Annotated in this window: 60 protein-coding genes and 1 pseudogene (1 of these 61 running past the window's edge); 35 read left to right on the forward strand and 26 right to left on the reverse strand. The window is 65.2% G+C overall.

All coding sequences use genetic code 11. The features are described 5' to 3' along the window. Positions 1-17 precede the first annotated feature (17 nt). Positions 18-605 carry a TetR/AcrR family transcriptional regulator gene (locus JQ566_RS09240; RefSeq protein ID WP_212371927.1) on the forward strand — a complete coding sequence of 196 codons (588 nt, stop codon included), beginning with the start codon at positions 18-20 and terminating at the stop codon, positions 603-605. A 440-nt stretch (positions 606-1045) separates the two neighbouring features. On the opposite strand, the gene JQ566_RS09245 is transcribed toward JQ566_RS09240, so the two are convergent. Both JQ566_RS09245 and JQ566_RS09250 read right to left on the reverse strand, forming a co-directional pair. Further along, positions 1046-1696 carry a response regulator gene (locus JQ566_RS09245; RefSeq protein ID WP_212371928.1) on the reverse strand — a complete coding sequence of 217 codons (651 nt, stop codon included), beginning with the start codon at positions 1694-1696 and terminating at the stop codon, positions 1046-1048. Positions 1697-1703: 7 nt separating this feature from the next. Then, positions 1704-3074 carry a sensor histidine kinase gene (locus JQ566_RS09250; protein ID WP_212371929.1) on the reverse strand — a complete coding sequence of 457 codons (1371 nt, stop codon included), beginning with the start codon at positions 3072-3074 and terminating at the stop codon, positions 1704-1706. Between the two features lie 199 nt (positions 3075-3273). Here JQ566_RS09250 and JQ566_RS09255 point away from each other — a divergent pair, with 199 nt between their 5' ends. The 5 genes from JQ566_RS09255 (at position 3274) to JQ566_RS09275 (ending at position 7621) form a co-directional block, all read left to right on the forward strand. Beyond that, the gene (locus JQ566_RS09255; protein WP_212371930.1) at positions 3274-4044 is read left to right on the forward strand and encodes a MotA/TolQ/ExbB proton channel family protein; all 771 of its coding nucleotides are present in this window, start codon (positions 3274-3276) and stop codon (positions 4042-4044) included. Then, positions 4041-4727 (forward strand): hypothetical protein, encoded by a 687-nt coding sequence (locus JQ566_RS09260; protein ID WP_212371931.1) that lies wholly within the window; start codon positions 4041-4043, stop codon positions 4725-4727. Before JQ566_RS09255 ends, JQ566_RS09260 begins: the two co-directional genes overlap by 4 nt. Then, positions 4720-5325, forward strand: a complete 606-nt coding sequence (locus JQ566_RS09265) for a hypothetical protein (RefSeq protein WP_212371932.1) — start codon at positions 4720-4722, stop codon at positions 5323-5325. Before JQ566_RS09260 ends, JQ566_RS09265 begins: the two co-directional genes overlap by 8 nt. A gap of 110 nt (positions 5326-5435) precedes the next feature. Next, positions 5436-6176: a metallophosphoesterase family protein gene (locus JQ566_RS09270; protein WP_212371933.1), complete on the forward strand. Its 741-nt coding sequence runs from the start codon at positions 5436-5438 to the stop codon at positions 6174-6176. 5 nt (positions 6177-6181) lie between these two features. After that, positions 6182-7621: a serine/threonine protein kinase gene (locus JQ566_RS09275; RefSeq protein WP_212371934.1), complete on the forward strand. Its 1440-nt coding sequence runs from the start codon at positions 6182-6184 to the stop codon at positions 7619-7621. A 25-nt stretch (positions 7622-7646) separates the two neighbouring features. Here the strand turns inward: JQ566_RS09275 and JQ566_RS09280 are convergent, their stop codons facing one another. The 4 genes from JQ566_RS09280 to rpe all read right to left on the reverse strand — a co-directional run bounded on the left by JQ566_RS09280 (position 7647) and on the right by rpe (position 9038). Beyond that, positions 7647-7820, reverse strand: coding sequence for a hypothetical protein (locus JQ566_RS09280; RefSeq protein ID WP_167406681.1), 174 nt, complete (start codon positions 7818-7820; stop codon positions 7647-7649). Beyond that, the gene (locus JQ566_RS09285; RefSeq protein WP_212371935.1) at positions 7817-8023 is read right to left on the reverse strand and encodes a hypothetical protein; all 207 of its coding nucleotides are present in this window, start codon (positions 8021-8023) and stop codon (positions 7817-7819) included. The genes JQ566_RS09280 and JQ566_RS09285 overlap by 4 nt, the downstream gene beginning before the upstream one ends. Positions 8024-8027: 4 nt before the next feature. Beyond that, positions 8028-8171: a hypothetical protein gene (locus tag JQ566_RS09290; protein WP_212371936.1), complete on the reverse strand. Its 144-nt coding sequence runs from the start codon at positions 8169-8171 to the stop codon at positions 8028-8030. Positions 8172-8336: 165 nt separating this feature from the next. Beyond that, a complete protein-coding gene (gene rpe, locus JQ566_RS09295; RefSeq protein ID WP_212371937.1) occupies positions 8337-9038 on the reverse strand; it encodes a ribulose-phosphate 3-epimerase in 702 nt (233 codons plus the stop codon). A gap of 267 nt (positions 9039-9305) precedes the next feature. Here rpe and JQ566_RS09300 point away from each other — a divergent pair, with 267 nt between their 5' ends. Further along, positions 9306-10091, forward strand: coding sequence for an EF-hand domain-containing protein (locus JQ566_RS09300; protein ID WP_212371938.1), 786 nt, complete (start codon positions 9306-9308; stop codon positions 10089-10091). A gap of 151 nt (positions 10092-10242) precedes the next feature. On the opposite strand, the gene JQ566_RS09305 is transcribed toward JQ566_RS09300, so the two are convergent. Then, positions 10243-11241, reverse strand: a complete 999-nt coding sequence (locus JQ566_RS09305; protein WP_212371939.1) for a P1 family peptidase — start codon at positions 11239-11241, stop codon at positions 10243-10245. Between the two features lie 58 nt (positions 11242-11299). Further along, entirely contained in the window at positions 11300-14122 is a 2823-nt protein-coding gene (locus JQ566_RS09310; protein WP_434057812.1) for a PAS domain S-box protein, read from the reverse strand. 232 nt (positions 14123-14354) lie between these two features. Here JQ566_RS09310 and JQ566_RS09315 point away from each other — a divergent pair. Continuing rightward, positions 14355-14704: pseudogene (locus JQ566_RS09315) on the forward strand (response regulator). Between the two features lie 84 nt (positions 14705-14788). Here the strand turns inward: JQ566_RS09315 and JQ566_RS09320 are convergent. The 5 genes from JQ566_RS09320 to JQ566_RS09340 all read right to left on the reverse strand — a co-directional run bounded on the left by JQ566_RS09320 (position 14789) and on the right by JQ566_RS09340 (position 19895). Continuing rightward, positions 14789-15907, reverse strand: coding sequence for a branched-chain amino acid ABC transporter substrate-binding protein (locus tag JQ566_RS09320; RefSeq protein WP_212371941.1), 1119 nt, complete (start codon positions 15905-15907; stop codon positions 14789-14791). Between the two features lie 159 nt (positions 15908-16066). Further along, entirely contained in the window at positions 16067-16810 is a 744-nt protein-coding gene (locus JQ566_RS09325; RefSeq protein ID WP_212371942.1) for an ABC transporter ATP-binding protein, read from the reverse strand. After that, entirely contained in the window at positions 16807-17652 is an 846-nt protein-coding gene (locus JQ566_RS09330) for an ABC transporter ATP-binding protein (RefSeq protein ID WP_212371943.1), read from the reverse strand. Before JQ566_RS09330 ends, JQ566_RS09325 begins: the two co-directional genes overlap by 4 nt. After that, positions 17649-18968: a high-affinity branched-chain amino acid ABC transporter permease LivM gene (gene livM / locus JQ566_RS09335; protein WP_212371944.1), complete on the reverse strand. Its 1320-nt coding sequence runs from the start codon at positions 18966-18968 to the stop codon at positions 17649-17651. The genes JQ566_RS09330 and livM overlap by 4 nt, the downstream gene beginning before the upstream one ends. A 9-nt stretch (positions 18969-18977) precedes the next feature. Beyond that, a complete protein-coding gene (locus JQ566_RS09340; RefSeq protein ID WP_212371945.1) occupies positions 18978-19895 on the reverse strand; it encodes an ABC transporter permease subunit in 918 nt (305 codons plus the stop codon). A gap of 281 nt (positions 19896-20176) precedes the next feature. Between JQ566_RS09340 and JQ566_RS09345 the strand changes: the two genes are divergently transcribed. Beyond that, positions 20177-20350 (forward strand): hypothetical protein, encoded by a 174-nt coding sequence (locus JQ566_RS09345; RefSeq protein WP_212371946.1) that lies wholly within the window; start codon positions 20177-20179, stop codon positions 20348-20350. Positions 20351-20634: 284 nt separating this feature from the next. Beyond that, entirely contained in the window at positions 20635-21174 is a 540-nt protein-coding gene (locus tag JQ566_RS09350; protein ID WP_212371947.1) for a hypothetical protein, read from the forward strand. Here the strand turns inward: JQ566_RS09350 and JQ566_RS09355 are convergent. The 3 genes from JQ566_RS09355 to JQ566_RS09365 all read right to left on the reverse strand — a co-directional run bounded on the left by JQ566_RS09355 (position 21136) and on the right by JQ566_RS09365 (position 23843). Then, complete coding sequence (locus JQ566_RS09355) at positions 21136-21528, reverse strand: carboxymuconolactone decarboxylase family protein (protein ID WP_024340834.1); 393 nt, start codon at positions 21526-21528, stop codon at positions 21136-21138. The genes JQ566_RS09350 and JQ566_RS09355 overlap by 39 nt on opposite strands. A 103-nt stretch (positions 21529-21631) precedes the next feature. Beyond that, positions 21632-22414, reverse strand: coding sequence for a 3-oxoadipate enol-lactonase (gene pcaD, locus JQ566_RS09360; protein ID WP_212371948.1), 783 nt, complete (start codon positions 22412-22414; stop codon positions 21632-21634). A gap of 73 nt (positions 22415-22487) precedes the next feature. Beyond that, the gene (locus JQ566_RS09365; protein WP_212371949.1) at positions 22488-23843 is read right to left on the reverse strand and encodes a 3-carboxy-cis,cis-muconate cycloisomerase; all 1356 of its coding nucleotides are present in this window, start codon (positions 23841-23843) and stop codon (positions 22488-22490) included. A 184-nt stretch (positions 23844-24027) separates the two neighbouring features. Between JQ566_RS09365 and JQ566_RS09370 the strand changes: the two genes are divergently transcribed. From JQ566_RS09370 to JQ566_RS09405, 8 genes are all read left to right on the forward strand, one after another. After that, on the forward strand, positions 24028-24474 hold the full coding sequence (locus JQ566_RS09370; RefSeq protein ID WP_212371950.1) for an SRPBCC family protein: 447 nt from the start codon (positions 24028-24030) through the stop codon (positions 24472-24474). A gap of 149 nt (positions 24475-24623) precedes the next feature. Then, positions 24624-25109 carry a (2Fe-2S)-binding protein gene (locus tag JQ566_RS09375; protein WP_027576463.1) on the forward strand — a complete coding sequence of 162 codons (486 nt, stop codon included), beginning with the start codon at positions 24624-24626 and terminating at the stop codon, positions 25107-25109. Positions 25110-25136: 27 nt separating this feature from the next. Continuing rightward, entirely contained in the window at positions 25137-25943 is an 807-nt protein-coding gene (locus tag JQ566_RS09380; protein WP_212371951.1) for an FAD binding domain-containing protein, read from the forward strand. A gap of 61 nt (positions 25944-26004) precedes the next feature. Continuing rightward, complete coding sequence (locus tag JQ566_RS09385) at positions 26005-26928, forward strand: AAA family ATPase (RefSeq protein ID WP_212371952.1); 924 nt, start codon at positions 26005-26007, stop codon at positions 26926-26928. Positions 26929-27068: 140 nt separating this feature from the next. After that, on the forward strand, positions 27069-28271 hold the full coding sequence (locus JQ566_RS09390) for a vWA domain-containing protein (RefSeq protein WP_212371953.1): 1203 nt from the start codon (positions 27069-27071) through the stop codon (positions 28269-28271). Positions 28272-28281: 10 nt separating this feature from the next. Next, positions 28282-28605 carry an XdhC family protein gene (locus JQ566_RS09395; protein ID WP_008564652.1) on the forward strand — a complete coding sequence of 108 codons (324 nt, stop codon included), beginning with the start codon at positions 28282-28284 and terminating at the stop codon, positions 28603-28605. Between the two features lie 2 nt (positions 28606-28607). Further along, on the forward strand, positions 28608-29309 hold the full coding sequence (locus JQ566_RS09400) for an XdhC family protein (protein ID WP_212371954.1): 702 nt from the start codon (positions 28608-28610) through the stop codon (positions 29307-29309). Beyond that, positions 29306-30910, forward strand: a complete 1605-nt coding sequence (locus JQ566_RS09405; protein ID WP_212371955.1) for an NTP transferase domain-containing protein — start codon at positions 29306-29308, stop codon at positions 30908-30910. The genes JQ566_RS09400 and JQ566_RS09405 overlap by 4 nt, the downstream gene beginning before the upstream one ends. A 51-nt stretch (positions 30911-30961) precedes the next feature. Here JQ566_RS09405 and JQ566_RS09410 read toward each other — a convergent pair whose 3' ends face one another. From JQ566_RS09410 to JQ566_RS09430, 5 genes are all read right to left on the reverse strand, one after another. Next, on the reverse strand, positions 30962-31657 hold the full coding sequence (locus JQ566_RS09410; protein WP_212372136.1) for an ABC transporter ATP-binding protein: 696 nt from the start codon (positions 31655-31657) through the stop codon (positions 30962-30964). 5 nt (positions 31658-31662) lie between these two features. Beyond that, the gene (locus JQ566_RS09415) at positions 31663-32415 is read right to left on the reverse strand and encodes an ABC transporter ATP-binding protein (RefSeq protein ID WP_212371956.1); all 753 of its coding nucleotides are present in this window, start codon (positions 32413-32415) and stop codon (positions 31663-31665) included. Then, complete coding sequence (locus JQ566_RS09420; protein ID WP_212371957.1) at positions 32412-33671, reverse strand: branched-chain amino acid ABC transporter permease; 1260 nt, start codon at positions 33669-33671, stop codon at positions 32412-32414. The genes JQ566_RS09415 and JQ566_RS09420 overlap by 4 nt, the downstream gene beginning before the upstream one ends. Next, positions 33668-34603: a branched-chain amino acid ABC transporter permease gene (locus JQ566_RS09425; protein ID WP_212371958.1), complete on the reverse strand. Its 936-nt coding sequence runs from the start codon at positions 34601-34603 to the stop codon at positions 33668-33670. Before JQ566_RS09425 ends, JQ566_RS09420 begins: the two co-directional genes overlap by 4 nt. A 122-nt stretch (positions 34604-34725) precedes the next feature. Next, positions 34726-35958, reverse strand: a complete 1233-nt coding sequence (locus JQ566_RS09430; RefSeq protein ID WP_212371959.1) for a branched-chain amino acid ABC transporter substrate-binding protein — start codon at positions 35956-35958, stop codon at positions 34726-34728. Between the two features lie 313 nt (positions 35959-36271). On the opposite strand from JQ566_RS09430, the gene JQ566_RS09435 reads away from it, so the two are divergent. The 4 genes from JQ566_RS09435 (at position 36272) to JQ566_RS09450 (ending at position 39601) form a co-directional block, all read left to right on the forward strand. Next, complete coding sequence (locus tag JQ566_RS09435) at positions 36272-36661, forward strand: DUF4189 domain-containing protein (protein WP_212371960.1); 390 nt, start codon at positions 36272-36274, stop codon at positions 36659-36661. A gap of 65 nt (positions 36662-36726) precedes the next feature. Then, the gene (locus tag JQ566_RS09440) at positions 36727-37137 is read left to right on the forward strand and encodes a DUF2000 family protein (protein ID WP_212371961.1); all 411 of its coding nucleotides are present in this window, start codon (positions 36727-36729) and stop codon (positions 37135-37137) included. Between the two features lie 138 nt (positions 37138-37275). After that, a complete protein-coding gene (adhP, locus tag JQ566_RS09445; protein WP_212371962.1) occupies positions 37276-38301 on the forward strand; it encodes an alcohol dehydrogenase AdhP in 1026 nt (341 codons plus the stop codon). A 19-nt stretch (positions 38302-38320) separates the two neighbouring features. Then, a complete protein-coding gene (locus tag JQ566_RS09450; protein WP_212371963.1) occupies positions 38321-39601 on the forward strand; it encodes a family 4 glycosyl hydrolase in 1281 nt (426 codons plus the stop codon). Between the two features lie 29 nt (positions 39602-39630). Here JQ566_RS09450 and JQ566_RS09455 read toward each other — a convergent pair whose 3' ends face one another. Genes JQ566_RS09455 through JQ566_RS09465 form a run of 3 tightly spaced genes read right to left on the reverse strand, consistent with a single transcriptional unit; the run spans position 39631 to position 40853 of the window. Then, a complete protein-coding gene (locus tag JQ566_RS09455) occupies positions 39631-40044 on the reverse strand; it encodes a GFA family protein (RefSeq protein ID WP_212371964.1) in 414 nt (137 codons plus the stop codon). A gap of 15 nt (positions 40045-40059) precedes the next feature. Then, on the reverse strand, positions 40060-40521 hold the full coding sequence (locus JQ566_RS09460; RefSeq protein WP_212371965.1) for an SRPBCC family protein: 462 nt from the start codon (positions 40519-40521) through the stop codon (positions 40060-40062). Next, on the reverse strand, positions 40518-40853 hold the full coding sequence (locus JQ566_RS09465) for an ArsR/SmtB family transcription factor (protein WP_212371966.1): 336 nt from the start codon (positions 40851-40853) through the stop codon (positions 40518-40520). Before JQ566_RS09465 ends, JQ566_RS09460 begins: the two co-directional genes overlap by 4 nt. 109 nt (positions 40854-40962) lie before the next feature. Between JQ566_RS09465 and JQ566_RS09470 the strand changes: the two genes are divergently transcribed. From JQ566_RS09470 to JQ566_RS09510, 9 genes are all read left to right on the forward strand, one after another. Continuing rightward, positions 40963-41658, forward strand: coding sequence for a TetR/AcrR family transcriptional regulator (locus tag JQ566_RS09470; protein WP_212371967.1), 696 nt, complete (start codon positions 40963-40965; stop codon positions 41656-41658). Next, complete coding sequence (locus JQ566_RS09475) at positions 41655-42443, forward strand: HlyD family secretion protein (protein ID WP_212371968.1); 789 nt, start codon at positions 41655-41657, stop codon at positions 42441-42443. The genes JQ566_RS09470 and JQ566_RS09475 overlap by 4 nt, the downstream gene beginning before the upstream one ends. Next, on the forward strand, positions 42440-43372 hold the full coding sequence (locus tag JQ566_RS09480; protein ID WP_212371969.1) for an ABC transporter ATP-binding protein: 933 nt from the start codon (positions 42440-42442) through the stop codon (positions 43370-43372). Before JQ566_RS09475 ends, JQ566_RS09480 begins: the two co-directional genes overlap by 4 nt. Next, the gene (locus JQ566_RS09485; RefSeq protein WP_212371970.1) at positions 43369-44532 is read left to right on the forward strand and encodes an ABC transporter permease; all 1164 of its coding nucleotides are present in this window, start codon (positions 43369-43371) and stop codon (positions 44530-44532) included. The genes JQ566_RS09480 and JQ566_RS09485 overlap by 4 nt, the downstream gene beginning before the upstream one ends. A 30-nt stretch (positions 44533-44562) precedes the next feature. Continuing rightward, complete coding sequence (locus JQ566_RS09490) at positions 44563-45870, forward strand: adenylate/guanylate cyclase domain-containing protein (RefSeq protein ID WP_212371971.1); 1308 nt, start codon at positions 44563-44565, stop codon at positions 45868-45870. An 86-nt stretch (positions 45871-45956) separates the two neighbouring features. After that, a complete protein-coding gene (locus tag JQ566_RS09495; protein ID WP_212371972.1) occupies positions 45957-46688 on the forward strand; it encodes a GntR family transcriptional regulator in 732 nt (243 codons plus the stop codon). A gap of 70 nt (positions 46689-46758) precedes the next feature. After that, positions 46759-48000 (forward strand): MFS transporter, encoded by a 1242-nt coding sequence (locus tag JQ566_RS09500; RefSeq protein ID WP_212371973.1) that lies wholly within the window; start codon positions 46759-46761, stop codon positions 47998-48000. A gap of 23 nt (positions 48001-48023) precedes the next feature. Then, on the forward strand, positions 48024-48917 hold the full coding sequence (locus tag JQ566_RS09505) for an amidohydrolase family protein (protein ID WP_212371974.1): 894 nt from the start codon (positions 48024-48026) through the stop codon (positions 48915-48917). A gap of 121 nt (positions 48918-49038) precedes the next feature. Continuing rightward, positions 49039-49953: a PhzF family phenazine biosynthesis protein gene (locus JQ566_RS09510; protein WP_212371975.1), complete on the forward strand. Its 915-nt coding sequence runs from the start codon at positions 49039-49041 to the stop codon at positions 49951-49953. A gap of 147 nt (positions 49954-50100) precedes the next feature. On the opposite strand, the gene JQ566_RS09515 is transcribed toward JQ566_RS09510, so the two are convergent. Then, positions 50101-50562: a DUF488 domain-containing protein gene (locus tag JQ566_RS09515; RefSeq protein ID WP_212371976.1), complete on the reverse strand. Its 462-nt coding sequence runs from the start codon at positions 50560-50562 to the stop codon at positions 50101-50103. Between the two features lie 9 nt (positions 50563-50571). Then, positions 50572-51408, reverse strand: a complete 837-nt coding sequence (locus JQ566_RS09520; protein ID WP_212371977.1) for a DUF72 domain-containing protein — start codon at positions 51406-51408, stop codon at positions 50572-50574. Positions 51409-51506: 98 nt separating this feature from the next. Here JQ566_RS09520 and JQ566_RS09525 point away from each other — a divergent pair, with 98 nt between their 5' ends. The 4 genes from JQ566_RS09525 to JQ566_RS09540 all read left to right on the forward strand — a co-directional run. Further along, a complete protein-coding gene (locus JQ566_RS09525) occupies positions 51507-51887 on the forward strand; it encodes a hypothetical protein (protein WP_212371978.1) in 381 nt (126 codons plus the stop codon). 138 nt (positions 51888-52025) lie between these two features. After that, the gene (locus tag JQ566_RS09530; RefSeq protein WP_212371979.1) at positions 52026-52229 is read left to right on the forward strand and encodes a hypothetical protein; all 204 of its coding nucleotides are present in this window, start codon (positions 52026-52028) and stop codon (positions 52227-52229) included. A 242-nt stretch (positions 52230-52471) separates the two neighbouring features. After that, positions 52472-53599 carry a glycosyltransferase family 2 protein gene (locus JQ566_RS09535; RefSeq protein WP_212371980.1) on the forward strand — a complete coding sequence of 376 codons (1128 nt, stop codon included), beginning with the start codon at positions 52472-52474 and terminating at the stop codon, positions 53597-53599. Positions 53600-53605: 6 nt separating this feature from the next. Further along, positions 53606-53625: the 5' portion of a glycosyltransferase family 39 protein gene (locus JQ566_RS09540; protein ID WP_212371981.1), read on the forward strand. The gene runs 1483 nt beyond the window's last position; 20 of the gene's 1503 nt are visible here — the first part of the coding sequence; its start codon is at positions 53606-53608; its stop codon lies beyond the right edge, outside the window.

Genomic DNA, 53625 nt, shown 5'->3' on the forward strand with positions numbered 1-53625 from the left:
GGGAACATGGTGCTGGCATGAATGAAGCCGTTGTCTTGACGCCGGAGCGGATCCTCGAGGTCACCGAGGACGTGCTCAGGCGTTACGGGCTTGCCAAGGCCACCGTGGTCGACGTTGCCCGTGCGCTCGATGTGAGCCACGGCAGCGTCTATCGCCATTTCCCGAGCAAGGCCTCGCTGCGCGAGGCCGTCGCCAAGCGCTGGCTGGACCGCATCGACGCCCCGTTGCTGGCGATCGCCAAGGAGCAGGGGCCGGCGCCCGACAGGCTCGACCGCTGGCTGCGCACGCTGTTCGCCGCCAAGCGTTCGCGTGTGCTCGACGATCCTGAAATGTTCGAGACTTATCTGACCCTGGCGCGCGAGGCCTGCGCGGCCGTCAAGTGCCACAAGGACACCATGATCGACCAGATCGCGGCGATCCTGACCGACGGCGTGAAGCAGGGCGAATTCGCCGTGGGCGACGTCAAGGCGACCGCCCGCGCGATCTTCGATGCGACCGTCCGCTTCCACCATCCGGCCCATGCCGACGAGTGGAAGGACGCCGATCTCTCCGCGCGCGTCGATGCGACGCTGGCGCTGGTGCTGCGCGGGTTGAGGGCGGCCTAAGGCCGCAGGACCCATTCAGTCCCGGGTGCGGCCAATCAATCTCTTGTCTTGTGGAGAGCGGCGCCATCGCGAAGTGAGGGCGAGGAAACCGAATGTCTTCGCGTGTGGAAGGCAGGATCGGACGATGGCACGACCGGCGGACTATCCGGATATGCATTGACTGCGATTTCGACGGCGTCTTTTGACCGCTTTCGAAGGCGGTAGAATGTCAGCTCCTGATCCAACATCGGGCAGCGAAAGTGGACGACGGCTGTGTCCGGCAGGCGGCAAAGTTCGTCGATGAGCTCGCCTACGGTAATGATCGGGGGATGGTCGACTGCCTTGTGGTGACCCTTGCTCATGACCCTTTACTCCTTCACTGCCGTACTAACCGCTCCGTTCCAATTTGGTTCAGCAGATTGAGAAGCTTCAAGGGATAAGGCAGTGCGGCAGCTTTGCTGCTAGATCCTCGTCAGCCCGCATGTCGCGGCGAGCCGCACCAGCTGCGCATCCGTGCGCGCGCCGGTCTTCGACTTGATCAGGTAGTGATAGTTCTGGACTGTCTTCACACTGAGATTGAGATGTGCTGCGATCTGCTCGGTGGTGGCGCCGCCGGCGAACTGGCGCAGGATCTCGATCTCGCGTTCGCCCAGTTGATCCAGCGCAGAGCCCGCCGACAAACTGTCCTCTGCCAGCACATGCGCGATGTCATCGCTCATGGCGCGCTCGCCGCGCGCCACGCTGCGGACGGCGTGCACAACCGCGGACGGCTCGCTGCTCTTGGTGACGAAGCCGCTCGCGCCCGCGCCGAAGGCTGCCTTCACCAGCACGGCTTCGTTGTGCATGGTGAAGACGAGGATCCGCGCTCGCGGGCTGCGCGCGCGGATGTTGCGGATCGCCTCCAGCCCGCTCGCGCCGGGCATCGAGATATCGAGCACGACGACATCGGGATCATGCGCCTTGAACGCGCCGTAGGCGTCCGCGGCGTTGTCGGCTTCAGCCACGACATGCAGATCGCCCTGGCTCTCCAGCACGCGCCGATAGCCTTGCCGCACGATCGGGTGGTCATCGACCAGCAGCACGGAAATGCCTGTTGCTGCAACCTCGCTCATTCCGGCCTCACGCAGCGAGTGGAATGGTGGCGGCAACGCTGAGGCCGCCGCGGGCAGGCAGGATCGACAGCGATCCGCCGGCGGCCGTGACGCGCTCGCGGATGCCGGTCAGGCCGAAACCGGCCGACTGCGCGACACGGGCCGCATCGCCGCCGCCATCGTCCTCGATACGGATCAGCAGCGCATCGTCCACGCCCGCGCGCCGCTCGACGCGTAGCGAGATCTCGCGCGCCGCCCCGTGACGCAGCGCGTTGGTCAGGCATTCCTGTGCCACGCGATAGGCCGCGGTGGCGGCCGGTCCGCTGATGTCGGTGAGGTCGCCCCTGAGGTCGAGCCGGATCGTCGGCCGCGCCGCACTGTGCGAGCGCCAGCTGTCGACGAGATTGACGAGGCTTGCCTCGAGCCCGAGCTCCTCGGGCAGCGGATTGCGCAGCCGCTTCAGCGCATCGCGCAGCGAAGCCATCAGGTGATGGGTGGCTTGCGAGATCATGCGCGCATCCTGCGCGATCCCGGCGTCGCTGTTGTCCTTCGTGCTCGCCGTTTCGATTGTATTGGCGAAGGCGAGGATGGCGGAGAGATTCTGGCCGAACTCGTCGTGCAACTCGCGGGCGAGGGCGCGGCGTTCGTCGTCGCGGATCTCGATCAGGCGCCGCGTCAGCGCGGCGCGCTGCTCGGTGGCTTCCTCCAGCCGGCCGCCGAGCTCGCCGACGGCGCTGCCGATCATCGCGAGCTCCATCGAACGGAAGCGCGGCAGATTCGTGCGATATTGACCGCGCGCCATGCGCTGCAAGGCGGTGACGATCTCGCGCGCCGGCGCCAGCGCATGTGCGATCGCCAGCGACGCCAGCAGCGCAATTGCCGCCGCCATCAACAGCGCGACGTCGATGACGTTGAGGATGTACTCCCAGGCCAGCGAGACGGCCGCCGCCCCGTCCGGCGTCGCGACCACCGTCCCGGCAGCCGCCGCGCGGGGGCTGACGGGCCGTACCACCTCGGCGTGGCTGCCGAGGAAGGTGGGCACAATGGCGGCGAACCAACGTGGCGGCGTCTTGCCCAACCCCTCGCTCTGCCCGCAGAGCGGCTTCTCGAATGCCGCAGCCGGCTGGAACTCGACGCAGACGCCGGGCGAGATCAGCTTCATCGTCTCCAGCGTGCGCCAGTCTGGAACCGGCAGAAGATGCTCGCGCGCTCTGCTGCTGCGCAACAAAAGCTCACGCCAATACAGCGCCTGTAGCGCCTGTGCGACCCGTTGTGCCGAGGCCGCAGTCGCCCGATCGACGCTGCGATAGGCGTCGAAGGTGGCCCAGACGGTCGCGGCTCCAAGGCAAAGCGCGACGATGAGCAGCAGACGGGCGACAAGCTGAAGCACGAGGCGCATGCGATCATCCCCGACGTTTGGTAAGGTCAGCCTAACAACGCTGCCGCGCCTTGCCAATTGCAGGGAACGCCAGGATTGCAGCTCGGGCAAATTTCCCAAGCCGGATTGGGCATGGGTCTTTGGACCGGGCGCGGCGGCTTTGATCTAATCGGGCAGGAATCTTTTGGGGCCAATCGTTGCGGGCGAGGAGCGGTGCAGCATGACTTCGATGACGATTGGACCGATCGCGGGGACCACGGCCGACCCCTCCGAGCGCAGCGCGCTGCTGTTCTGGATGATCTTCACCGGCCTCTCGATCTTCGCCGTCGTGCTGCTGTGGCGGTTCGGCCTGATCCATCTGATGCTGACCTCGGACCGCACCTACATTTCCAGCGTCATCGCGGCGCTCTACATCCTGACCTGCGGCCACTGCTTCTTGCGCACGCGCGCGATCTCGCGCGAGGGGGCGGCGGCGCGGCGCTGCCGGGCGGCGCTCGCGGCGCCTGACGGCGGCAAGGTGCTTGATGCGCGCGGGACGTCGCTGCCGCGCGGTCTCGTGCGCGACCACATCGAGAGCCTGGTGACCAAGGCCACCGCCCAGGACTATCGCCCGGTCGATCAGACCCTGCTGCTGCGGACGCTCGCCGACCGCTTGCGCGGCTCCAACGGATTCGGGGCCTTCGTCTCCGACACGCTGATGAAGCTCGGCCTGCTCGGCACCATCATCGGCTTCATCATCATGCTGGCGCCGATCGCGGGGCTGGATGCCGCCGACAAGGTCGCGATGCGCTCCTCGATGGGCTTGATGAGCGACGGCATGGCGGTCGCGATGTACACGACGCTCGCCGGCCTCGTCGGCTCGATCCTGGTCCGCATCCAGTACTACATGCTGGACGCCGCGACCCAGCGGGTGTTCTCGGACGCGGTGGTGCTGACCGAGACCTATGTGACGCCGGTGCTGGAGCGCAAGGGTTCTGGTGCACGGTCATGATGGATGATTTCGGTCTCTATCCGCGCGAGGAGCCGTTCGATCCGCTGGGCGTGATGCTGTTCAAGGCGCTCCAGGTGATCGCATTCCTGTTTTTCCTCGCGCTGCTCGCGGTCTCCCCGGATGCCAAGGACGGCAAGATCGACTCCAAGGCGGAGTTCATGATCACGCTGGACTGGCCGGACAATCACCCCGACGATCTCGACCTCTTCGTGCAGGATCCCGCCGGCAACATCGCCTGGTACCGCCACCGCGAGGCCGGCTTCCTCACGCTCGACCGCGACGACCGCGGCGGCGCCAACGACTTCATCATCGTCGCCGGCAAGAAGATCGCTTCTCCCATCCGCGAGGAGATCGTCACGGTGCGCGGCATCCTCGCCGGCGAATATACGGTGAATGTCTCGCATTTCGTCGCCACGACCGGCGAGGCTGTGACGGCCAATGTGAAGGTGCAGAAGCTCAATCCGACCGCGCAGGTGATCTTCGACAACAAGTTCACGCTGGACCACACCGGCGACGAGAAGACCGCGGTACGTTTCCGCATTGATGCCGAAGGCAAGGTCGTCAATGTCGATCAGCGGCCGAAATCGCTGCTGGAGACGTTCCGCAGCAGCTGGCGCAACGGCGGCGATCTCGACCCCAGGACCGGTGTGAGCAGGAATGCTACGAGGGTACGCCGTGACTAGCCTGCAAACGGTCATCCTCACGCTGTCGGTCGCCTACGCGGTCATCGGGGCGCTGCTGCTGGTCGTGCTGGTCTATGCGCGGCTGCACTGGTCGCTGAAGGCGGTCGCGGTGGTCGTGACCAGCGCCTTCTATGTCGTCAGCTTCACCGAGATGCGCGGCCTGCTGGGCTGGGCCAGCACGGACCGGCTGCCGGCCACCTTCAAGCTGCTGAAAGCCCGCATCGTCGAGCCGCATTCGCTTCAGGGCGATCCCGGCTCGATCTATTTCTGGGTCGAGGCGCTGGACGCGGACAATCGCCCGAGCGGCATCCCGCGCGCCTTTCGTGTGCCCTACAACGACAGACTGGCCGACAAGACCCACGCCGCGGAGAACGAGATCGCGGCCGGACATCCGCAGGGCGGGCGCGCGGCCGATTTCGGCGGCGGCGACGGCAGCCTGATCGACATGGTCCGGGAATACGTGACGCCCAAGACGATTCTGGAGACCAGCGGCGGCGATTCCTCGACCGGCGAATTCAATGCTCCGCCAGCCGGAGCGCAAGGCGCGGTGTTCACCCCGATTCCGCCGCCCCGGATGCCGCCGAAGGACGAGCAATAGGCCTTTCACAGCCAGCTGCGCTGGTAAACGGTCGGGCGCTGGCGCATCCTCTTGACCTCCCTCAATTTGGCCTTATCGGCCTCCAATAAGAATTTGAGGGTGGAGGGTGCGTGCTTCTCGCTGTCTTCTCGGATATCCACGGCAACCGGCAGGCGTTCGAGGCCTGCCTGAAGCTTGCCCGCGCCAAGGGAGCGGAGCGGTTCGTCCTGCTCGGCGACTTGGTCGGCTATGGCGCCGATCCGGAATGGGTGGTGGATACGGCGATGGAGCTGGTTGCGCAGGGCGCTGTCGCGGTGCGCGGCAATCATGACCAGGCGGTCAATTCCTCGGCCGAGACCATGAACGCCGAGGCGCAGATCGCGATCGAATGGACCCGCGGCCGGCTCGACACCGCGCAGCGGCGATTCCTGGCCGAATTGCCGATGCTGGTAGAGGACGACGGCCGCCTGTTCGTGCACTCGGAGGCCTCTCATCCCCAGCGCTGGCACTATGTCCGCTCGACGGTGGAGGCCGCCAAGAGCCTGATCGCGACGTCCGCCCATGTCACGTTCTGCGGCCACATCCACCGTCCCGCGCTCTATTCGATGTCGGTGACGGCCAAGATGACGAGCTTCGTGCCGAAGACCGACGTCCCGGTGCAGCTCCTGCGCGGACGGCAATGGCTCGCCGTGCTGGGCTCGGTCGGCCAGCCCCGTGACGGCGATCCGTCGGCGTCGTTCGTGCTGTTCGACACGGTCTCATGCCAGATCACCTATTGTCGCGCACCTTATGACGTCGCGGCCGCAGCAAGCAGGATCCGCGACAACGGACTGCCGTCCTGGCTGGCCGACAGGCTGTCGCAGGGGCGCTGACGGCGATGCCGAAACCCCTGGTCAGGTCAGGTGCGGAGATCGACGGTTACGCCATCGGTGAATGCGTGCATGCCGGCGGCATGGCGACGCTGTGGACCGTCACCCATCCCGGCATCGACGTGCCCTTGCTGATGAAGATCCCGCGGGTGTCGGAGGGCGAGGACCCCGCCGCGATCGTCTCCTTCGAGATGGAGATGATGATCCTGCCGCGGCTTGCGGGTCCGCACGTGCCGGCCTGCTTCGGCACCGGTGATTTCGCCCGGCAAGCCTATGTCGTGATCGAGCGCATCCCAGGCGTCACGCTCTACAAGCGGCTCCCTGACCTGCCGCTGCCTTATGACGAGGCGCGGCAGCTCGTCGCGAAGATCGCGACCGCGCTCGCGGACCTGCACCGGCAGAACGTGATCCATCACGACATCAAGCCGAGCAGCATCATGTTCCGCGATAGCGGCGAGGCGGTGCTGATCGACTATGGCCTGTCGCACCACAACCACCTGCCTGATCTCCTGCAGGAGGAGTTCCGCCTGCCTTACGGCACCGCGCCCTACATGGCGCCGGAACGGCTGTTGGGCGTGCGAGACGATCCGCGCAGCGATCTGTTTTCGCTCGGCGTGCTGCTCTACTTCTTCACCACCGGCGAGCGGCCGTTCGGCGAGGGCGAGACGCTGCGCGCGATGCGGCGCAGGCTCTGGCGCGACCCGCATCCGCCGCGGAAGCTTCGCGCCGATTATCCGCCCTGGCTTCAGGAGGTGGTGTTGCGCTGTCTCGAGATCGAGCCGGTGTGGCGCTATCCGACGGCGTCCCAGCTCGCCTTCGATCTCGCCCATCCGGACCAGGTCAAGCTCACCGCACGTTCGGAGCGGGTGAAACGCGACCCCCTCAGCGTTGCCTGGCGGCGGCGCTTCAACCAGGGCGCCCTGGCGCCGCGCGCGAAATCGGATGTCGCCGCCCAGATCGCATCGAGCCCGATCCTCGCCGTCGCGCTCGACACCGTGGAGGGGGCACCGGAGCTGAACGAGGCGCTGCGCGTGACCACCGAGCGCATCCTGGCGACCTTGCCGTCGGCGCGGCTTGCCTGCGTCAACGTGCTCAAGCTGAACCGGATCGCGATCGACCGTACCCTGGACGAGCAGGGCTCCAACAAGCATATCGACCGCCTGGTCGCGCTCAGGCATTGGGCGACGCCGCTCAAGCTGGATGAGAGCCGGCTGTCGGCTCATGTGCTGGAGGCGGTCGATCCCGCCGCCGCGATCCTGGAGTTCGCCGAGGCCAACCAGGTCGACCACGTCATCATCGGCGCGCGGCAGAGCTCGTTCAGGCGCACGCTGCTCGGCAGCGTCTCGGCCAAGGTGGCCTCGGAAGCGACCTGCACCGTCACCGTGGTGCGGCCGCCGCGGATGGCTGGGGACGTCGACGGGGCAGATGCCGGCGAAATGGCGGGTTAGACCGCCTGCCGTCTTGCGGGATGGATCAGGCCGCTTGCTTGCGGCGGATCGGCCAGGAGAATTGCGGGCCGGGTTCGCCGTGATCCGCGCTGCCGCCAAAATACTGGATGATCTCGCGGCAGGGCTCGCAATTGAACAGGTTGCGCGACGCGGACGCCTTGGTCATTTCCTTCAGGCAGTTCGGGCAATGCGGTTTCATGGGGCGGTCCGGGAAAAGTAGTCTCGGTGTCGGCGCTGCGAGCCGAACAAACGATCGAGGTCCGAATTGTCAAGGCCGGCATCATGGTCCAGCGTGCTGTCGGCGCGCTCGAGGCGGCCGAAGAAATAGTCGAGGCTCGGATGCGGGCGCCGTGGAATACGGCACCTGCGCTTCGGCTGACGTTTCACGAGTGCGAGCTGCATGGCATCATCCCCGGCGACGATGAAGATGGATGATGCGGGCAGAGGATACGGCCTTCACCGGTCGCGCCACGTAGAGGCTGCGAGCTGCGATCGCCGCATTGAATCCGAACCACAACGCTACGCCAGTCCAAATCAGGGTCGTCGTCATGATGTGCTCCTGTCAAAAGCAGGCAGGAGTCACTTGTGGTGATTTGCGCGAATCAGTGAAGTCCGGATGAGTACGGATCAGGATTGTAATTTTACGCTTTGCGCGCTGCAGCACCCGTAAACGCCACGGGATGTCTGCTCGTCCGCCTGCGCCGCTTGATCCAGCTCAAATCGCTTCGCCGCGGGCCCCCAGCGCCGCATTGCGGATCGCGGCGATGTTGGTCTTGTAGGATTCCAGCGTGCCGCCCCTGAACACCGAGGTGCCGGCGACGAAAGCGTTGGCGCCGGCCGCGGCGAGCGCGCCCGCAACATCGGGGCCGACGCCGCCGTCGACCTCGATGTCGATCGGACGGCCTGCCGTCATCGCGCGGATGTCGCGGATCTTGCCGATCGCGGAAGGGATGAAGGCCTGGCCGCCGAAGCCGGGATTGACCGACATCACCAGCACGAGGTCGACGAGGTCGAGGACGTATTCGAGCGCGCTGATCGGCGTTGCCGGATTGAGCGAGACGCCGGCCTTCTTGCCGAGCGCGCGGATCGCCTGGAGCGAACGGTGCAGGTGGGGACCTGCCTCCGCATGCACGGTGATGTGGTCGCAGCCGGCTTTCGCGAAGGCCTCGAGATAGGGATCGCAGGGCGAGATCATCAGATGCGCGTCGAAGATCTTCTTGGTGTGCGGGCGCATCGCCCTGATGACATCAGGGCCGTAGGAGATGTTGGGAACGAAGTGTCCGTCCATCACGTCGAGATGGATCCAGTCTGCGCCGGCGGCGTCCACTGCCCGTACCTCCTCGCCGAGCTTCGAAAAGTCCGAGGCCAGGATTGAGGGCGCGATGGCCAGGGGGCGGGGGGCGAAAGCTTGGGTCATGGCGCGTTTTCCCATGGCGGTCGAACATGGCGGTCGGACGACGAATGGCCTCGCCTAACATGGGGCTCCGTGGCGGGCAATGCAGGAGGGGCGGGCTTTCTGTGGGCGGAAATTTCTGCCGCGACCGGCACGAATTGCCGGTGTTCCCGCGGCCTGCGAAGCGTTGTGGATGCGGATTTCATTGAGCTTTTCGCGATGGCACGTCGCTTGCTGATCTCACCTGACAGAACATTGGCCGCGGCATGCCGCATCGGTTGGAGTTGTGCAATGTTGTTCGCCCTTGGCGCCGTCTCGAGCGCGCTCGACGCGATCCAGTCGCTGACGAACTCGAAATCGTCGTCGGCGACGCACAAGACGGGCTCCTCGCAGAGCGCGCCGACCAATCCGTTCGCGATCGACAGCGGCAGCAGCACGACCGGCGGGGCGACCTCGTCGGTCAATGCGGGCAGGTATCCGCAGATCTCGCCGGAGACGATGAACGCGCTGTTCGCGGCGCAGAGCCAGTCGGCCGACGGCGCGGCCTCGTCGAGTTCGACATCCTCGACGTCGAAGGGCCGGGAGGCTGCGCTCAAGGACCTGTTCTCGCAGATCGACGCGGACGGCGACGGGAAGATCACCAAGTCCGAGTTCGAGGGCGCGCTCGGCGCGGGCGGCACCAACCTTGCCCAGGCCGATGACGTGTTCTCGAAGATGGATGCGAATGCGGATGACAGCATCAATCTCGGTGAGATGACGAAGGCGCTGAGGGGCGGTCACGGCCATCATGACGCGCAAGGCGCTGACGGCTCGGGTGACGCCTCGGGCGTCGGATCGGAGTCTTCGTCGAAGGCGAGCCGCGGCTCGACTTCGACCACGACCACCAATGCCGACGGCTCGACGACCACCACCGTCACCTACGCCGACGGGTTCAAGATGTCGACGACGGTGCCGGGCGCCTCCAGGTCCTCCGCCAATTCGGCTTACGATCTGTTCGCGCAGTTGATGCAGCGGCAAGGCGGGCAGGGACAGGGCGCCTCAGCGACTGCCGGTTCGTCCATGTCGATGAGCGTGTGAGCGCGAACTCTCTCCGCAAATGACACTGTCATGCCCCGGCTTTGACCGGGGCATCCAGTACGCCGCGGCCCATCGATTCTATCACAACCGTCTCTGGAATACTGGATCGCCCGGTCTTCGCCGGGCGATGACACCGGATGGATGTGAGGCGCTAGCCGAACCGGTCCTTCCAAGCCGCCTGAGCGCCGGCGAACGGCAGCGCCGTCGCGCTGTACACACCGCGCGCGATGGCGCGTGCGACCACGTTGGCGGCGATCGTGCCGAGCTCGGTGAGGCCAACCAGCGGCTCGATCGGCTTTTCGCACGTGGCGGCGGCAAACAGCACGTCGCCGTCGGTCGGCGCATGCACCGGATAGATCGCGCGGGCGAAGCCGGTATGCGCGATCATCGCCAGCCGCTTGGCCTGGGGTTTGGTCAGCACCGCATCGGTGACCACGGTGCCGATGGTGGTGTTCTCGCGCGCGCTCGCCGCAGGACCGCCCTTGATGCGCATGAGGAGCATGTCCTCGGTGAACTTGTCGGGCAGGCCGCGTCCCCCGAACTCGCCGTCCACCTCGAACGGCGCTGCCCAGAACCATGGGCCATTGCCGACGGTGACGCTGCCCACGGCGTTGACGGCGACAATCGCTGCGACCTTGATTCCGCTCGGCGTCACGGCCGACGCCGAGCCGAGGCCGCCCTTGAACGTCGCGGTGGTGGCGCCGAAGCCGGCGCCAACGCTGCCAAGCGCAAAGTCCGCGCTGGCGGCGGCGGCCGCTGCAGCGTAGCCGAGGTCGCGATAGGGCGAGAAGCGTCCCCAGGCCTTGTCGCCGCCATTGAGCAGGTCGAACAGGATCGCTCCCGGCACGATCGGGATCAGCGCTTCGCGAACCCGGTGGCCGCGGCCCTGCTCGGCAAGCCAGGCCTGCACGCCGCCGCCGGTATCGAGGCCAAAGGCGGAGCCGCCCGACAGCGCGATCGCGTCGACGCGCTCGACCGTGTTGGCGAGATCGAGCAGTGCATCCTCGCGTGTGCCGGGGCCGCCGCCGCGAACGTCGATCGCGGCGATCGCGGGAGAATCGAACACAATTGCGGTCGCGCCGGAAGCGACTTTGGCGTCTTCGGCATGGCCGACCCGGACGCCGGCGATATCGGTGAGGAGGTTCTTCAAGATGGCCTCGTCGTTGAGAGCAATTCGCGATCTGCGATAGCGCAGCGATGCCGCAGGCTCAACTGGCGAGCGCGATTCTCAGCATCTTGGCGAGTTCGGACTTGCGGTAGGGCTTTGCCAATAGCAGCACGCCGGAATCCAGTCGGCCGTGATGGACGATGGCGTTTTCGGTGTAGCCCGAGGTGAACAACGTCTTCAGGTCGGGGCGGCGCCGGGCCGCTTCGTCTGCAAGCTGGCGGCCGTTCATGTTGCCGGGCATGATGATGTCGGTGAAGAGCAGGTCGATGGTCTCGTCGCTGTCGATAATATTGAGGGCCTCCGCGCCGTTGGCGGCCTCGAGCGCGGTATAGCCGAGGCTCTTGACCTGCGTCACGACATACTGCCGCACCAGCGCATCGTCCTCGACGATCAGGATCTTCTCGTCGCCGCCGGTGACGGGCGCGTTCTGGAGCGCCTCGAACTCGGTCTCCTGCACCCCGGTCGAGCGCGGCAGGTAGATCTTCACGCTCGTGCCGTGGCCTTCCTCGCTGTAGATCTTGATGTGGCCGCCCGACTGCTTGACGAAGCCGAATACCATGCTGAGGCCGAGGCCGGTGCCCTTGCCGACCTCCTTGGTGGTGAAGAAGGGATCGAAGACCCGGTCGATCAGCTCCGCAGGGATTCCGCTGCCGGTGTCGCTGACCGCGATCATCACGTAATTGCCGGCGGTGACGTCGGGATTCATGCTGGCATAGCCGTCGTCGAGGAAGACGTTGCGGGTCTCCAGCACCAGGGTGCCGCCGTCTGGCATGGCGTCGCGCGCATTCAGCGCGAGATTGAGGATCGCGGTGGACAGCTGGCCCGGGTCGACCAGCGTCGGCCAGGCATCCTCGGTGAGCTGCGGCATGATGGTGATCTGCTCGCCGAGGGTGGGATGCAGCAGCTTGGCGGCTTCGAGCGCCAGCGCGTTGACGTCGATCTCGCGCGGCTGGAGCGGCTGCTTGCGGGCGAAGGCGAGCAGATGCTTGGTCAGCTGCGCGCCGCGCTCGGCGGCGTCGTCGATCAGCTTGGTGATGGCGGCAAGCTCGGGCCGGTCGGCGACCGCGTCGCTGAGAATACCGATCGTGCCCGTGATGACGGTCAGCACGTTGTTGAAATCGTGGGCGACGCCGCCGGTCAATTGGCCGATCGAGTCCATCTTCTGGACCTGCCGGAGCTGGGCTTCGGCGGCCTGCTTGTCGGTGAGGTCGCGGCCGATGAAGAAGTGGCGCTTCACCGGCTCGGACCAGGTGCCCATCCAGTTCAGCGTGACCTCGTGACCGTCGTCATGGTAATAGCGCGCCTCGAAGCTGCGCTTGACCGCGCCGCGACGGGCTGCGCGCATCTCGTTCCGCGTGTTCTCGAGATCGTCGGGGTGGATGAACTCGATCGCGCTGTGCCCGACCATGTCCTCGGGGCTGTAGCCGAGAATGTTCTGCACGCTCGGGCTGACCTGGACGAAATTGCCATAGCCGTCGGTGACCAGGATCAGGTCCTGCGATGTCTCGAAGATGCGCTGGCGTTCCTCGGTCTCGCGGCGCAGCTTCTCTCTCGCCTGCTTTTCTTCGGTGATGTCGTGGGCGATCTTGGAGGCACCGATGATCTCTCCCTCATCGGTCCGCAGCGGTGAGACGTTCAGGACGACGTCGAGCGGGCGGCCGTCTTTCCGGATTCGGACCGTCTCGTGCTGGGCGATCGACTCGTTGCTGGCGACCCGGTTGAGGATGCTCCTGACTTCGCCCTTGAGATCCGGCGGCACGATGATGTCGATCGGCTTGCCGACGGCCTCGGCGGCGGAATAGCCGAACAGATGTTCGGCGGCCTTGTTCCAGCTGGTGATGATGCCGTCGAGCGATTTCGTGATGATGGCGTCATTGGACGACTCGACCACTGCGCCGTACAGCGCGAGGCGCTTGCCGTAATAGTCGCGTTCCGAAGCCGATTGCTGGCGCAACCGCCCGACGAGGCCCACCGTATGCGCCTGGAGGCGGACATTCTCGATGAGAAGCACCGCGAGCACGAAGGTCGCCGCAGCGAGGCCGTAGAGCCGGCCGGCATAGAAGCCGAGATCGAAGCGCGCGACGTTGACGATCGCCGACAGCGCGATGTCGAACAGCCAGGCACACATGACCACCATGAGCCAGACGTCGATCACCGTATGCGGCCTGCGGAACCAGAGCGAGACCAGTGCGGCGAAGCTCAGCGACCACACGAAGGAGACGACTCCGATCATGGTCGGCGTGTAGTGACCGTCGCGCAGCAGGACCGGCAACAGATCGTGCTGTGCGGTGACGATCCAGCCGAAGATGGCCATCGCGACGATGACGCCGAGCACGCTGGCATTAATCGCGCTGCTTACCGCGCCGCGGATCCGCGGGCCGCCGTCCTTTTCCTTCAGCCAGGCGTAAGCCATCACGCACAGCGGAAAGCCGGCGTGCCAGATCATGTAGAGCCAGACCGTGGTCTGCCGGCCCGCACCAAAGAGCCCGGCCGGTGCGAACAGTCCGGGAAAGGTGAGGGCATGAACCAGCGCCGCCGCGGCGGTGAAGAGATAGCCGGTCGCGAGCCACAGCAGCGCGCGGGTCTGCAAGACCGCAAATTGCGACAGCAGCAGCACTGCCGTGACGGTGTCGCTTACGGCGAGCGCCGATTGATAACTCGCGACGAAGGCCGGGACCGGCAGGAGCGGGGTACCCGCGAAGGGCACGGCCGCTGCGAACAGGAGGGAGGAGACGCCGACAATCGTCAATGCTGCGCTGCGGTCGGTCGAAGTGGCCGGCAGGGTCGAAAGAAATGTGCTCCGGTCGATCGTTGCAGGCACGTCTACCTCTCGCGGGTCCGTCTTGAGCAGGGTCGTGAGCATCTCCGCTAGTCTCATTCGGCCGGCAGTCCGTTCATGATAGCGGGGTTCTGGGCGCTTCGTGAAAGGAACCGGTTACGACTCAACCGAAGGTTACAACTTACTTAATTACGGTGGGAACACGGAATAGGGGCGGGTAGGATGCGCTTTACTGGACGGTGCCATAATGCCACTCCGCCGCGGCGGGTTCCAGGTTTGGGTCAGACGATCGGATCGATATCGGGAGTTGTTCCCAATGCCTCGCGTTCTCATCATCGACGACCAGAAGGGCGTCCGCACGATGATCGCGATGGTGCTTGGGGTCAATCATTTCGAGGTCGAGGAGGCCTTCGCGGAAGGCTCCTTCGACGCGGCGATCGTCGACATCTTCCTCGGCGACACCAGCGGCGTCGACGTCATTGCGACCCTGCGCCGGCGCTCCCCGTCATTGCGGTATCCGGGATGACGGCACTCGATTTCATGGACCAATCGCCCCTCCTCGCCAACGTGGTCTGCCGGCAAAAGCCGTTTCGGCCGAACGATCTCCTGCAAGCATTGCGGAAGGTCCAGGCCGCGGCCGGCGGCGAGCTGTCCGCAGCCGTCTGATCCCTGCCGCAAGAAGAAACGCCCCGGGGCAAGCCGGGGCGCGGTGATGATTGGATGGCGGCCCAAAAGGCCCGGCAAACGCGCTTAGGTGCCGCCGCCTGCGATCTCGGCGTAGCCGCCCTTGGCATCCCATTTGTAGACGACGTAGTCGATCTGCTTGATGTCGCCCTTGGCGTCATACTCGATCGGGCCGATCACGGTGTCCCACTTGCCGGCCTTCATCGCCGCCATGACCTTCTTGGCGTCGGTGGTGCCGGCCTTCTTGGCCGCCTGCGACCACACCTGCATCGCCGCGTAAGTGTAGAGCGTATAGCCTTCGGGGTCGATGTTCTTGGCCTTGAAGGCATCGACGATCTTCTTGGCGGTCGGCTTGTTGCGCGGATCGGGGCCGAAGGTGAACAGGGTGCCTTCGCCGGCGGGGCCGGTGATGGAGGCGTACTCCTTGTCGGCGAGCGCGTCGCCGGCCATCAGCACGGTCTTGAGGCCCTGGTCGCGCATCTGGCGCAGGATCAGGCCGCTCTCCTGATGGTAGCCGCCGACATAGACGAGGTCGATGTTGTCGCGCTTCAGGCGCGAGACGATCGCGTTGAAGTCCTTGTCGCCCTTGTTATAGGACTCGTACATCTTCTCGGTGATGCCGGCCTTGTTGAGCGCCTTCTTGGTCTCGTCCGCAAGACCCTTGCCGTAGGTGGTCTTGTCGTTGAGAATGGCGATGTTCTTGCCCTTGAAGTTCTTGGCGATGTACTGCGCCGCGATCAGGCCCTGCTGATCGTCACGGCCGCAGACGCGCGCCACGTTCCAGAGCTTGCGCTCGGTGAAGAGCGGGTTGGTCGAGGCCGGGGTGATCTGGAGGACGTTGCCGTCCGCATAGGCCTCGGAGGCGGGGATCGACGACGACGAGCAATAGTGCCCGGCGACGAAGGGCATCTTGGCGCCGGCGATCTTCTCGGCGATCGAGCGTGCCTGCTTCGGGTCGCAGGCATCGTCCTCGACGGAGAGCGCAAGCTTCTTGCCGTTGACGCCGCCGGCGGCGTTGATATCGGCCACCGCCATCTCGGCGCCGTTCTTCATCTGGCGGCCGAAGGCGGACTCGCCGCCGGTCATCGGGCCTGCGACTGCGACGCTGACATCCTGCGCGAATGCCGCGCTCGACAGCGCGATCGATGCGCCGAATGCCAGACCGATGAGCTTCAGTGATTTCATGAGATACCTCGCGGGTGGTCGCCTGTGGAAGTTGCCGGGAATGCCGGTTCAAACCGCGGCCATTCTTGAATGAATTCGAGGAGAAGTCACCGGCAAAATACGGGCATTGGCGCAGTTATCTCGCCACATTCGGCCGCACTCGGCCGCCTTAGGGCTCGGTCAGCCGTGGCGGCCGCCTTCCAGATAGGCGGCGCGAATCTCGGGGCGCTGCAACAATTCGCTGCCGGTCCCGGCCAGCGTGATCAGGCCATTGACCATGACATAGCCGCGATGGGCGAGCTTGAGCGCATGGTTGGCGTTCTGTTCGACGATCAGGACGGTCAGGCCGTCCTGCCGGTTCAGGGTGCGGATCGCATCGAAAATCTGGCGTGCGATCAGCGGTGCCAGCCCGAGCGAGGGCTCGTCGAGCAGGAGCAGGCGGGGGCGGCTCATCAGCGCGCGGCCGATTGCCAGCATCTGCTGCTCGCCGCCGGACAGGGTTCCGCCGCGCTGGGCGTAGCGCTCCTTCAGCCGCGGAAACAGCGTGAATACGCGTTGCAGCATCGCCTCGCGTTCGGCGTCGGTGCATCCGGTGGAGTCGGCACCCATCTGAAGGTTTTCCGCAACGCTCATGCGCGGGAAGATGCGGCGGCCCTCGGGCGATTGCGCGATGCGCAAATGCGCGATCTCGTGGGTGGGCACGTCGGTAATGTCGCGGCCTTCATAGAGGATCTGGCCGGCGCGGGCGCGCGGCTTGCCGAAGATCGTCATCATCAGCGTCGATTTGCCGGCGCCGTTGGCGCCGATCAGGGCCACGATCTCGCCGGCGTTGATCTCGACGTCGACGCCCTTCAGCGCCTCGATCTTGCCGTAGGCGGCGCGAAGACCGCGAATCGCGAGCAGGGGAGTGGGCGCCGATGTCACGTCCCGCTCTCCATCACGGCCACGGCCTCTTCCTCGTCGGCGCCGAGATAGGCGGCGATCACCTTGGGGTCGTCGCGGACCTCGCGCGGCGTGCCTTCCGCGATCTTCACGCCATGGTCCATCACCACGATGTGGTCGGAGATCTCCATCACCACCGACATGTCGTGCTCGATCAGCAGGATTGAGGTGCCGAGCTCGTCCCGGATCGAGAGCAGCAGCTCGCTCAAGGCCGCGCTCTCGCGCGCATTGAGGCCGGCTGCGGGTTCGTCCAGGCACAACAGGGCGGGCTCGGTGCACATTGCGCGCGCGATTTCCAGCCGGCGCTGGTCGCCATAGGCGAAATTGCCGGCGGCGTCGTCGGCGCGGTCGAGCAGGTTGACCCGCCTCAGCCATTCGGTGGCGAGATCGATCGCGCGCTTTTCGGCGTCCCGGTACACGGGCGCGCCGACGAGACCGAGCAGGGTGAAGCCGGAGGCGCGCATCAAGGCGTTGTGCTGCGCCACCATCAGGTTTTCCAGCGCGGTCATGCCGGGGAACAGGCGGATGTTCTGGAACGTGCGCGCGACCTTGGCCTGCTTGGCGATGCGGAAATCGTTCAGCCGCTCCAGCGCGATCACTCGGCCGTCGTCATGGGTGAGGCGGATGGCGCCGCCGGTCGGCTTGTAGAAGCCGGTGATGCAGTTGAAGACCGTGGTCTTGCCGGCGCCGTTCGGCCCGATCAGCGCGGTGATCTTCTTCCGCTCGGCGGCGAATGAGAGGTCCTGCACGGCGACGATGCCGCCAAAACGCATGGTCAGCCGGTCGACGCCAAGAATCTTATCGCCAGTCTTGTCGCCGCTCATCCGTGCCCTTCCTTGACGAGGTCGGAGGAGATCGCCTGCGCCTTGGTCAGATACACGGTGGGCGCGCGGTGGCCGATCAGGCCGCGCGGCCGCCAGATCATGATCAGCACCATCGCCATGCCGAATACCAGCATGCGGTAGGTTTCGAGGCCGCGGAACAGCTCGAAGCCGCCGATCATGGCGAGCGCGGCGAGTGCCACGCCGAGCTGCGAGCCCATGCCGCCGAGAACGACGATCGCGAGCACTAGCGCCGATTCCTGGAAGGTGAAGGATTCCGGGCTGATGAAGCCCTGGCGGGTGGCGAAGAACGCACCGGCGAAGCCGCCGAACATGGCGCCGGTCGCGAACGCCGTGAGCTTGGTGGTCGTGGTGTTGATGCCGAGCGCCCGGCAGGCGACCTCGTCCTCGCGCAAGGCCTCCCATGCCCGCCCGATCGGCAGGCGGCGCAGGCGGATCGTCACCCAGTTGGTGAGGAGCGCAAGCGCCAGGATCAGGTAGAACAGGAAGACGATGCGGTGGGTCGGCGAGTACTCGATGCCGAGCCTGGCGGCGAACCCGTCATCGCTGTTGTCGAGCGGGATGCCGAAGAAGGAGGGGCGGGGAATGCCGGAGACGCCGTTGGGACCACCGGTCAGGCTCTGCCAGTTGATGATGACGAGGCGGATGATCTCGCCGAAGGCGAGCGTCACGATGGCGAGATAGTCGCCGCGCAGGCGGAGCACGGGGAAGCCGAGCAGCACGCCCCAGAACGCGGCGAGGATGCCTGCGAGTGGCAGGCAGATCCAGAACGACCAGCCGAAATTGGTGGCGAGCAGTCCATAGGAATAGGCGCCGACCGCATAAAAGGCGACGTAGCCGAGATCGAGCAGGCCGGCGAGCCCGACCACGACGTTGAGACCCCAGCCCAGCATCACATAGGTGAGCACGAGGATCGCGAGATCGAGGATGTAGCGCTGGTCATAGAAGATCACGGGCACCAGCACCGTGAAGATCAGGAGCGCCGGCGTGAGATAGCGGCCGATCAAGGACATGCCGCTCTGTACTGCTGGCGGCACCAGCCTCTCGGCGCCGGTCGGACCGATCCATTGCCGCAGCAGCTCGATCACGATCGAGCCGCCGAACACCACCGCGACCAGGGAGGCGAGCTCGCCGAAGCGCGTCCAATAGGTGAGCTGGCCGTCCGAGCCTGCCTCGGTGCGGATGCCGACCATCAGCGAGAACAGCACCAGCGCGACCAGGGCGTTGATGAGAGCCGTCTTCAGGAGGGAGGCGAGGCCCGTTGCAGGTTTGGCCGTATTGGTCGAGGGAGCTGTCACGCGTGACCGTCAGACTTTTTCGACTTCGGGACGGCCGAGCAGGCCGGTCGGCATGAAGATCAGCACGACGATCAGGATCGAGAACGCCGCGACGTCCTTGTATTCGACCGAGAAATAGGCCGACCAGAACGTCTCGATCAGGCCGATCGCGAGACCCCCGAGCATGGCGCCGGGCAACGAGCCGATGCCGCCGAGCACGGCGGCAGTGAAGGCCTTGATGCCGGCGACGAAACCCATGAAGAAATCGACCAGGCCGTAATAGAGCAGGTACATCAGGCCCGCGACCGCGGCGAGCGCAGCGCCGATCACGAAGGTCATGGAGATGGTGCGGTCGACGTTGACGCCGAGCAGCGCCGCCATGGTCTGGTCCTGCTCGCAGGCGCGCATGTCGCGGCCGAGCCGGGTGCGCGAGACCAGCCAGGTGAAGATCGCCAGCAGCACGACGGTGGTGATGACCACCATGATCTGGATGTTGGAGAGCTGGATCACGAAGCCATCCGGGCTCTCATGCAGCGTGTAGCCCCCGGTGATGAAGGGCGGGATCGGCTTGACGCGGGCGCCTTGCGTCACCTGCGAATAATTGGTCAGCACGAAGGACATGCCGATCGCCGACAGCATCGGGGCGAGGCGGAAGGAATGGCGTAGCGGCCGGTAGGCGATGCGCTCGATGGTCCAGCCATAGAGCGCCGTGATCGCCATCGAGACCAAGAGCACGACGAGCAGGATCACGGGGATGGCCGTGAGGCCGAACGAGATCAGGATCAGGAAGGTGATGAGGGCGATGAAGCCGCCGATCATGAAGACGTCGCCATGGGCGAAGTTGATCATGCCGACGATGCCGTAGACCATCGTGTAGCCGATCGCGATCAGGCCGTAGATCGAGCCGAGCACGAGGCCATTGATGAGCTGCTGGGCGAAATAATCCATGGGCTGCCGTTACCACACCTGACGCGGCTCAAAGGGAGCTCTTCGAGAGAGAGAGTGCTTGTGTTTCTTCTCGGGCCCCGGCAGCCCTTGAGCGTTCTTCCGGTTTTGTAACAGGAGGGAACTGGCGGCTGCAACAGCTCACGCCTCGGCAGAAGGTATTGTACAGAGGTCATTTTTCGTCTCCGGGTTCCGCACCTGCAAGGAACCGGTTCCAAGGGCAACCAAAGTCGCGATCGGCCGTTATCACCGTTCTCTGACGTCCAACAAGGGAGTTTCCCCGAATGACGAAGCAGCAGAACCAGAGTCCGGGTCAGCAGAACCAGAACCCCGGCCAGCGCAACCCGCAACAGCAGCAGGGTGGCGGCCAGAAGCCCGGACAGCAGCAGCAGGACCCGATGCGCCAGGGCGACCGTCCCGGCCAGCAGCGGGGCGGCCAGCGCGATCAGGACGAATAGTTTGGGAGCCCGTGAGTAGGAGGGCCCCGCCGTGGGGCGGGGCCTTTTTCTTTGCTTGGCGTCTTTCCGGGGCGGCTCGAAGAGCCGAACTATGGTGCGCAATTGCGCACCTGAGAATCTGGAGATTCCGGGTCTGGCGCTGACGCACCATCCGGGAATGACGACGTCTGCGGGGGGCAGTTAAGGTAAACAAAGGGTTTAAATTGCCGCCACAGTCCGATGCGAGTTAGCTCCCCGCAAAGCCTTCCCAATGAAGGCGCGTGGCAGGCGAAGCGGGAAGCGGCATGTTCAGGAATTGGCGGATCGACACGGTCAACGGCGCGCTGCTGGCAGCCTATTTCATCCCGGCCTGGGCGCTGGTCGCCTTCAACATCATCGTGGCGCCGGTGCACGGCCTCTACGAGCGGCCCAGTGTCGCAGTCGCGCTATACCTCAGCGACCATCTCCAGATGGCGGGGATGGACACGGTGCGCGCGGCCTGGCTGCTGGCGCTGGGACGGCTGACCGTCGTGGCGTTCTTCGCGATCTATCTCGCGCTGCTGTGCATCCCCCGCGTCCGCCGGAATGGCGGCAGCGACGAGGCGCTCGGCATTGCGCTGACGATCGGCAGCCTGATCTCGTTTGCCAGCATGGTGATGGCCTCGAAGGTCGGCGAGATGGCCGCGCTCCGGCTGCACGCCACCGAGCTGCTGCTCTTGCTCGGTGCCGCCATCGTGGTGGTGATCGAGAAGCCGGCGGCAGCGCCGAAGAAGGCAGAGACTGCCGCCTCGCCAAATCTTCAGCCTTTAGGTCTTGAGCAGGCCGAGCTCCTGCACAATCGCTGAGGCCTCCTTGACCGCGTGGTTCGCGGCCGGCACGCCGCAATAAATCGCCTGCTGCAGCAGGATTTCCTTGATGTCGTCGGGCGTGAAGCCGCCCTCGGCAAGCGCCGCACGCACGTGCAGGCGGAATTCGTCCCATTGCCCGAGCGCGACCATGGTGCCGATCACCAGCACCCGCCGCGTGCGCTCGTCGAAATGCGGCCGCGTCCATATCTCGCCCCAGGCATAGCGTGTGATCAGGTCCTGGAAATCGGTGTTGAAGGCGTTGCGGTTCGCGATCGACTTGTCGACCCAGGCATTGCCCAGCACCTTGCGGCGCACGTTCATGCCGGCATCGCGGCGCTTCTGGTCGTCCATGGTGTCCTCCTCTTTCGTCATTGCGAGCGCAGCGAAGCAATCCAGTCTGTCTCCGCGGAGGGATTTCTGGATTGCTTCGCTGCGCTCGCAATGACGGCTGTGGCTAGCGCTGCGTCAAGAACCCCACCACCGCATCCGTGAATGCATGGGGCTGCTCGACGTTGGAAATGTGCGCGGCGTCGATGATGGTCATGCTGGCGCCGGGAATGTTCGAGCGGATCAGCTCGGCCGCCGATATCGGCGTCGCCATGTCGTGGCGGCCGGCGATCACCAGCGTCGGGCTCTTGATCTTTGGCAGCAGCGCGCGCTGGTCGAGCGTGGACAGCGCCTCGCAGCAGGCAAGGTAACCCTCGACCGGGGAAGCAAGCAGCATCGACTTCATCTTCGCGGTGATCTCAGGTTCGCGTTCACGGAAATCCTGGGTCAGCCAGCCCGCGATCACGGCATCGGCGACGGCAGCGATGCCGCCCTCCTTTACCGCCTTGATGCGGTTGTGCCAGTTTGTTGGATCGGGATAGTAGCAGGAGGTGTTGGCGAGGATGAGCTTGCCGAACCTTTCAGGGGCATTGGCGCCGAGCCATTGCCCGACCATGCCGCCCATCGACAGGCCGCACCAATGCACCTTCTCGATGTTGAGGTCGTCGAGGATCGCGAGCACGTCGCGGCCGAAGCGCTCCATTGTGTAGGGGCCGGGCGGAACGCCGGACTTGCCATGGCCGCGGCGGTCGTAGCGGATGACGCGGAACACCTGCGTGAGCGCCTTCATCTGCGGCTCCCACATCTGCAGCGTGCAGCCGAGCGAGTTCGACAGCATCAAGGTCGGCCCGCCGTCGCGGCCTTCAACGGAGACGTTGAGCAGGCAACCGTCGGCATCGATCATGGGCATGCGGCGTCTCCGTGTCTAGAGCATGATCCGGAAAAGTGCGGAGCGGTTTTCCGAAAAGATCATGCTCAAACGATTAATCTTGATCGAGGCTGTCGAGCAGGCGGTCGATCAGCGCCTGCGACGCCCCTTGATAGGCCATCGGCTCGAACAATGCCGCAATTTTTTCCGGCGGCAGATGCGCGGTGACCTGCGAATCGCCTGACAGCACCTCGCGCAGATGCTTCTTCTCGGCGACCGCGCGCTTGCTCGCGGCCTCGACGAGATGATGTGCATTGCTCTTGCCGATCTGCTCGGCGAGCGCGAACGTGACGGCCTCGGCCATGATCAGCCCGTGCGTCGCATCGAGATTGCTGCGCATGCGCGCCGCATCGACCTCGAGGCCCTCGGCGATGTCGACGATGGCGGCCAGCGCGCCCGAGGTGACCAGCATCAATTGCGGCAGCGTCGGCCATTCCGCGTGCCAGGGGCCGGCACTGCGTTCATGGTCTTGCACCTGCGCGGCAAAAATCGTCGCGGCGAGCTGCGGCGCCATTGTGGCGGCGCCCAGCGCGCTCGCAGCGGCGACCGGGTTGCGCTTGTGCGGCATGGTCGAGGAGCCGCCGCGGCCTTCGCCGGCGGGCTCGAAGGCTTCGCCGACATCGGTCTGCATCAGCAGCGAGACGTCGCGCGCGATCTTGCCGCAACTGCCGGCGAGAATGGCGAAGCAGGATGCAGCCTCGGCGATGCGGTCGCGATGGGTATGCCAGGGCGCCTCGGGCAGCGGCAGATCGAGCTCCTCCGCCAGCCGTTCGGCCACCGCGAGCCCGTTGCCGCCGAGCGCGGCGAGCGTGCCGGCAGCACCTCCGAATTGCAGCGCGAGGCCGTCACGGGAGAGCCGCCGCAGGCGGCAGCGCGCACGGGCGAGGCTTGAGGCGTATTCCGCCGCCTTCAGCCCGAACGGCATCGGCAGCGCGTGCTGGAGCCAGGTCCGCGCCACCATCGCGGTATTGCGGTGGGCTCGCGCCAGCGTGGCAAAGCCCTTGATGGCGCGGCTGAGGTCGACGTCCAGCGCCGCGATGCCGGCGCGAAGCGTCAGCATGGTCGCGGTGTCGATGACATCCTGGCTGGTCGCGCCCCAATGCACGTAGCGTGCGGCCTCCGCGTCGGCCTTGCCGACATTGGCGGTCAGCGTCTTGACCAGGGGAATCGCGAGATTGCCCGATCGCGTCGCAGCCTCGGCCAGCGCGGCCATATCGAAGGAATCGGCCTTGCACGCCCCCTCGATCGGGCTGACGGCGGATGCCGGAATCACAGCCGTGGCGGCCTCGGCGCGTGCCAAGGCTGCCTCGAAATCGAGCATGTTCTGCAGGGTAGACCGATCGTCGCAGACCGCGCGCATGGCGGCGCTCGACAGCATCGGGGCGAGCAGGGGGGAGAGGGATGTGCTCATGTTGCGCGCGACCTAATCATCATGGCCCGGCTATGCCAATCCCCAACCATCCGCACACGTCTTTTTGCAGTTGCGAATATGCATTGCACGTGACCGGGAGTGGCCTTTCCTTTGCGGCCTTCGTACGTTACTTGAGCAGCACTATAGTTACGCGAACCAGCTTCGAGATTCCGGGAGGCACCCCATGGCCATGACAATGAACGGCGAAGTCCAGCTCGCGGCGCCGCGCGAGTCCGTGTGGGCCAAGCTCAACGATCCCGAGGTGCTGAAGGCCTGCATCCCCGGCTGCGAGGAGCTGGAGAAGACCGAGGACGGCGGCTTTCGCGCGACCGCGAAAATGAAGGTCGGGCCGGTGTCGGCACGCTTCAAGGGCAAGGTGATGCTCTCGGATCTCGACCCGCCGAACGGCTACAAGATCTCAGGCGAAGGCGAGGGTGGGGTGGCCGGCTTTGCCAAAGGCGGCGCCGCGGTCAAGCTCGCCGAGAAGGACGGCGGCACGCTGCTCTCCTACGACGTCGAGGCGCAGATCGGCGGCAAGTTGGCGCAGCTCGGCCAGCGCCTGATCAACGGCGCCGCCAAGAAACTCGCCGACGAGTTTTTCGCGAACTTCGCCAAAGCTGTACAGGGCTAGCGGTACAGGGCTGAAACCTATCGCCTTTCGGCATGGCGCCTTGCGTCCGGGGCGATGTTGCCCCAGGGGACAATGGCCCATATGATGGGTTGGAATAATTATAAGAACCGCTTCGACGGGACCCGTCGGGGCGCTGATAGAGAGTGCTTATGGCAAAAATCTCCCTCATCGTGAACGGCAATCCTGTGACGGCCAATGTCGATCCCCGCACGCTTCTGGTGCAGTTCCTGCGCGAGAATCTGCGCCTGACCGGCACCCATGTCGGCTGCGACACCTCGCAGTGCGGCGCCTGCGTCGTGCACCTCGACGGCAAGGCCGTGAAGTCCTGCACCACGCTTGCCGTGATGGCCGATGGTCACGAGGTCAAGACGATCGAGGGACTGGCCGCCGACGGTGCGCCGCTGCATCCGATGCAGGAAGCCTTCCGCGAGCACCATGGCCTGCAATGCGGCTTCTGCACGCCGGGCATGATCATGACCGCGATCGACATCGTGCACCGCAAGGGTCACGAGCTCGACGACCATACGATTCGCGAGGAGCTCGAAGGCAATCTCTGCCGCTGCACGGGCTATCAGAACATCGTCACCTCGATCTCCGCCGGCGCCAAGGCGATGGCGAAATCCGATCTCGCGTAACGCGCATCCCGCGATCAGGACATTCAGATGTACGAATTCAAATATCATCGCCCTGGGACCGTTCGCCAGGCGGCCAACCTCCTGGTGAAGAACGAGGACGCCAAGGTGATCGCCGGCGGTCACACGCTGCTTCCCGTCATGAAGCAGCGCCTCGCAAGCCCGCCGCATCTGGTCGACCTCTCCCACATCGAGGGGCTCAACACGATCGAGATGAAGGGCCGCTCGCTGGTGATCGGTGCCACCGCCAAGCACGCCGAGGTCGCGACCTCCGCCATCGTCGGTGAGGCGATCCCGGCGCTGGCGAACCTTGCCGGCGGCATCGGCGATCCCGCCGTGCGTCACAAGGGCACGATCGGCGGCTCGCTCGCCAATAACGATCCGACCGCCGACTATCCGGCCGCGGTGCTTGCGCTCGGGGCCACCATCGTCACCAACAAGCGCCGCCTCAAGGCTGAAGAGTTCTTCCAGGGCCTGTTCACGACGGCGCTCGAAGCCGACGAGATCATCACCAAGGTGATGTTCCCGTTGCCGAAAAAGGCGGCCTACATCAAATTCCGCAACCAGGCCTCACGCTACGCGCTGGTCGGCGTGTTCGTGGCGCGGCGTCCGTCGGACGTGCGTGTTGCCGTCACCGGCGCCGGCTCCGAAGGCGTGTTCCGTGTCACCGCATTCGAGGAGGCCCTGAAGAAGCGCTTCGCCTCGAAGGCGCTGGATGGCATCAACGTGCCGGCGGAAGGCCTCAACAGCGATATCCACGGCAGCGCCGAATACCGCGCGCACCTCATCGGGGTGCTGACGCGGCGCGCCGTCGACGCCGCCAATGCCAAGGAATGATGGGCCTCACTCATTGGCCCCAATACTTGCCCGGTGAGGGCGCAAACGAGACTGGCCTTTCATGACTTCAGCGGCCAATACTTCCGGTGCCATGCCGGCATCGGTCGATGCGATGCTCGAACTTCTGACCTCGCGCGGCTATCTGGCCGAGCGGTCGCTGGCGACGGTGACCTATCTGTCGCTGCGCATGGGCCGGCCGCTGTTCCTGGAGGGCGAGGCCGGGGTCGGCAAGACAGAGATCGCAAAAGTGCTCTCGACGGCGCTGGGGCGGAAGCTGATCCGCCTGCAGTGCTATGAAGGCCTCGACGTCTCCTCCGCGGTCTACGAGTGGAACAGCGCGGCGCAGATGATCGCGATCCGGATGGCGGAAGCCGCCGGCGACACCGATCGCGAGCAGCTCTCAAGCGACATCTTCGCCGATCGCTACATGATCAAGCGGCCGCTGCTCCAGGCGCTGGAGCCCGACGTCTCAGGCCCGCCGGTGCTGCTGATCGACGAGCTCGACCGCGCCGACGAGGCGTTCGAGGCGTACCTGCTCGAAATCCTCAGTGACTTCCAGGTGACCATCCCCGAATTCGGCACCGTGAAGGCGCCGCACCCGCCGATCGTCATCATCACGTCCAACCGCACCCGCGAGATCCACGACGCGTTGAAGCGGCGCTGTCTCTATCACTGGGTGGATTATCCTGCCGCCGAGCGTGAGCTTGCGATCGTCAAGACGCGCGTGCCCGGCATCTCCGCCAAGCTATCGCAACAGGTCGTGCGCTTCGTGCAGGCGCTGCGCAACCAGGACTTCTACAAGTCGCCGGGTGTGGCCGAGACCATCGATTGGGCCACCGCGCTGTCGGAGCTCGATGCCCGCTCGCTGACGCCGCAAGTGGTCGGCGACACGCTGGGCGCGCTGCTCAAGTACCAGGACGACATCACCCGCATGCAGGGCGATGCCTTGCAGAAGGTGCTGAAGGAAGCGACGAGCGAGAATTGACGCGCGTCAATTGAGTTCGTCATTCCGGGGCGCGTAGCGCGAGCCCGGAATCCATCGGGCCGCAGAGTTGGTGGATGAATGGATTCCGGGTTCGCGCCAAGAGGCGCGCCCCGGAATGACGAGCGGATGGATACGAGACCATGGCCATCAACCACCTTGCCCCCGAGCAGACCGAGCAGTTCGCCGACAACATCGTCGGCTTCGCCCGCGCATTGCGCTCCGCCGGCATGCCGGTCGGACCGGGCGCCGTCATCGATGCCATGAGCGCGCTGCAGGTGATCGACATCGGCAACCGGTCGGATGTCTTCACCACGCTCGAGGCGATCTTCGTCAAGCGCCATGAGCATGCGCTGATCTTCAAGCAGGCCTTCAACCTGTTCTTCCGTGCCTCGGAAGAATGGAAGCACATGCTGGATTCGGTGCCGCTGCCGGAGCAGGCCAAGAAGAAGCCGCAGGCCGGCGCCCGCCGCGTCCAGGAGGCGATGTCGCAGCCGCGCATGACCGAGACGCCGCAGCACCAGGAGCAGGATCTGCGCCTGTCGGTCTCCGACAAGGAGATCCTTCAGAAGAAGGATTTTGCGCAGATGAGCGCGGCGGAGATCACCGAAGCTCTCCGCGCCGTCGAGCGGATGCACCTGCCGCAGGCCGAGCTCTTGACGCGCCGGCGCCAGCCCGACGCCCGGGGCCTGCGGCTCGACCTGCGCCGCACGCTCCGCGCATCGCTCCGCACCGGCGGCGACATCATCGACATCCATCGCCTCGGGCGGATCGAGAAGCCGGCGCCGATTGTGGCGCTGCTCGATATTTCGGGCTCGATGAGCGAATACACCCGCCTGTTCCTGCATTTCCTGCATGCGATCACGGATGCGCGAAAGCGCGTCTCGGTGTTCCTGTTCGGCACGCGCCTCACCAATGTCAGCCGCGCGCTGCGCCAGCGCGATCCCGACGAGGCGCTGGCGAGTTGCTCGGCCTCGGTCGAGGACTGGGCCGGCGGCACGCGGATCTCGGCCTCGCTGCACAACTTCAACAAATTGTGGGCGCGGCGGGTGCTGAGCCAGGGCGCCATCGTGCTCCTGATCTCCGACGGGCTGGAGCGGGAGGCCGATTCCAAGCTGGCCTTCGAGATGGACCGCCTGCACCGGTCCTGCCGGCGGCTGATCTGGCTCAACCCGCTGTTGCGGTTCGGCGGCTTCGAGGCCAAGGCGCAGGGCATCAAAATGATGCTTCCCCACGTTGACGAATTCCGCCCGGTACATAATTTGAGTTCGATCCAGGAGCTGATCACGACGCTCTCCCAGCCGCTGCCGCCGCATCACCGCAGCCTGATCCGCTCCGCAGCTTGAGAGGCCAGCCATGCTCGATCGCGACGAGGACATTCTGAAGGCGGCGGAGGACTGGCAGAAGGCCGGCCGTGGCGTCGCGCTCGCTACTGTCGTCGAGACCTGGGGCTCGGCGCCGCGCCCGGCGGGCTCGAGCCTTGTCATCAACGATGAGGGCACGTTCCTGGGGTCCGTCTCCGGCGGCTGCGTCGAGGGCGCCGTCGTCACCGAGGCCATGGACGTGATCGAGAGCGGCAAGCCAAAAATGCTGGAGTTCGGCGTCGCCGACGAGACCGCCTGGAATGTCGGGCTGTCCTGCGGCGGCACCATCCGCGTCTTCGTCGAGAAGGTCGGCTAGCCGTGAAGCTCGCAATCCTGCACGAACTCAATGCCGAGCGCGCCGCGCGCCGGCCGGTGATCCTGGTGACCGACACCGAGAGCGGCGAGCAGCGGCTGGTGAAGGCGAAGGATTTTGCCAAGGATCCGCTGCGCACTGAGCTGGAGAAGCAGCTTCGCATGGGCAAGAGCGCCAGTGTCGAGGCCGGCGGCAAGAAGCTGTTCCTCAACGTCTACGCGCCGACGGCAAAGCTCGTGATCGTCGGCGCGGTCCATATCAGCCAGGCGCTGGCGCCGCTGGCGCGCTCGCTCGGCTATGACGTCACCGTGGTCGATCCGCGCACGGCCTTTGCCAGCCCGGAGCGCTTTCCCGACATTCCGCTGATCGCCGAATGGCCCGATACCGCGCTGCCGCCGCTCAACGTCGACGCCTATACGGCGTTCGTCGCGGTGACTCACGATCCCAAGATCGACGACCCCGCGCTGCTGCACGCCTTCGAGCGCAACTGCTTCTATATCGGCGCGCTCGGTTCGCGGAAGACGCATGCCAAGCGTGCTGACCGGTTGCGGGCGCAGGGCGCAAGGGAAAGCGACATCGCGCGTATCCACGCGCCCATTGGCCTTGCGATCGGCGCGGTCTCGCCGTCCGAGATCGCGGTGGCGATCATGGCCGAGATCACGGCGGTGCTTCGGCTGCCTCCGAAAGAAAAAGAAGAAGCGGCATGAAGTTCGGCCCGGCGAGCCCCAGGGATGCGATCGGCGGAGTGACCGTCCACACCCTGCGCCAGGGACCGTTGGTGCTGAAGAAAGGCACGACGATCGGGCCTGCCGAGGTCGAGTCGCTGGAACGCGCCGGCATCAAGGACATCGTCGTGGTCCGCATGGAGGCGGGCGACGTCTCCGAGGACGTCGCGGCCGCCAGCATCGCGCTTGCCGTCGGCGGCGAGGGCATCCATGTCGAGCGCGCCTTCACCGGCCGCGCCAATCTGTTCGCCGCCCAGCCCGGCGTGCTGGTGATCGACCGCGCCGCGGTCGACCGCATCAACAATATCGACGAGGCCATCACCTTTGCGACGCTCTCGGCCTACAAGCCGGTGGTCGAGGGCGAGATGGTCGGCACCGTCAAGATCATCCCGTTCGGCGTCGAAGGACGTCTGCGCGATGCCGCGGTGAAGGCGGCGGGCAAGGACGTCCTTAAGATCGCGCCTTACGTGATCAAGCGCGTCGGCGTGGTCTCGACGCTGCTGCCGGGCCTGTCCTCCAAGGTGATCGACAAGACCCTGCGGGTCACCGCCGAGCGGCTCGCGCCGGCCGGTGCCAGCATCATCGCCGAGCGGCGGGTGCCGCACGACGAGCAGGCGCTGTCGGGTGCGATCAAGGAAGTGCTGGGCCTCGGCGCGGAGCTCGTGATCGTCTTCGGCGCGTCCGCGATCGCCGACCGCCGCGACGTGATACCCGCGGCCGTCACCGGGATCGGCGGCGAGATCGAGCATTTCGGCATGCCGGTCGATCCCGGCAATCTCTTGCTGATCGCCCGCGCCGGCGGCGTGCCGGTGCTGGGCGCGCCGGGCTGCGCGCGCTCGCCGGTCGAGAACGGTTTTGACTGGGTCTTGATGCGGCTTCTCGCCGGCATCAAGGTGACGCGGTCCGAGTTGATGGGCATGGGCGTCGGCGGTCTCCTGATGGAAATCGTCACGCGGCCGCAGCCGCGAGCACAGCCGGAGACCGAGGGCAACAGCCAGGTCGCCGCCATCGTGCTCGCGGCCGGCCGCTCCACCCGCATGGGCGGACCGAACAAGCTGCTCGCCGAGCTCGACGGCAAGAAGCTGGTGCGCCTCGCGACCGAGCAGGCGCTGGCCTCCAAAGCGTCCGAGGTGATCGTCGTCACGGGGCATCAGGCGGAGCTCATCGAGCAGGCACTGCAAGGCCTGAAGGTGAAATTCGTCCGCAATCCGGAGTTCGCAGGCGGCATCGCCAGCTCGGTCAAGGCCGGCATCGCGGCCGTGCCCGAGACCTGCGACGGCGCCGTGGTGTGTCTCGGCGACATGCCGCTGATCGACGCCGGCCTGATCGACCGCCTGATCGACAGTTTTGCGCCGGACCGCGGCAATCTCATCGTCGTGCCCGTCAGCGAGGGCCGCCGCGGCAATCCCGTGCTGTGGTCGCGCCGCTTCTTCAAGGAGCTGATGACGCTCGACGGCGACATTGGCGCACGCCACCTGATCGCCAAGCATGCGGAGGCGGTGGCCGAAGTGCCCGTCGACGGCGAGAGCGCCTTCCTCGACATCGACACGCCGCAGGCGCTGGAGGCGGCTCGGCAAGGGTGAGCCGGCAAGGGTGAGCCGGCGCCAAACATTCCGCTCGCGGGCAGCGCAGGCTCAGACTTCCAGCCAATCCTGACGCACCCTGGCGTCGGCGTTGAACTCGGGCACGGTCCCCTCGAATACGATCCGGCCATGGCCCATCACGTAAAGGCGATGGCTGATCTTGAGCGCAATCGTCAACTTCTGCTCGACCAGGAGGATGGAAATGCCGCGTTCGGCGATCTCCCCGAGGAGCTTGCCCACGAGCTCGACCATCATCGGCGCAAGCCCTTCCGTCGGCTCATCGATCATGATGAGATCGGGATCGCCCATCAGGGTGCGGCACATGGTCAGCATCTGCTGCTCGCCGCCCGAAAGCACGCCCGCCATGGTGTCGGCGCGTTCCTCCAGCCGCGGGAAGATGTTGAACATATCCTGCATCGACCAGCGGCCGGTCTGCTTGGCCCATTTCTGGCCGAGCATCAGGTTCTGACGAACGGTCAGCGAGGGGAATATGTCGCGGTTCTCCGGAACGTAGCCGAGGCCGAGGCGGGCAATCTGGTGCGGCTTCAGCCCGACGATCTCCCGGCTCCTGAACCTGACCGATCCGACCGGCGGCACGTCGCCCATGATCGCCTTGATGGTGGTGGACCGTCCGACGCCGTTGCGTCCGAGCAGCGACACGATCTCCCCCATGCCAATGTGGAACGTCACACCATCGAGGATATGGCTCTTACCGTAATAGGCGTGCAGGTTCTCCACCTCGAGCAGCGCGGTCATGCGTGCGCCTCCTCTCCCAGGTAGGCCTCTCGCACCGCCTTGTTGGCGCGGATCGCCTGCGGCGTGTCGGAGGCGATGATCTGGCCGTAGACCAGCACGGAAATGCGGTCGGCGAGCCCGAACACCACGCTCATGTCGTGCTCGACCATGATCAGCGTGCGTCCCTCCGACACCCTCCGGATCAGCGCCACCGCCTGTTCGGTCTCGGCGTGGCTCATGCCCGCAGTCGGCTCGTCCAGCATGATGACGTCGGCGCCGCCCGCGATCGTGATCCCGATCTCGAGCGCGCGCTGCTCGGCATAGGCCAGCACGCCGGCCGGCACGCCGTGGCGCGAGGACAGGGCGATCATCTCCATGATCTCCTCGGCGCGCTCGTTGGCGTCCTTCAGGCGGTCGACAAAGCGCCAGAACGAATAGCGGTAGCCGAGCGACCACAGCACCGCGCAGCGGATGTTCTCGTAGACCGATAGCTTGGGAAAGATGTTGGTCACCTGGAAGCTGCGCGACAGGCCCCTGCGATTGATTTCATAAGGCGCCAGATGCGTGACGTCTTCGCCCTTGAGCCGGATGGAGCCCGAAGTCACCCTAAGTCGTCCGCTGATCAGGTGGAATAGCGTCGACTTGCCGGCGCCATTCGGTCCGATGATGGCGTGTCGCTCACCCTGATTGATGTCGAGCGTCACTCCCCGGATGATCTCGGTGGGCCCGAAACTCTTGCGCACGTCCGTGAGCGAGATGGCGGCGGTCATGCTGCGGCCTTTCCGCTGCTATCTGCGATGGCGAGGGCCCAGGCGTCTCCCACGCGCGGCCATAGCGCCCGCAGACCCAGCGCGCCGCCGATGAAGAGGACCAATGCGGACAGCCATGGCCCGATCTTCGCGCCGTTCATCGCGATCTTGAATACCGAGAGCATCGAGCCCTCGCTCTGCGCCTCGACCAGCATGTGATGGGCCAGTTCGATGAACAGGATGCAGCCAAGTACGAGCGCCGCGAGGGGAACGGCGGTGAGCGCGTAGATGGGGACCAGCTTGAAGATGCGCCCGCCGCGCAGTAGCGGACGGTGCAAGGCAAGCCAGCCTGCAATTCCGCCTGGCGCGTACATGACGACGAGGATGAAGAGGAGTCCGAAATAGAGCATCCACGCCTTGGTGATGTCGGACAGCGATATCTGCAGGAAGGTAACGAGCACTGCGCCGATGATCGGGCCGGCGAAATGGCCGATTCCGCCGACGAAGGTCATCAGCAGGACCTGGCCCGAGGTGGCCGCGCCGACCGTCTGCGAGTTCATCAGTTCGAAATTGATTGCGGCCAGGGAGCCAGCGACGCCCGCGAAAACGGCGGACAGCACAAAGGCTTGGAAGCGCACACGCTGGGTGGAATAGCCGATGAATTCGGCGCGCTCGGGATTATCGCGCACGGCGTTGCACATGCGGCCGAACGGCGTGCGTGTGATGGCGTACATCAGGACGATGCAGACAAGGCACCAGAAGGCGATGAGGTAGTACACCTGGATCTGCGGGCCGAACTTGTAGCCGAGGAACGGCGCGAGCTTGGCGCGGTTGGCCGCGATGCCTTCCTCGCCGCCGAAGAACGAGTGCAGGACGAGTGCGAAGGCCGCAACGAGCTCACCGAGGCCAAGCGAGATCATCGCGAATACCGTGCCGGCGCGGCGTGTCGACACGGCACCGAATATCAGCCCGAAGAACAGTCCCGCGGCCGCCCCGATCAGCGGCACTGCCGGCAGCGAAACGGGGAGCTTGTTGGCCGCAATCAGGTTCATGGCGTGGACGGCGCAGAACCCGGCAAGGCCGTAATACACTGCGTGTCCGAACGAGAGCAGCCCGGTCTGGCCGAGCAGCATGTTGTAGGACAGCGCGAAGATGATCATGACGCCCATCAGGCTCATCATGGTGAGCGCCACGCCCGAAGAAAACACGTAGGGCGCGACTGCGAGGCCCGCCGCCAGCGCGACGAAGGCGAGGAGGATACGGATGCCGCCCATCATGTTTCCCTGGTTCCGAACAATCCCCTGGGCCTGAAGATCAGAACCAGCACCAGGAGGAGATAGGGCAGGACCGGAGCGATCTGGGCCAGCGGCGCCCGGCCGAGCTCGCCGAACAGCGAGGCGGCGGAGGGGCCGATCGCGTCGGCAAGCGAAACGTTGATCGCGACCGCGAAGGTCTGGACCAGGCCGATCAGGAGTGAGGCGACAAAGGCGCCGCCGAGCGAGCCGAGGCCGCCCACGACGATCACCACGAACAGGATCGGCCCCAGCAGCGCCGCCATCGAGGGCTGCGTGACGAGCGCGGGTCCCGCGATGACGCCGGCAAGGCCGGCGAGGCCTGCGCCGACGCCGAAGACCATCATGAAGACCTGTGGAACGTTATGGCCGAGCATCGCGACCATGTTCGGGTGCGTCAGCGCCGCCTGGATGATGAGTCCGACCCGGGTGCGCTTGAGGATGACCAGCAGGAATACGAACATCGCCACCGCCGTCGCCAGCATGAAGATGCGGTAGGCGGGATAGGTCGTGTCGAACAGGCGGAAGGCGACGAAATCAAGCGACGGCGGCACCCGATAGTCCACCGGCAGCTTGCCCCAGATCATGTTGACCAGTTCCTCGATCACGAAGGCGAGGCCGAAGGTGAACAGCAATTCGGCCACGTGGCCGAACCGGTGAACCTGCCGCAGGCCATAGCGCTCGATCAGGCCGCCAATGACGCCGACCAGCACCGGCGCGACGAAGAAACCCGGCCAGAAGCCGATGCGGCGGGAGATCTCGAAGCCGAAATAGGCTCCGATCATGTAGAAGCTGGCATGCGCGAAATTGAGCACGCCCATCATGGAGAAGATGAGCGTCAATCCGCTCGCCATCATGAACAGCAGCATGCCGTACAGCACGCCGTTCAAGGTCGAGAATGTAATGAGTTCGAGCATTGGCAGTCCGAAAGGCCCCCGCCGGGGAGAGGTACGCTGCCACACCGCAGCCGAGGTCGATTGTGGTCGACCTCGGTGAGTTTCGGCAAGGCAGCGCTGACGGTATTGTTCAGCGAGGAATGTTACGGGCGGTCCATCTTGCAGGTCGTCGGCACAGTGGTGTCGGCGGAGGCGATCTTGCCCTTCACTGTCCAGCCCCAGCCAGTGCCTTCCTCATCGAATCTCTGGCCAGCCTTCAGCGGGCCGAAGGAGCGGAGATACATGTCCTGGAAGAACTGGTGGTCGTCCTTGCGCATGGTGCCCTTGCCGCCGTCGAACACGTCGGCGGTCATGCCTTCCAGCTTGAGCGCGACAGCCTTCGGGTCGAGCGAGTTGGCTTCCTTGACCGCCTGGGCGAACATCCGGATCTCGTTGACGGCGCGCGGATACCAGATTCCGATGTTGTACTTCTTGCGGAATTCGGCCTCCTTGGCCTGGGCCGCCTCGATCGCGGTATTCGGATCGCCTTCCACGATGTCGTGGACTTTGTCGGCAAGGCCGGTCTGCTTGATAGCCGTCGGGCCACCCGCGCCGCCGGCATAATAGGTGTACCAGTTGGCCTGCAGGCCGGCATCCGCTGCGGCCTTGAGCAGCAGCGCCATGTCCTGACCCCAGTTGCCGGTGATGACCGAATCAGCCCCGGAAGCCTTGATCTTGGCGACGTAGGGCGAGAAGTCGGTGATTTTCAGCAGCGGATGCAACTCGTCCCCGACGATCTCAATGTCCGGCCGCTTGGCCTTGAGCATCTCGACCGCGAGCTTCCGCACGCCCTGACCGAACGAGTAGTCCTGGTTGATCAGGTAGACCTTTTTGACGCTCGGCTGGCCCTTCAGATAATTGGTCATCGCAGCCATTTTGATGCTGGAGGAGGCGTCCCAGCGGAAGTGCCAGAACGAGCACTTCTCGTTGGTCAGAGCATCGTCGACCGCGGCGTAGTTGAAGTAGAGCACCTCCTTGCCAGGATTGCGCTCGTTATACTTGGTCACGAAATCCGATAGCGCCGCGGCGACCGAGGATCCGTTGCCTTGCGTGATGTAGCGCGCGCCGGCATCGATGGCCTTCTGCGCCTGCACCACCGCTTCCTGCGGATTGGTCTTGTTGTCGAGCGGCAGGATTTCGAGCTTCTTGCCGAGCAATCCACCTTGGGCGTTGATCTGGTCGGCAAGCCACTGGTAGTGCTTCAGGCCGACTTCGCCGATGGATGCCCCGCCGCCCGAGAGCGGGTCGATATAAGCGAGCTTCGCGGTTTCCTGGGCCGCGGCCGCACCGCACGTCAGACCCATCGCAACCGCTACCGTAACCGCAAATTTCTTCATGTTTGTTGTTCCTCCCGATTATTGGTTGGCTGTAATTGGAACGTTCGCGGCGGGCGAGTCAATCGTCTTGTGATCGGATCGATTCGCGATCGCGCTGATCCGTCGCAGCGGGCCCGTCCGATGCGGAGGTATTTGCAGCACTGCCGGCGTGCCACTTGTCAAGGCAACGGCGCGGAGACGGATGGCGGGGAGCCGCGCGGGCGCGCCTTTGCCCGCCTGTGCCTTGCACCTCCACTACAACCACCCGTTCACCAAGTGGAAACGTCCTGCGCTTAGATTGGCGTCCGCCTGCCTTGGGGGGAGGGGTTTTTCCATGGCTTCGAACGTCGTCGCGCGCCGTTGCGCGATGTTTTTCTTTGCGCTGTCGGTCTGTGTCGCCGGTGCCCGCTACATCACCGAAGCCCGTGCCGCCGGCGCCTTTGCGGTCGGCAAGTGCGGCGCCTACGGCCAAGCGTATGACTACGGCGCCGAGCACGAGGCGCGCGCCGCCGCGCAGAAGCAGTGCAAGGGCGATTGCACGACCGTGACGATGAAGCGCGCCTGCGCCGCGATGTCGGTCGATATGACAAATCCGTGCGGCGCCTATGGTTATGCCGTGAAGCCGAAGATCTCGGCTTCGCTCAACGCCGCCACGCGCGAATGCTACAAGTACGGCGGCAAGGAATGCGTGATCCGCGCCTGGGCCTGCGACGCCAAGGGTTGATTCCTCTTGCTGTCATTCCGGGACGATGCGTAGCATCGCCTCGGGAATGACAGTGGAAGAAACAGATGCAGTTCGACACCAAGATCGCCGTCGTGATCCGCACCGATCTTCAGGCCTGGCAGAAGCTCAACGTCGCGTCCTTTCTCACCAGCGGCATCGCCGCGGCTTTTCCGGACTGCATCGGCGAGGCCTATGAAGACGCCTCGGGCACGAAATATCACGCGCTGATCGGCCAGCCGATCCTGATCTATGGTGCCGACGGTCCGGCGTTGTCGCGCGCGCTGGACCGTGCGCTGACGCGGAACGTCACGCCAGCCGTCTATACCGAGGACATGTTCAAGACCACGCACGATGCCGCCAACCGCGAGGCGGTGAGGGCGGTGGCGCGCAACGAGCTCAATCTCGTCGGCATCGCCATGCGCGCCGAGCGCAAGGTGATCGACAAGATCGTCGACGGCCTCAAGTTCCATGGCTGATGTCCAGCTGCGAATGTGCTGTCATCGCGTTGTCATGACGGGCGCACTGTTGCGCAACGATTGGGCTGTTTGACCCGGATCAAGTGCCGGCCGCGTGCGGCCGCTACTCTGCTATTCGCAATGCGAAGGAGCAGAGATATGCCGACCATGAAAGCCGCAATCGTCAGACAATTCGGCAAGCCGCTGGTGATCGAGGACGTGCCGGTGCCGCAGCCCGGTCCGGGCGAGGTCCTGGTCAAGGTCAAGGCCTGCGGCGTCTGCCATACCGATCTGCACGCGGCATCCGGCGACTGGCCGGTGAAACCGGTGCCGCCTTTCATCCCCGGCCATGAAGCCGCCGGCATCGTCGCCGCGCTCGGGTCCGGCGTGAAGAATCTTAGGGTTGGCGATGCGGTCGGCGTTGCCTGGCTGCATGACGCCTGCATGGCTTGCGAATATTGCGAGACCGGCTGGGAGACGCTGTGCGAGCACCAGCACAACACCGGCTACAGCGTGAACGGCGGCTTCGCCGAATATGTCATCGCCTCGGCTGCCTTCGCCGCAAAGCTTCCGGCCACGGTCGATTTCGCTGCCGTCGCACCGATCCTGTGCGCCGGCGTCACCACCTACAAGGGCTTGAAGGAGACCGAGGCCAAGCCCGGCGAATGGGTGGTGATCTCGGGCGTTGGCGGGCTCGGCCATGTCGCGATCCAGTACGCCAAGGCGATGGGGCTGAAGGTCGCGGCTGTCGATATCGCCGAGGACAAGCTGGAGCTGGCGCGCGAGACCGGCGCCGATCTTGCGGTCAACGCCCTCGCGAGCGGCGCTGTGGACAAGGTGCTGGCGGCAACCGGGGGCGGAGCCCACGGCGTGCTGGTGACGGCGGTCTCGACTGCCGCGTTCGCGCAGGCGTTGAAGATGGTGCGCCGCAAGGGCACCGTCAGCCTCGTCGGCCTGCCGCCGGGTGAATTCCCGACGCCGATCTTCGACGTCGTGCTCAAGCGCATCACCGTGCGCGGCTCCATCGTCGGCACGAGGCGTGACCTCGACGAAGCCGTCGCGTTCGCCGCCGACGGCAAGGTGAAGGCCGAGGTGACCAAGGTGCCGCTCGCGCAAATCAACGACGTCTTTGACCGCATGAAGGCCGGCAAGATCGACGGCCGCATGGTGCTCGACTTCGGCTAGTCTCCGCGGGGAGCAGGGCATGGTCCGGCCAACGAAGATCGTCTTTCTCGGCGCCAGCAGCGCATCCTTTGGGATGAGCATGTTCCGGGACCTGTTCTCGACCCGCGACCTGGCCGGTTCAACGCTGGTCCTGGTCGGACGAAACGTCGACCGGCTCGGCCGGTCGACGCGGCTCGCGAAGCTGCTCAACGAGAAATCCGGCGCCGGTTATGCCATCGAGGCCACGACGGATTGGCGTGCGGCGCTCGACGGCGCCGAGTTCGTCGTGCATTCCACCGCGATCGACCGCAACCGGCTGTGGCGGCTCGACTTCGAGATTCCGCGCAAGTTTGGCATCCATCATACGCTGGGTGAGAACGGTGGGCCCGGCGGTTTGTTCTTCACGCTGCGCACCTTGCCGGTGGTCTTCGACTTCGTGCGCGAGATGGAGCTCCGCTGCCCGCGCGCGACCTTCATCAACTTCTCCAATCCGGAAAGCCGCATCATCCTGGCGCTCGGGCGGCACAGCAGGATTCGCAGCGTCGGCCTCTGCCACGGAATATTCCTTGCCCGCGGCAATGTCGCCCGAATTTTGGGGATGCCGGAAAGCCGAGTGGATGTGTGGGGTGCAGGCCTCAATCACTTCCAATGTCTGACCGAAATCCGGGATCGCGAGACCGGCGAGGACCTCTATCCGCTGTTGCGTGAGAGGGAGAGGGACTTCGATCCCGCCTTCTCACCGCTGACGCGCAAATTGTTGCATGCCTTCGGCCACTGGCTCGGCTGTGGCGACAGTCACGTTGGCGAGTATTTCTCGTTCGGCTGGGAGGCCGGCGAGGGCGGCTACAACTACGACTGGGACGAGAGCGAACGTGCGAAGCTGACGCGGCTGATCGATGACGTGCTTGCCGGTCGTGCCGATGCGCCGGACTGGTGGTCGGTGCCGTCGGGGGAGCGCGCGATCAGCATCATCGCCGCCAGCGTTCATAACCGCAAGCAGCTGATCGAATCCGCCGTCATTCACAATCGACAGGTGATCCCGAACCTGCCGGCCGATGCCGCGGTGGAGGTGCCGGTGGTGGTGGATGCCGCGGGCATCCATCCTGTCTCGCTCGGGCCGCTGCCCGATGGCGTGGCCAAGCTGATGGCGATCCAGGTTCAGGTTCAGCAGATGGCGGTGGAGGCGGCGATGCATGCCTCGAAGGAACTGGCCCTGCAAGCGCTGCTGCTCGACCCCGTCATTCATTCAGAGCAGGCCGCGCGCGGCCTGCTCGAGGAGTTATGGGAGATCAACTGGCCTTACATCCGGCCATGCATTTGAGCGACCGACCACCCTCAGCACGCCGTACCTTACGCCGGCGGCATGCCTTCGAATTTCACCAGGCCGGGGTCAAGACGATCCCAGTCATGACCGCGCGCGGCGAAAGTGACCGCCTGCGGCTCGTAGCGGGCGGGCTCGTCGAGGCTTGCCGCCCGGATCGTGAAGACGCCGGGTTGCGCCGCGAAGGTCATGTAGACAGGCACACCGCATTGTGTACAGAAGCCGCGCGTCTTCACGTTGCCATTGTCGGCGACCATGTCCCAGAGCTTCGCTTCGCCGGTCAGCGTGACGCCGGCGCGCGCGAATGTCGCGTACGAGCCATGCCCGCTGCCACTTTCGCGCTGGCAGTCCCGGCACTGGCAGTGATTGCTGAACAGGGGCTCACCGACGATCGAATAGCGGATCGCGCCGCAGGCGCAGCCGCCGGTATAGGGCTTTTCCATCGCGATATCTCCCATTCACTCTTCGCCGCTGATCTCGTCGAGCTGCCTAACGACCTTTTTCCAGCCGCCGCTCATGACCGTGTAGGCGGACTCGTTCCTGGGCAGGACGAAGCCCGCATGGACCAGGCGGATCCGCGTGCCGGCTTCGACCGGGGTGAGGGACCAGGTCACGACGGTGTCGAGCGGTGCGCCATAGCCGGTGTTGCGCGCGTCGCCGCCCTTCCAGGCGTAGACGAGGCGGCGGTGCGGCACGACCTCCAGAACCCGGCAACGGATCACGCCGTCCCACGCGCCGCCCGGGGTGGTCTGGAATGTGAAGGTGTTGCCTTCAATCGCCTCGAAGCCGGTCGGCTTCATCAGCCAGCGCGCGATCAACGCGGCACTGGTCAGCGCCTTCCAGACCGTCTCCGGTGCATGAGGGAGCACTTCGTCAATGACGATGTCCTTGGTTTCGACTTTCAACGCGGCTGCACTCACGGATCGATCTCCTTCAAGAGGTCACGCAGGTTCTGGAAGCGCTCGCGCCAGAAGACGCCGTAGTGATCCATCCAGGTCACCAGCGGCTCGAGTCCTTGCGGCGCGGCGCGGTAATAGACGTTGCGGCCCTCTGCTCGCTCGGCGACGAGACCAGCCTGCTTGAGGGACTTCAGGTGCTGCGAGATCGCTCCTTGCGTGACGCCGCTGCCGCGCGTCAGCTCGGCGACGCTGATCTCCTTGCTCTCGAACACGCGCTCGAACACGGCGCGGCGGGTTGGGTCGGCGAGGGCGCGCATCACGATGGTGACGGGGTTCGGGGCGGCTTCAATCATGAGGTTAAATTAGCGAAGGCTAATGCATTAGTCAATACTAATTCATCTCTGAAGCAGAGGAATGCCTCACCGGCTTGACGATGACTGACTAGTCAGTCATATATTTCAAATGACCAGGAAGCCGACCAAAACCGCCCTGCCGCCAGCAACTCGCGCCCGCGCGAAGGACCCTGTGCCTGCTCGCAGCGAGGAGGCGCCTGCCTCGAGCCGCGCCACGCGTGCGGCGGAGCGGCGTGCGGCGATCGTGGAGGCGGCGATGGACGAATTCATCGCGCGCGGGTTTGCGGCGACGCGGCTCGACGACATCGCCAAGCGGGCGGGCGTCGCCAAGGGCACGATCTACCTGCACTTCAAGGACAAGGAATCGATGTTCGAGGAGCTGGTGCGCATCGTCATCGTTCCCGTGGTCGCTCGGCTGACCGCGCTGCCGCCGCCGGCGGGCTCGGTGCGCGACCTGATCGAGGCTTTCGCAGGCAACTTCCTGAAGGAGGTGATCGGCACGAGGCGCGGCGATCTGGTGCGCCTGATCGTGGCGGAGGGCCCGCGCTTTCCGTCGGTCGCCGACTTCTACTACCGCGAGGTGGTCTCGCGCGGGATCGCCGCCATGCGCGCGCTGATCGAGCTCGGTATTGCCCGCGGCGAGATCCGCGAAAAGGATCTCGCTCGCTATCCGCAGATCCTGGTCGCGCCCGCGATGATCGCGGTGATCTGGCAGAGCCTGTTTGCGCGGCATGCGCCGCTCGATGCGCAGGAGATGCTGCGCGTTCATCTCGATTTGATTTTTGGCGAACGGAGCACGACATGAGGTCGTCACAAGCAATTTTCAGTCTTGCATTGACGATCGTGCTCGCAGCCGGGCTGGCCGGCTGCAACGACAAGCGCGATCCCGGCTTCCAGGGCTGGGTCGAGGCCGACATGATCTTCGTCAGCCCGGACGAGGCGGGTCGGGTCACCAAGCTCAACGTCCGCGAAGGCGAGGAGGTCAAGGTCGGCGATGCCCTCTATTCCGTCGACGACGATCTCCAGCGCGCCGATCTCAATCAGAACAAGGCGACACTCGCGAACGCGCAGCAGACCTATGACCGCGCCGCTTCGCTGAGCAAGACCGGCTCGGGCACGCAGGCCAATCTCGACTCCGCCGTGTCCGCCTTGCGCGTCGCGGAAGCGCGGGTGGCGACGTCGGAGACGCGGATGGCGCGGCGCAAGGGCTTTGCGCCCGTCGCCGGCACCATCCAGCAGATCTATTTCCGCGAGGGCGAGATGGTCGCGGCGCAGCGGCCGGTGCTCTCGATCATGCCGCCGGGCAACATGAAGCTGCGCTTTTTCGTGCCGGAGACCGAGCTGCCCAAGCTTGCGATCGGGGATACGGTGCGCGTTTCTTGCGACAATTGCGCGGCCGACCTCACCGCGAAGATCTATTTCATCGCGACCTCGGCCGAGTATACCCCGCCCGTCATCTACAGCCTCGATGAGCGCAACAAGCTCGTCTATCTGATCCAGGCGCGGCCCTCGCGGCCTGATGCCCTGCGGGTCGGACAGCCGATCGACGTCTATCTCAACCCGAAGACACCGGTGGCGGACAAGCGATGAGCAGCGGCAACGGCATCGCGATCGACGTCAAGGGCCTGACCAAGTCATTCGGCGGCCGCGAGGTCGTGCACGATCTGTCGATGCAGGTGAAGCGCGGCTCGATCTACGGCTTCCTCGGACCCAACGGCTCGGGCAAGACCACGACCATCCGCATCCTCTGCGGACTGCTCACGCCTGATAGCGGCGAGGGCACCTGTCTCGGCTACGACATCCGCCGCGATGCCGGGAAGATCAAGCGTAAGGTCGGCTACATGACCCAGCGCTTCAGCCTGTACCAGGATCTCTCGGTGCGCGAGAATCTCGAATTCGTCGCGCGGCTCTATGGCCTCACCGACGCGCGCGGTGCCGCACGCGACATGATCAAGCGGCTCGGGCTGTCGGGGCGCGAGGAGCAGCTTGCGGGCGAGCTCTCCGGCGGCTGGAAGCAGCGGCTGGCGCTGGGGGCCTGCACGCTGCCCAATCCGCAACTCTTGCTGCTCGACGAGCCGACCGCCGGCGTCGACCCCAAGGCGCGGCGCGATTTCTGGAACGAGATCCACGCGCTCGCCGCCGAGGGCCTCACGGTGCTGGTCTCGACCCATTACATGGACGAGGCCGAGCGCTGCCACGAGATCGCGTACATCGCCTACGGCTATCTGCTGGCGCACGGCACGGTGGAGGAGGTGATCGCAAAATCCGCGCTGACGACCTACACCGTCACGGGCGAAGACCTGAACGGGCTCGGGGCCGCGCTCACGGGCAAGCCCGGGATCGACATGGTGGCGCCGTTCGGCACCTCACTGCATGTTTCCGGCCGCGACGTCGCTGCGCTCGAAGACAGCATCGCGCCCTGGCGCGAAAAGGGCGGACTGCACTGGCAGAAGTCGCAACCGTCGCTCGAAGACGTGTTCATCGAGCTGATGGGGCGCTCCAAGGACAATTTCCAATGAGCGCAGTCGAGCATCCCGCTCCACGACGCGAAATCCGCGAGCGCTTGGGCTTCCTGCGGCGCTCCTATGCGATGCTGGTCAAGGAGTTCATCCAGCTCAAGCGCGACCGCGTCTCGTTCGCGATGATCGTGATGCTGCCGGTGATGCAACTGATGCTGTTCGGCTATGCCATCAACACCACGCCGCACCATCTGCCGAGTGCCGTGCTGCTCCAGGAGGATTCCGATCTCGCTCGCTCGATCCTGAAGGCGCTGGAGAACACCGCCTATTTCCGCTTCATCCATGAAGTGCACGACGTCGACGATTTCGACAACCTGCTGAAATCCGGCAAGGTGCTGTTCGGCGTCGAGATCCCGCGCGGCTTCGAGCGGGCGGTGCGGCGTGGCGACAGGCCGGCGCTGCTGGTTGCCGCCGATGCCACCGATCCGGTCGCGGCGAGCGCAGCGATCGGCTCGCTCGGCATGGTCGTGCAGACTGCGCTCAAGCATGATCTCTATATCGGCGATCCTCCGGAGATGCCGTTCGAGATCCGCGCGCATGCCCGCTACAATCCGGCCGCGGCCTCCAGCCTCAACATCGTGCCGGGCCTCGTCGGCACCATCCTGACCATGACAATGCTGATCTTCACCGCGTTGTCGGTCACGCGCGAGGTCGAGCGCGGCACCATGGAGAGCCTGCTGTCGATGCCGATCAAGCCGGTCGAGGTGATGTTCGGCAAGATCATCCCCTACGTGCTGGTCGGCTTCGTCCAGGCCTTCCTGATCATCAGCATCGGCGTCGGTCTGTTCGGCGTACCCGTGCTCGGAAACCTCGTCCTGCTGGCGCTGCTCTCGACGCTGTTCATCACCACCAATCTGTCGATCGGCTATACCATCTCGACACTGGTGCAGAACCAGCTCCAGGCCATGCAGATGTCGATGATGTTCTTCCTGCCGAGCATTCTCCTGTCCGGCTTCATGTTCCCGTTTGCAGGGATGCCGGCCTGGGCGCAATATCTCGGCGAATGCCTGCCGCTGACCCACTACCTGCGCATCGTCCGCGCCATCATGCTGAAGGGCGCGACCATGCAGAATTTGCATTTCGACGCGCTGGCGCTGGCGGCCCTGATGCTGCTCGCCATGACCATCGCCGTGACGCGCTTCCGCCGCACGCTGGATTGAGGCACAATGCCCCGGAATCGAGGGGGTGGAATGGCCAAATTTGCAAGCAGGAAGGCTCGGCATCATGCCGTGCTATCGGAGGATTTCGAGCGCGAGCTGACGCGGGAGATGCTGCGCACCGAGCTGTTGCGGGTGCGCGCCCTGATCATGACGGGCTGCATCATGATGCTGCTGCTCACCGCGATCTATTTGATCGATCCCAGTGTGGTGAACCGGGTGTGGCGCGGAACGGAAGGGCTTGTCGAGGTCTACGGCCTCCTCGGCGGCTTCATCCTGTTCGAGGTCTGGATCCACACCCAGATCAGGAAGAACCTTCGGCTCGATCGCGATCTGCCGGTGATCAGGCGCTATATCGGCGCGCTGATCGAGACGTCGCTGCCCACGGTGATCCTGATTCTGCAAACCCGGACCATGGGCCCAAGCCAGGCTCTCGGCTTCGCCGTGCCGCTGATGTACTTCATCTTTCTCATCCTCTCGACCCTGCGGCTCGACTTCTGGCTCTCTGCATTCACCGGTTTAGTGGCCGCAGCCGGGCTGCTGTCCGTCGCGCTGCACTACAACGCAGCTGACGAGACCGGCGACCCCCTGATCTATTTCCACGCTGTGCGTAGCATCGTCATCCTGATCTGCGGCGTGCTGGCGGGCGCCGTCGGCGCCCAGCTGCGCCGCCAGTTCGCCGCGAGCATTGCGGCCGCGACCGCGCGCGACCGGGTCACGAACCTGTTCGGCCAGCACGTCTCTCCGCAGGTGGTGGAACGGCTGATGGCGGCAGGAACCAGCGGGGGCGGTGACGTCCGCCGCGTCGCGGTGATGTTCGTCGATTTCCGCGGCTTCACTGCCGGCGCGCAATCGCGCAGCCCACAGGAAGTGGTCCACCGGCTCGACGGCGCCTTTGCGGTGCTGGTGGACATCCTCGATCGCCACGGCGGCATCGTGAACAAGTTCCTGGGTGATGGCTTTCTCGCCTTGTTCGGCGCGCCGCTGGAGGCCTCCGATGCCGCGCACCGCGCGGTCGCCGCCGGCCGCGAGATGCTGATGGCAATGGATCGCATCAACGCAGAGAGCAGCTGGCCGCTTCGCATCGGCATCGGCATCCATTTCGGCGAGGTCGTCGCCGGCAATATCGGCTCGCCCCGGCGCAAGGAATACACCGTCATCGGCGACACCGTGAACTTCGCCTCGCGACTCGAGGCGCTGAACAAGGAGCTCGGCTCGCAGCTGTTGATCTCCGCATCCGTGCGCGAGGCACTCGGCGCTGACGGCAGCGATGCCGTCGCGCTCGGCGAAGTCGAGGTGCGCGGTTACGAGCAGAAAGTGCCGGTGTTTCAGCTGGGCTAGCTAACGTCTCCGCGCCATGTGTGAGCTCAAGTCGGGTATCATGGTAGCGCTTGACTCCCGCATCATATAGTCATCTATATGACCATATGAATCCAGCGCCGCTCGACGACCGCCTGCCACGCTACCAGCGCTTGCGCGACGACCTCGCGGCGCGGATCAACCGCAATGAATGGCGGCCGGGCGAGTCGATCCCGTCGGAAGCCGAGTTGGCTGCGCATTACGGCGTTGCCATCGGCACGGTGCGCAAGGCGATCGACCAGCTCGTCGGCGACGGCGTGCTCGAGCGGCAGCAGGGCCGCGGCACGTTCGTGCGCCGCGCGCGGTTCAATTCGTCGCTGTTCCGCTTCTTCCGCTTCCAGTCCGAGAGCGGCGAGCGGCGTGTTCCGAAGAGCCGGATCATTCGCCGCAGAAGCGTGCCGGCGACATCCGCCGTCGCGTCCGCGCTGCGCATTCCCGTCGGCGAGCCCGTGATCAGTCTGTCGCGCCTGCGCCTGATCGACGACGTGCCGCTGCTCGCGGAAGAGATCTGGCTGCAGCAATCGCGCTTCGCGAAGATTCTGGAAATCGATACCGCCGAATTCGGCGATCTCCTGTATCCGCTCTACGAGGAGTGCTGCGGCGAGGTCGTGGTCTCGGCCGAGGAAATTCTCACGGTCGAGACCGCCAACGAGATGCAGGCGCGCCTGCTCAGGCTCGAGCCGCACGCGCCGCTGATCGTGATCGAGCGCCTCGCGCTCGACCTCGAGCGCCGGCCGATCGAATGGCGCAGGTCGCGCGGGCCGGCCGACCGCTTCCGCTATCACGCCGAGATTCGGTGAAGCGGCTCTTCAACTCATCAAACAATCTCTTCAACGTCATCAAACAATAACGCGTACAGGGGTAGGAAACATGTCGAATTGGTACAGCGAAAGCTCGCCGCTGGAGCGGCGCACGTTCTGGGCAAGCTTTGGCGGCTGGGCACTGGATGCGCTCGACGTCCAGATGTTCGGCCTTGCGATCCCCGCGCTGATCGCAGCCTTCGGCATCAGCAAGGCCGATGCGGGCCTGCTCGGCTCGATCACGCTGTTCTTCGGCGCCTTCGGCGGCTGGTTCGGCGGTGCGCTCGGCGATCGCTTCGGCCGCGTCAAGGCGCTGCAGATCACGGTGGCCACGTTCGCGCTCGCGACCTTCGCCTGCGCCTTCGCGATGACCTACACCCAGCTCCTGGTATTGAAGGCGATCCAGGGCCTCGGCTTCGGTGCCGAATGGGCCTGCGGCGCGGTGCTGATGGCCGAGATCATCCGGCCCGAGCATCGCGGCAAGGCGCTCGGCTCGGTGCAGAGCGCCTGGGCGGTGGGATGGGGCGCCGCCGTGCTGCTCTCGGCGCTGGTCTTCACCTACGCGCCGGTGGACATTGGCTGGCGGCTGCTATTCGCGCTCGGGCTGTTGCCCGCGCTCCTCATCATCTTCATCCGCCGCGGTCTGAAGGAGCCGCCGCGTGCGGCCGCGGCGGAGAAGACACCATTCTTCGCCACGCTCTCCGGCATCTTCCACCGCGACGTGCTGCGCTCGACGCTGATCGGCGGCCTGTTCGGTATCGGCGCCCATGGCGGCTATGCCGCGCTCACCACCTTCCTGCCCACCTACTTGCGCGAAGTGCGGCACCTGTCGGTGCTGGGCTCGAGCGGCTATCTCGCCGTCATCATCGTCGCCTTCTTTTGTGGCTGCGTGACCAGCGGCATCATCAGCGATCGCATCGGGCGCCGGGCCAATGTCGCGCTCTTCGCCTCCGCCTGCATCGTCACTGTGCTGATCTACATCTTCGCGCCGCTGACCAATGGCGAGATGCTGGTGCTCGGCTTTCCGCTCGGATTCTTCTCCGCCGGCATTCCCGCCAGCATGGCGGCACTGTTCAGCGAACTCTATCCCGCCGGCGTGCGCGGCACCGGCGTCGGTTTCTGCTACAATTTCGGCCGCATCGTCTCCGCCGCGTTCCCCTTCCTTGTCGGCTTCCTCAGCGACCGTATCGGGCTTGGACCTGCGATCGGCATCGATGCGGCCCTTGCCTATTCGCTGGTGCTGATCGCGGTACTGCTGCTGCCGGAGACGCGTGGCAAGGTGTTCGAGCAGGCCTCTGCGACGCGCGCCTGACGCGCAAATGGGGAGCAAGCGTCATGACATTCGTCTCGCGCGGCCTCACGCGCCGCCAGTTTGGTGCGGGCCTCGGATCGCTCGCCGCAATGGCCGCGACCACAGCCAGGAGTGAGGCGGCCTTGCCGACGATCGATACCCATGCCCACGTCTTCCACCGTGGTCTCAAGCTCGCGCCGGGCCGGCGCTATGCGCCCGACTACGAAGCGCCGCTCGCGCTTTATCTGGAGCAGCTCGACCGGAGCGGCATGAGCAATGGTGTGCTGGTGCAGCCGAGCTTTCTCGGCACCGACAATTCCTACCTGGTCGCGTGCCTGAAACAGGCAGGCGGTCGCCTGCGCGGCATCGCCGTGGTCGATCCCGCGGCGACTACGGACGAGTTGCGCGTGCTCGATCGTGCCGGCGTCGTCGGTATTCGGCTCAATCTCGTTGGCCAGCCCCTGCCGGATCTCGCCGCCGGCGAATGGAGGACGCTGCTCGGAAACGTGAAAGCCATGGGCTGGCAGGTAGAGGTCCAGCGCAATGCATCCGACCTCGCGCTGCTTGCGCCGCAGCTGCTTGCTCACGGAGTCACTGTGGTGCTCGATCACTACACGTTGCCGGATTCGAAGCTCGGCGTCGCCGATCCCGGTTTCCGGTCGCTGCTGAAGTTAGGGGCGACGAGAAGCATCTGGATCAAGATCTCGGCGCCATACCGCAACGGTGCGGCCGGCGAGGACTTTGCCAAGCAAGCCTTTCCGCTGCTGCGCGGCGCCTACGGCCTCGATCGCCTGCTGTGGGGCAGCGACTGGCCGCACACCCAATTCGAGGCGACGCAGAGCTACGCGAAGAGCCGGCTGTTTCTCGACACGTTGATCGTCGACAAGAGCGAGCGCGCGCAAGTGCTCGCCTCGCCGTGGCCGCTCTTCCGCTTCTAAAATCCCTTCCGCGATTGCTCCGATTGCTCCGAATTTTGGGGCATGACGAGTGATGTTTTTGGCTTGTAGAGTGCTGCGCGATGCGGCCGGTCGTGGCCGCGACTTGCATGGGGAAGCGAAAATGCAGCGCCGCTACGTCACCGTGGACGTGTTCACCGACCGCGCCTTCGGCGGCAACCAGCTCGCCGTGGTGCTCGATGCCGGCGGGCTGACGACGCAACAGATGCAGGCGATCGCGACCGAGTTCAACTATTCCGAGACGACCTTCGTGCTGCCGCCGCGCGACAGGGCCAATGACGCCGAGGTGCGCATCTTCACGCCGGTGAGGGAGCTTCCCTTTGCCGGCCATCCCAATGTCGGCACGGCCTTCGTGCTGGCGAGCCTTGCGAGGGAGCCGAAGCCGCGCCTGCTGTTCGAGGAGAAGGCCGGCCTGGTCCCGATCGATATCGTGCGCGAGCAGGGCCGGGTGGTCAGCACCGAGCTCACCGCGCCGCAGCCGCTGTCGCGGCTTGCACAGTGTCCTGCCGAAGAGGTCGCGGCCTGCATCTCGCTGACGGCGGATGACATCAGGACCGACCATCATGCACCGCAAGTGGTGGGGGTCGGAACGCCGTTCGTGGTTGCGGAGGTGCGATCGCGCGAGGCCGTGCGGCGGGCCAAGCCTGATGCCGCGGCTTTCGGCCGGATGCTGCCGCGCGACGGCGCTTTCTCGGTCTACTTCTACACGCGCGATGTGCCGGCAGCGGAGGCGCCCTGCGAGCGCCAGGCGCGGATGTTCTTTCCCGGCGCCAGCGGCCTGATCGAGGATCCCGCCACCGGCAGCGCCACGGTTGCCGCCGCCGCACTGTTCGCCGATCTCGATCCCACCCGCGATGGCGAGTTGAAGCTCACGGTGGGCCAGGGTTTTGACATGGGCCGGCCGAGCCTGCTGCTGACGCGCGTGCGCAAGCAGGACGGCAAGATCGTCTCCGCTCATGTCGGCGGCAGCTGCGTGCAGATGATGGAGGGAACGTTTAGGTTGGCAGGGGAGGGGTGAGTCTCTCCACCCGTCATTCCGGGGCGCGACGAAGTCGCGAGCTACGGTGCGCAATTGCGCACCTGAGAATCCATTTATCCACCACCCCTGCCGCTCGATGGATTCCGGGCTCGCGCCAAGAGGCGCGCCCCGGAATGACGAGGAGGGCTACACCTGCCGCCCCGCCAGATTCGTCACCGTCACCCCATCGCGCTCCTCGATGATCTCCGCGATCATCTGGCGGTGGCAGTGGGTGTGGTCGCGCTCGTAGCAGAGCAGGCACACCGGGCCGGCCTTCTTCACCAGCGCCGAGAGCTCGTCCATCTCTTCTTTCGCCTGCGGCGTCTTCAGGTGCTTTGAATAGACCTTCTCCAGCACGTCGTATTGGCCGCTGCGCGCGGCGAGGCGGCCTTCCTTCGGCGTGCCGAGCGCGGCGAGATGGACATAGGCGATGCCGCGTTCGTCGAGGCCCGCTGACAACTGCTTCTTGGAAAAGCCCGGCCGGCGCGACGACGTCACCGCGCGCACGTCGACCACGAGCTTGACGCCGGCTTCTTCCAGCTCGTCGAGCACCGCCTTGGGCGGCGTCTGCTCATAACCGATGGTGAACAGCTGCTTCGCCTTTGCCATGAACCATCCTCAGCTCACCCGCGCGATCAGTTCCATGGCGCCGTGCGGTGCGCGCACCTTGCCCTCGTGGATGACATAGGCGAACACGTCGCGCGGCTCCTTCTTCGGCTTCGTCTTGTCAACCTTCGGCAGGTCGTCCGGTTCACCGCCCGAAGCCCAGTCCCGGAAGCGCTTGGCCCAGGCATCGAGCTGCTTCGGCGGATAGCAGGTCTTGATCTCGTCATTGCCTTTCTGGAGTCGCGCATAGACGAAGTCGCCGGCGACATCGGCGATAGCAGGATATTTGCCGTGCTCGGCGAACACCACGGGCGTCTCGAACTCGCGGATCAGCGCGATGAAGTCAGGCGTGCAGAAACTGTCATGCCGGACCTCGACCACATGGCGTAGCGCGCGTCCGTCGAGCTTGCGCGGCAGCAGCTCGAGGAATTTGCCGAAATCGGCGCCGTCGAACTTCTTGGTCGGCGCGAACTGCCACAGCACGGGCCCGAGATGATCGCCGAGTTCCAGCACGCCGGAATCGTAGAACCGCTTGATGGAATCGCCGGCCTCCGCGAGCACGCGGCGGTTGGTGGCGAAGCGCGGTCCCTTCACCGAGAACACGAAGCTATCGGGAACTTCGCTCGCCCATTTGCGAAAGCTCTCCGGCTTCTGCGAGCCGTAATAAGTGCCGTTGATTTCGATCGAGGTCAGCTTCGAGGCGGCATAGGACAGCTCCTTCGCCTGCGTCAGCTTCTCCGGATAGAACACGCCGCGCCAGGGCTCGAAGGTCCAGCCGCCGATGCCGATGAAGATGTTGCCGGATTTTTTTGACGCGGTTTTTGCTTTGGCCACGGGAGGATCTCGCATCGTCGGGGGAGGTGGGCTGCATCCTAATCAAACCAGATGTGATTGGCCAGTTGGCCCGTGCTGTCTAAGCTCGCGATCCGCGAAGAAGGAGAACAACAATGCGGATGCTGACGGTGGGAGCCGCGCTTGTCATGATGACATCTGCTGCCATGACATGTTCTGCCTTGGCGGATGACGACGACGCGAGAAGCGCACAGAAGCTTGCCCAGCAGGGCCGCGACGATTACTGGCATTGCCTGGCGCGGGAATATTCGCGCGACTCCAATCAGGGCCTGTCGGAGCAGGATTTCGGCCGCTCGGTGGCGGGCGCCTGTCCATCGGAGCGGCAATATTACCGGGTGGCGCTGCTCGACTATCTCACCACGCAGTATCCGAACATCGATGCCGGCGCCCATCTCGCCACCGCGAACAGGGCGGTGGAGGCGGCGCAGAAGGACATCGTGATGGCCTTCGTCAAGCACCGGCCGCCGGCGAAGTAGGGAGTGGCGAATAGCGAATAGGGCGAGAAAGCAGGCCTTCCGCATTCGCTACTCGCCATTCGCTATTCGCCCGGGGCCTTCCGGCCGCGCGCTCATCCATGGTATCAGTGGGCCCATCTGGAGCAGGGATGGACTTGCATGTCGTCTGAGTCGGTGGGTGGCATTCTGGGGGCGATCGTCGCGGCGATCGTGCTTGCGGTTGCCGTCGTGTTCGGGCCGATCGGCCAGTACGGCAAGCCGCCCAAGCCGGCGAAAGTCGAGCCGGCCCCGGCGGCGGCACCGGCAGCCCCCGCCGCGCCCGCGCCGCGCGGGCCGATCATCCGGGAAGTGCCCAACCAATAGGGCGCGAAAAATGGGGTTTCTGCCCCCCTTGCGAAGGGCTATTGTCGTCCCCATCTAGTTCCTAACGGCGACGTTGAGCGAAGAACTCCGTCGCTGGGACGACCTTGGAATAGCTCAGGCCTGCGCCGGATGTACGCGCGGTCCGCCGTTCCGGGGTCGTTGGCATTTTAAGGCCCCTTTTCGGCCGTTCCCCACAGACCCCGGCTTGGCAGCGCAGGACGCGGCGGATATACGCTGCCGTCATGGATGAAGCGATCAGACCGGGCGTCGACAACCAGGCTCAAGAGGGGCCGGAACTGTCGGTCATCGTCCCGACCTTCAACGAGCGCGACAACGTCATGGTGCTGTACCGGCGCCTGGAGGCGACGCTCGCCAACGTCGCCTGGGAAGTCGTGTTCGTCGATGACAACTCGCCCGACGGCACCTGGGACGTCGTGCGCGCGCTGGCGCAGCGCGACAGCCGCGTGCGCTGCGTCCGCCGCATCGGCCGGCGCGGCCTGTCTGGCGCCTGTATCGAGGGCATCCTTGCCTCCAGCGCGCCCTATGTGGCCGTGATCGATGCCGACCTCCAGCACGACGAGACGCAGCTGCCCAAGATGCTGTTGCTGCTCGCAAGCGATCAGGCCGACCTCGTCGTCGGCAGCCGCTACATCGAGGGCTACAAGAGCGAAGGTTTCAACAAGCAGCGCGCCGGCGCCAGTGCGCTCGCGACCGAGGTCGCCAGGAAGATGCTGCGGGTCGAGATTGCAGACCCGATGAGCGGCTTCTTCATGATCCGCCGCGACCGTTTCGAGCAGCTCGCGCCAAAGCTCTCCGTACACGGCTTCAAGATCCTGCTCGACATCGTCGCGACCGCGCACGGCGGCTTGCGGGCGGTCGAGATTCCCTACACCTTCGGCGCCCGCCAGCATGGCGAGAGCAAGCTCGATTCCATGGTCGCGCTCGACTTCCTCGGTCTCGTCTTCGCCAAGCTGACCAACGATATCGTCTCGCTGCGCTTCATCCTGTTCGCGATGGTCGGCGGCATCGGCCTCGCGGTGCACTTGACCACGCTGTTCATCGCGCTTCAGCTGTTCAAGGCGCCGTTCGCGGAGGCGCAGGCCGCCGGCGCGATCGTCGCCATGACCAGCAATTTCATCCTCAACAACTTCCTCACCTATCGCGACCAGCGGCTGAAGGGCTTTGCGCTGCTGCGCGGCCTGATCGCCTTCTACATCGTGTGCAGCGTCGGCCTGCTCGCCAATGTCGGCGTCGCCTTCTCGGTCTACGACCAGGAGCCGATCTGGTGGCTGGCCGGCCTGGCCGGCGCGCTGATGGGCGTGGTGTGGAACTATGCGATGTCCGGACTGTTCGTCTGGCGCAAGAAATAGCTCACAATGGGCGGAGCTGACGCGCG

The sequence above is a fragment of the Bradyrhizobium sp. SZCCT0231 genome, assembly GCF_018130245.1.
In the GTDB taxonomy this organism is placed as follows: Bacteria; Pseudomonadota; Alphaproteobacteria; order Rhizobiales; family Xanthobacteraceae; genus Bradyrhizobium; species Bradyrhizobium japonicum_F.

What these genes read in the sequence shown, in the direction of transcription:
- JQ566_RS09375 (WP_027576463.1), top strand. Translation starts at nt 24,624, where the DNA reads ATGGCAAAAATCTCCCTCATCGTGAACGGCAATCCTGTGACGGCCAAT.
- JQ566_RS09525 (WP_212371978.1), top strand. Translation starts at nt 51,507, where the DNA reads ATGCGGATGCTGACGGTGGGAGCCGCGCTTGTCATGATGACATCTGCT.
- JQ566_RS09370 (WP_212371950.1), top strand. Translation starts at nt 24,028, where the DNA reads ATGGCCATGACAATGAACGGCGAAGTCCAGCTCGCGGCGCCGCGCGAG.
- JQ566_RS09510 (WP_212371975.1), top strand. Translation starts at nt 49,039, where the DNA reads ATGCAGCGCCGCTACGTCACCGTGGACGTGTTCACCGACCGCGCCTTC.
- JQ566_RS09390 (WP_212371953.1), top strand. Translation starts at nt 27,069, where the DNA reads ATGGCCATCAACCACCTTGCCCCCGAGCAGACCGAGCAGTTCGCCGAC.
- JQ566_RS09275 (WP_212371934.1), top strand. Translation starts at nt 6,182, where the DNA reads ATGCCGAAACCCCTGGTCAGGTCAGGTGCGGAGATCGACGGTTACGCC.
- JQ566_RS09500 (WP_212371973.1), top strand. Translation starts at nt 46,759, where the DNA reads ATGTCGAATTGGTACAGCGAAAGCTCGCCGCTGGAGCGGCGCACGTTC.
- JQ566_RS09455 (WP_212371964.1), bottom strand. Translation starts at nt 40,044, where the DNA reads ATGGAAAAGCCCTATACCGGCGGCTGCGCCTGCGGCGCGATCCGCTAT.
- JQ566_RS09470 (WP_212371967.1), top strand. Translation starts at nt 40,963, where the DNA reads ATGACCAGGAAGCCGACCAAAACCGCCCTGCCGCCAGCAACTCGCGCC.
- JQ566_RS09520 (WP_212371977.1), bottom strand. Translation starts at nt 51,408, where the DNA reads ATGCGAGATCCTCCCGTGGCCAAAGCAAAAACCGCGTCAAAAAAATCC.
- JQ566_RS09280 (WP_167406681.1), bottom strand. Translation starts at nt 7,820, where the DNA reads ATGAAACCGCATTGCCCGAACTGCCTGAAGGAAATGACCAAGGCGTCC.
- JQ566_RS09420 (WP_212371957.1), bottom strand. Translation starts at nt 33,671, where the DNA reads ATGATGGGCGGCATCCGTATCCTCCTCGCCTTCGTCGCGCTGGCGGCG.
- JQ566_RS09355 (WP_024340834.1), bottom strand. Translation starts at nt 21,528, where the DNA reads ATGGACGACCAGAAGCGCCGCGATGCCGGCATGAACGTGCGCCGCAAG.
- JQ566_RS09255 (WP_212371930.1), top strand. Translation starts at nt 3,274, where the DNA reads ATGACTTCGATGACGATTGGACCGATCGCGGGGACCACGGCCGACCCC.
- JQ566_RS09490 (WP_212371971.1), top strand. Translation starts at nt 44,563, where the DNA reads ATGGCCAAATTTGCAAGCAGGAAGGCTCGGCATCATGCCGTGCTATCG.
- JQ566_RS09480 (WP_212371969.1), top strand. Translation starts at nt 42,440, where the DNA reads ATGAGCAGCGGCAACGGCATCGCGATCGACGTCAAGGGCCTGACCAAG.
- JQ566_RS09440 (WP_212371961.1), top strand. Translation starts at nt 36,727, where the DNA reads ATGCAGTTCGACACCAAGATCGCCGTCGTGATCCGCACCGATCTTCAG.
- JQ566_RS09475 (WP_212371968.1), top strand. Translation starts at nt 41,655, where the DNA reads ATGAGGTCGTCACAAGCAATTTTCAGTCTTGCATTGACGATCGTGCTC.
- pcaD (WP_212371948.1), bottom strand. Translation starts at nt 22,414, where the DNA reads ATGCCCATGATCGATGCCGACGGTTGCCTGCTCAACGTCTCCGTTGAA.
- JQ566_RS09395 (WP_008564652.1), top strand. Translation starts at nt 28,282, where the DNA reads ATGCTCGATCGCGACGAGGACATTCTGAAGGCGGCGGAGGACTGGCAG.
- JQ566_RS09515 (WP_212371976.1), bottom strand. Translation starts at nt 50,562, where the DNA reads ATGGCAAAGGCGAAGCAGCTGTTCACCATCGGTTATGAGCAGACGCCG.
- JQ566_RS09330 (WP_212371943.1), bottom strand. Translation starts at nt 17,652, where the DNA reads ATGAGCGGCGACAAGACTGGCGATAAGATTCTTGGCGTCGACCGGCTG.
- adhP (WP_212371962.1), top strand. Translation starts at nt 37,276, where the DNA reads ATGCCGACCATGAAAGCCGCAATCGTCAGACAATTCGGCAAGCCGCTG.
- JQ566_RS09380 (WP_212371951.1), top strand. Translation starts at nt 25,137, where the DNA reads ATGTACGAATTCAAATATCATCGCCCTGGGACCGTTCGCCAGGCGGCC.
- JQ566_RS09530 (WP_212371979.1), top strand. Translation starts at nt 52,026, where the DNA reads ATGTCGTCTGAGTCGGTGGGTGGCATTCTGGGGGCGATCGTCGCGGCG.
- JQ566_RS09350 (WP_212371947.1), top strand. Translation starts at nt 20,635, where the DNA reads ATGTTCAGGAATTGGCGGATCGACACGGTCAACGGCGCGCTGCTGGCA.
- JQ566_RS09465 (WP_212371966.1), bottom strand. Translation starts at nt 40,853, where the DNA reads ATGATTGAAGCCGCCCCGAACCCCGTCACCATCGTGATGCGCGCCCTC.
- JQ566_RS09260 (WP_212371931.1), top strand. Translation starts at nt 4,041, where the DNA reads ATGATGGATGATTTCGGTCTCTATCCGCGCGAGGAGCCGTTCGATCCG.
- JQ566_RS09345 (WP_212371946.1), top strand. Translation starts at nt 20,177, where the DNA reads ATGACGAAGCAGCAGAACCAGAGTCCGGGTCAGCAGAACCAGAACCCC.
- JQ566_RS09495 (WP_212371972.1), top strand. Translation starts at nt 45,957, where the DNA reads ATGAATCCAGCGCCGCTCGACGACCGCCTGCCACGCTACCAGCGCTTG.
- JQ566_RS09385 (WP_212371952.1), top strand. Translation starts at nt 26,005, where the DNA reads ATGACTTCAGCGGCCAATACTTCCGGTGCCATGCCGGCATCGGTCGAT.
- JQ566_RS09340 (WP_212371945.1), bottom strand. Translation starts at nt 19,895, where the DNA reads ATGGATTATTTCGCCCAGCAGCTCATCAATGGCCTCGTGCTCGGCTCG.
- JQ566_RS09425 (WP_212371958.1), bottom strand. Translation starts at nt 34,603, where the DNA reads ATGCTCGAACTCATTACATTCTCGACCTTGAACGGCGTGCTGTACGGC.
- JQ566_RS09485 (WP_212371970.1), top strand. Translation starts at nt 43,369, where the DNA reads ATGAGCGCAGTCGAGCATCCCGCTCCACGACGCGAAATCCGCGAGCGC.
- JQ566_RS09250 (WP_212371929.1), bottom strand. Translation starts at nt 3,074, where the DNA reads ATGCGCCTCGTGCTTCAGCTTGTCGCCCGTCTGCTGCTCATCGTCGCG.
- JQ566_RS09290 (WP_212371936.1), bottom strand. Translation starts at nt 8,171, where the DNA reads ATGACGACGACCCTGATTTGGACTGGCGTAGCGTTGTGGTTCGGATTC.
- JQ566_RS09310 (WP_434057812.1), bottom strand. Translation starts at nt 14,122, where the DNA reads ATGCTCACGACCCTGCTCAAGACGGACCCGCGAGAGGTAGACGTGCCT.
- JQ566_RS09285 (WP_212371935.1), bottom strand. Translation starts at nt 8,023, where the DNA reads ATGCAGCTCGCACTCGTGAAACGTCAGCCGAAGCGCAGGTGCCGTATT.
- JQ566_RS09300 (WP_212371938.1), top strand. Translation starts at nt 9,306, where the DNA reads ATGTTGTTCGCCCTTGGCGCCGTCTCGAGCGCGCTCGACGCGATCCAG.
- JQ566_RS09450 (WP_212371963.1), top strand. Translation starts at nt 38,321, where the DNA reads ATGGTCCGGCCAACGAAGATCGTCTTTCTCGGCGCCAGCAGCGCATCC.
- JQ566_RS09505 (WP_212371974.1), top strand. Translation starts at nt 48,024, where the DNA reads ATGACATTCGTCTCGCGCGGCCTCACGCGCCGCCAGTTTGGTGCGGGC.
- rpe (WP_212371937.1), bottom strand. Translation starts at nt 9,038, where the DNA reads ATGACCCAAGCTTTCGCCCCCCGCCCCCTGGCCATCGCGCCCTCAATC.
- JQ566_RS09415 (WP_212371956.1), bottom strand. Translation starts at nt 32,415, where the DNA reads ATGACCGCCGCCATCTCGCTCACGGACGTGCGCAAGAGTTTCGGGCCC.
- JQ566_RS09365 (WP_212371949.1), bottom strand. Translation starts at nt 23,843, where the DNA reads ATGAGCACATCCCTCTCCCCCCTGCTCGCCCCGATGCTGTCGAGCGCC.
- JQ566_RS09535 (WP_212371980.1), top strand. Translation starts at nt 52,472, where the DNA reads ATGGATGAAGCGATCAGACCGGGCGTCGACAACCAGGCTCAAGAGGGG.
- JQ566_RS09240 (WP_212371927.1), top strand. Translation starts at nt 18, where the DNA reads ATGAATGAAGCCGTTGTCTTGACGCCGGAGCGGATCCTCGAGGTCACC.
- JQ566_RS09435 (WP_212371960.1), top strand. Translation starts at nt 36,272, where the DNA reads ATGGCTTCGAACGTCGTCGCGCGCCGTTGCGCGATGTTTTTCTTTGCG.
- JQ566_RS09320 (WP_212371941.1), bottom strand. Translation starts at nt 15,907, where the DNA reads ATGAAATCACTGAAGCTCATCGGTCTGGCATTCGGCGCATCGATCGCG.
- JQ566_RS09405 (WP_212371955.1), top strand. Translation starts at nt 29,306, where the DNA reads ATGAAGTTCGGCCCGGCGAGCCCCAGGGATGCGATCGGCGGAGTGACC.
- JQ566_RS09245 (WP_212371928.1), bottom strand. Translation starts at nt 1,696, where the DNA reads ATGAGCGAGGTTGCAGCAACAGGCATTTCCGTGCTGCTGGTCGATGAC.
- JQ566_RS09430 (WP_212371959.1), bottom strand. Translation starts at nt 35,958, where the DNA reads ATGAAGAAATTTGCGGTTACGGTAGCGGTTGCGATGGGTCTGACGTGC.